This window comes from Rhizobium sp. RHZ02 (assembly GCF_014851575.1).
GTDB lineage: Bacteria > Pseudomonadota > Alphaproteobacteria > Rhizobiales > Rhizobiaceae > Rhizobium > Rhizobium altiplani.
In genome coordinates this window covers 1-45,356 of the sequence record NZ_JACUZX010000036.1, presented here as the reverse complement: position 1 = coordinate 45,356, position 45,356 = coordinate 1, and the positions used below count along the sequence as shown (strand labels likewise).

Genomic DNA, 45,356 nt, shown 5'->3' with positions numbered 1-45,356 from the left:
AACTTCTCCCTCCTGCTGCGATGGTTCAGGCAACTTTTGTGTCTGTTCGCCGCACTCCTCCTCACGTTCCAGAGCCGACCGATGCCGCAACAACCTGCCTGAAAGCGAGTTCTTCACGATCGACTATTGCCGTGATCGGGAAAGGCTTCTGGATGGCGTCGTCTTGGGTGATTGGAGGCTAGTGAGGCGAAGGCTGGTCTCTGCCCTTCGCCTTCCTCGGGCGCTTCTCGCCCCGCACTTGGATGTACTCTTCCTTGACCATCAGCATCTCAGCAACCAGCGCTGCGGCTACGAATGCCGCCCTTGCTTGCTCTGGATCTCGCACGCCTTCCATCGCTTCAAGGCACATGGTCTGAGCGACAACCCATTCCTTGCCCCGGTGATCTTCCGGCCACCGGTAAAGCAGGCTGTAGGCCAGATCGGCAAGGGTTGCATGTCGGCGCATGGTGATGCCCTTGCGCTTCTCGACGCAGACAATGCAGTCTCTAATGCTGATGTGTTCACCTATGTATTCAGCCATGCCCGTCACCTCTGGCCGAATCAGGTGAGCATTAACTCCGGCCAGTCAAGACACGTTTTTAAGATTCTTCTAATTCGTTCGGTAAGCGACAGAACGAGCAGCGCCATAGACTCGCAGATTTGCGGGTAGAAGGTTCCGCGGCGGAATGCTTCATCCCGAAAAAAGGAGATAGCCCATGATCGAAGAACCAACCACGCTCCTTGCCTTCCGCCTCACCGACGGTGAATGGCAGGCCATGTTCCTCCATCCAGATGGCTCTGGATCGGTGAAGCATGATGTGCCGGTGGCTGAGCTGATCGAGATGATCCTCGATGTGATGGCGAGGAGTGGGGAGAACCCTGCCCGACATTGACGTGGGCAGTAGGAGGCCCATTTTACTTTCGGCGCTCTCCCCAGGGCGCCAGTGCTCGATGCACCGGCGGCCCGCACCCCGAAACTTGCGGGCCGCTTGCATCGGTAGCATTTAGTCCACCACCTTGCCCGAAACCTATGCCTTGGCTGCCAGAGTATCAGAGCCTGCGCTTCCTTCAGTACCGGGTCAATGAGGAAGAGAACATGTCGGTGGGTTAGCCCTCCTGCTCCGCCATCTCGCGGGCGACACTCAGGGCGAAGATCAGTTGCGGGATCTTGGTTTCGGTCATTTCTCGCTCTCCACACCTTCAAAGACGTAATTGTGCTATCGCTAGGTCTTTAGGTAGGAGGACACTAGCATGATCGCTCGGAGAGACTTCACATACGAAGAATGGAGTTGCCTCTTGCATCTCTATCGGCATGAGACCGCTGATATCCCGAACGATCGGATCCGTAGATTCAAAGAGGCGGGCGTCACTGAGGAAGTGCTAGACGGAATCAGCCTCAGTCCGGCAGGTAAGCAATTGGTCGCGCATGAGCTGCTTCTAGAGCGTCGGAACCGGCTCCAGCGATGACTACTCAAAAGCCGCCTCCTCGGTTACGGAGAGGCCGCTGGGTTACGGCAAGCCACTAGCGCCGATCCGGCATCAAAGATTGGGTCGCCAAGTAGATGATGTAGGCGTAGGGCGTCGGCCGCCCCTGCTCCCAACCTTGATAGGTGGAAACCGGAACACGCAGCAGTCGCGCAGCCTGCGACTGTGAGATGCGATTCTTACTGCGCCAGTCATGTAGGTATTGTTTGATGACGCGGTCATCTAAACCATCGATAAGCAAGAACTCGTTGCCGCCATCCGGATTTCTCATATGCGCCTCCCGTTGCTTCACGTGATGGCACTATAAGCAAATTGCAGATATAAGCAAAATGCAGATAATCGAAGTATTCGGTCAGCCGCGTGTGGTGCGGCGCGTACCAATCGATCAGCAGGAAACGGAGTGAACCGCTTCGAACTCCCCGGTATGATCTTCGCCTTGATCGTGTCCATTGGAGTGGTTGTCTAATCGCATTCCAGTCGTCAAGGTGGTTTAGGCATTCGGCGACCTTGCCAGGTTGCGGGTCGGCAACGCGGAGTACAGCGATTGGTGGATCGGCGCTCAGCGGCCATGTCCTTTGGAGCTATCCGGTGCTGGGAGCAGGGTTGTCTTCGCGGTCGACAAATGTCGCCGCACAATGGGCTTCGCAGGCAGGACCTTCCTATGTGTAGCGCGCAGTCTCAACGAGCTGCAGCCACTCGTAGCGGAATGATCCAACCCACGTCCGCAGCAGGGACGCTCAGTGCCTCAAATCAGGTTTGACGCGCTGAGGGAAGAAGGCTGGCGTGTCGCTTATGCGGTGGCGCCAGCCGATGCGTTGAAGACTTCTCCTGTCCTGAGCATGCTGTGCATGATGACCGCAAGCTTCCGGGCAACTGCCACCGCAGCGCGCTTGAAGCCCAACCGCTCACGCAGCTTAAGCCCCCAGCTCTTGAGGCTGCTCTCGGTTCTGGCACTGGCGCTCGTGAGAAGCACTGTCGCCGCTTCATAAAGCAGCCCCCGCAGATGGTTGTCACCTCTTCGCGAAATATGGCCGTTATAGTCGACCTCACCCGACTGGTAGCGCCGCGTTGTCAGCCCGAGCCAGGCGCCAACCGAGCGCGACGTGCGGAAGTTTTCTGGATCTTCGATCGCTGCGACGTAGGACACCGCCGTGACGGCGCCGATGCCTGGGATCGTCATCAGAAGCTTCGTAGCCTGGCTCTGCCGTGCCACTGCGAGCAACTGGCGATCAAGATCGGCCGCGCGCTTGCGAATGTCGCGCCATGCCTCAAGCAGTGGCAATATGATCCTTGCAAGGTCATCATTCCCAGCCAAAAGCTCTCTGACATTGCCATCAAACACCCGACCCGTTCCTTTGGGGATAATAAGACCGAATGTCTTCATCAGGCCACGGATTTGGTTGCTAAGTTGGGTTGAGATGCTCAGGAGCTGATTGCGGGCCCCGACCAGCGTGCGCGTCAACATACTGTCAAATGACTTGATTCGGACCGCTTTGTAGAAGCCGGCTTCGGCCAGCTGGGCCAAGCCATCCGCATCGTTGGCATCTGTTTTGTTGAGCGTCTCGTTCAATACCTTTTGCGCGTGCCGCGCTTCGATGCAGATAGCGGGCACTCCCTCCGCCGTCAGCGCGTGATAGAACCACGTCGACAGCGGCCCAGTCTCGAATATGACGCGTTTGGCGTTCGGAGCGTGCTTGCGGATCACCTGCACTAGCACCTTTGGATCCGAAGCGCGCTTCCCCCGCCAGATCCGCTTCCCGTCCTCTCGGATCGAGATCGCAGTATCTTTCAATGAAACGTCGAGCCCTATATATTGGTCCATGGTTGCCTCCATTCGATGTTTGGGGCCCCCGGTTCCAATCGTGAGCCCGTATTTCCATCTTATCGGGGGCAACCAACCCAGCCAGCATCATCTTGCATAAAGTTGCCGGGGGCAGTCGCACCGCGATTACCCCATGTGTAGCTGACGGCTGATTGCCGTGCTTTCCGACGTCGGGTCGGAGGGGATATCAGCGTGCCACAGCGGGCAGACTGATTTGCGGATCATCGCTCATTTGGGCCATGGTCTCAAGGGTCATGTACCGGGCGCGTTGGACGGCCCATTCGTCATTCTGTTCGAGCAACAGTGCACCGACGAGGCGGACGATGGCTTCGTCGTTCGGAAAGATGCCGACGACCTCGGTGCGGCGTTTGATTTCGCCGTTAAGACGCTCAATTGGATTCGTTGAGTGGAGCTTTGCCCGGTGCTCTTTCGGGAAGGTCATATAAGCGAGCACGTCCTCTTCGGCGTCGTCCATGATGGTGGCAAGCTTCGGCACTTTCGGTCTGATCTGATCGGCAACACTGCGCCATTGAGCGCTGGCTGCTTCCGGCGTCTCTTGGGCAAAGGCCGTTGCGATGAACGCGGATACGACCCGCCTGCCGCTCTTGCCGGCATGCGCCAGTACGTTCCTCATGAAGTGAACCCGGCACCGTTGCCAGGTGGCGTTGAGAACCTTCGTGACGGCGGCCTTGAGACCTTCGTGCGCATCGGAGACGACAAGCTTCACGCCACGCAATCCTCGACGTGTCAGCCTGCGCAGGAATTCCGTCCAGATCGGCTCGGCTTCCGACGTGCCGACTTCCATCCCCAGAACCTCGCGTCGACCATCGCTGTTGACGCCGACGGCGATGATAACGGCAACGGAAACGATGCGGCCGCCGCGCCGGACTTTGAGGTAGGTCGCATCCACCCATACATACGGCCACTCACCTTCAATCGGCCTGTCGAGGAACGCCTTCACCTTGACGTCGATTTCTTCGCATAGACGGCTCACCTGGCTTTTGGAGATGCCAGACATGCCCATGGCCTTGACCAAGTCGTCGACAGAACGTGTTGATATCCCTTGGATATACGCCTCCTGGATAACCGCCGTCAGGGCCTTTTCCGCCATCCGACGCGGTTCGAGAAAGCTGGGGAAATAGCTGCCCTTGCGTAGCTTCGGAATGCGAAGCTCGACGGTTCCAGCCCGCGTCTCCCAATCGCGGTCACGGTAGCCATTGCGTTGAGCAAGCCGCATCGGGTTCTTCTCACCAAAGTCAGCACCCGTGGCCGAGCCGACCTCCAGCTCCATCAGCCGCTCGGCCGCAAAACCAATCATCTCACGCAATAAATCTGCATCCGCGCTCTTCTCAACGAGGGAGCGCACGTTCATCATGTCATTGGTCATCGGTGGTCTTTCCGTCAGGTTGGTCTTGAACAACCCGACCCTAGCGGAAAACACTGATGGCCGCCCGCAAAGCCGATCACCCGCTACAGCGCAACGAGAAGCGCGCGGGCACTCGGCTTTGCTATCTCCCGCCAGTTACACCATCTGCTGGGACACGATCTTCGCCTTGCTCGTTGTCGGCGCTATAGCCGTGATCGGGAAAGGCTTCTGGATGGTGTCGTCTTGGGTGATTGGATAGCGCTCAGACATTCATAGAATCTCCGGACCGCCTTTCCGGCCGCTGCTGAATGTACTCTTCCTTGATCATCAGCATCTCTGCTGCGATAGCTGCTGCGACAAACGCCGCCCTCGCCTGCTCGGGGTCTCGCAGACCTTCCATCGCTTCGAGGCACATGGTTTGCGCTACCACCCACTCTTTTCCGCGATGCTCTTCGGGCCACCGATAGGCTATGAATACAGTTATTCGTACAAACGAGAGGTTTTGATCCTTCGCAACATTCCGCAGTGGCGACTTGAGGGTCATTATCGACGATGACGAAATGAGTGGCCAGCTTTTCAAGCGCTGATTATTCGACAGCGGGCCTGTCGCGACATGCGCGGTCAATAGACCCGCATAGGTACCACCGCGTGCACTTCATGCAGGGAAGGCGGACAAGGCGCACTGGAAGAAATATTAGTCCATTAGGGCTGGCCGGAGATTCCACCCCGAGAAAAGCCGACTACCGCTGAGTAGTTGAGCCTGCTCCGTTGGCTCCGAAATCGATCGAAAGTAATTGAGATCAATCACTCTCGCTCATGGAATATAGAAAACTGCTCGGAGGTATCCCTCGTTTTGCAGGAACTCCAGCAGATCACATAGAGGAATCAACGCTACTAAGAAAAGGGAGTCACGGAACGCGGTAGACAAGGCCGAGGTGCGGAAGGTGACTTCTGCGTCCAGCTTCATCAATAGCGGGTTCGGCATAAAAAATGGAGTTCGTGCCGCATAGTCGTCATAGGTAGAGCCGAATTTTGATCTGAGATATTCGCTCTCGCGCCGCGCGGCGTAGGCGAACAGAAAAAAGAAAGTCGGCACGAAAGCGGCTATGATCAAAACGGACCCGATCATCAAACTCACGCCCAGTATCGCCAGCATCGACGAAACGTAAAGCGGGTTCCTGGTTATGGAATAAGGGCCGGTGGTTACTAGGTGTCTGTTCTTGCGTTGGCCGATGTAGAGCGTTGCCCAGAGACGGCCCAGAACACCTGCGATGACGAGAACGACGCCAATGTTCTCAGATAGTTGGTGCAAAGCTGCTCCTGCGTACAGGGGACGAGTTAGGAACACGACAACAAAAAAGGTCGTCGTTGCGAGCCAAAGCCCGCGGATGCGTTTCTTCTGCAAAAAAGGTTTGTTAGTGCTCGATGCCTCCATTCGAACGTCCCTCCCGATCCATTTTGCGTGGCACTTCCAGAGCGTTCTTCCACAGGCCCGAAGCTAGCAGGTTATGGGACGACGAGATACTGCGGCAGGCCTGTGCTGGTACCATGGCAGGAGGAGTAACCCAGAGAGAGGCCCGATCCGCATTCCTTGCAGCGGCTCTTGATGCAAAGGTAGTGTTCCGGCTCGCCTTGGCGACACGCCCCAATCAGCTTTGTGACTGCGACAAAGCGCTCAGTCAGCCACGCGACCGACCCAAATGATGTCGTTAGGCCGATCCACGAAAAGGCGATGCCTGTCCTGCTGAGGACGAAGGAAGAGACGGATCTCTAGATGGGCGCTCCGTGGGATGAAGCGCAGCATCTCGCGCGTCCGGCACCGAATGACGCGATCATGATCACTTCGCGAGAACCTTACGGATCCAGCAACATCTCGAAGGAAGGTGAACCTGGGCAGGCAAGCTTTCTTTACAGCGGGGATGCATTGGAGAGACATCACGACTGATAAACAGACCAACCTGCCATGAAGCCGACGGCCTGAGCCGCTGTCCCAGCAGCGTATCGCCGCTTGCGAAGCGCTCGGCCGTATCCTATTTTCTTGAAAGAGAAAATGACACGGATGCTGATGGAAATGAGGGCTTTAGCACGAGAACGAACGGAGAGCGCCATGCGGCAAGCCGTATCGGCGGACGCGCGCGCCCTCTACCACGAAGCATTCGCCCTGTATGGCCCACTGTGTTTTTGGTCAACGAGAGAAATGCAGGATCCGACCGTGTCCGACGTGCTCGACGCCGTCGCCCGTCTCAAGCGCAACGGCAATATGACGACGCGACAGTTCGCTGTCCGCCTCGAAGAGGCCTGCCGTGCCGCTTCGTAGAATTCAGCAAGATGCGATGGCGACTATCGCTGCTAACAGGCATCCCGGCAGTCATATTGCTGGCGGCACTGTCATCAACAGGGATAGTGCCCGGTATTCCGACGATATCGACATTTTCCACGACCTCTTCAGCGAAGACGACCGTGTCAACATGCTGAGAAACACAGTCGAGATCGATGCAAAGTCGTTGATAGCCGCCGGGTTCGAGATCAGATGGGCGACCCGGCACCCCGAGAAATATCAGGCCATCGTAACGAAGGATGGCGAAAGCACTTTGCTCGACTGGGTAATCGACAGCGACTACCGATTTTTCGAGTCCATCCCGGACGACTTGTTCGGCTTCAAGCTGCACATGTTCGACTTGGCGACAAACAAGCTTCTCGCGGCCGCCTCCCGCAAGGAGCCGAGAGACGTCCTCGATCTACTTCACCTCCACAAAAACCACTTCCCACTGGGCGCCGCCATCTGGGCAGCTCCGGCCAAGGATCCGGGCTACACTCCGGAAAGCCTCATCGAGCAACTGGGCCGGAATGCTGTCTACCGACAAGACGACTTTGATCGAGTCATGAGTGACGCGACGATTGATGCCCGCGAGGTTGCCATCGCATTCAGGATGATCCTAGCTCAGGCGGCGGAGTTCGTCGGGTCGATGCCTGCTGGCTACGACGAACTCGCCTTCCTTAAGGACGGTCAAATCATACAGCCCGACCCCGCGAGGCTGAGTGAGTATGAATCCCTCCAGGCACGCCGACAGGCTCACTGGCCATCTTCTCCCGAAATCGGTAGCGAGATGATCGCCGCCGATTTGAAGCGCTAGGGTCTATACGGATCACGAGATCAGTGTCACTACCCCAGCCATTGGTACTCGGTGATCGAAGCCTTTCCGGACTTCTTGTCATACAGACAAATCACGTTCACAATCTTCTTGGACTTCGGGTTCTTCTCGCGGAGAAGAACGGCAATCTTTCCAGTGGCGTTATCGAAAACAACTCGCGCAGTCGCCTCGGGAGAGACCAATCGGATACGCTCTCGCCGCCGGTGGAAACGAGGGAGCGTCAGGGAGGCTGCGACAGTCCGCCATTTCTTCCCTACGCGACCGGACACGCGTCGAAACAACGCGTCGGATCATACGGCACGCCAGGATCGTAATCCCCATGCTCGCATGAGTTCCAATGGCGCAGACAGTTCCGACGGCAGGACGTAAGCATCAGCTACCCTCTCCTTCTGATTTGAGAACCTTCGCGGCAACCCATGCCCCAGCCCCTGAACGGAATAGAATGACAGCTGCAGACGGTCTCCCCGTTTCCATTCCCCGAGAGTGCCCCATGACATTTGTTTCGTTTGCCCGGCCGCTTTGTCCATGTCCGCCACATCGAGCCATTGCGAGACCAAGGCGCGTCCATTGAGCGGATTCACGACACTATCAGCCGTTCCATGCCATACCGAGATCGGTGGCCATTCTTTCGTGTTCGGCGAAACGCTGCGCACCAGGTCGCCCCACTGCTGAGGATCTCGCTTGGCACCGGACCTCATGCCGCGCATAGCCGATATTGCATCCCTTGCCGCGCCGAACGGCATCCCGGCGAAAATGGCAGCACCAGCGAAAAGATCGGGATAGGTGGCGACGAGCGCCGAAGTCATGGCTCCGCCAGCAGATAGGCCCGTAACGTAGACCCTGGACCGATCTACTTGATGGTGGCGGCATGTGTACTCGATCATCTGGCGGACCGACATCAACTCGCCACGGTCCCGCGCCACAGCGCTCGGCCGAAACCAATTAAAGCATCGCTGGGGATTATTCGTCTCGTTCTGCTGAGGATAAAGGAGAACAAAACCCCGCAGTGTAGCGAATTTGGAGAAGCCGGCTCCCGTATCCAGGCTTTCGGGCGTCTGCCTGCACCCATGCAGGACCACGACCAATGGCGGCTTTGCCGGTAATTTGCCGGGTACGAAGAGCTTCATCGTCAACCGTCCTGGATTGCTACCGAACCCGGTCACCTCGCTGAGTTTCGGCTTCGATGCGACCGGGCTGCGCGATTTTCTGGATACGGTTCTGGCCGGTGTGCGAAGCGCCTTTGCAAGCAGTTTTCGATACATTTTCTGCGATTTCAGCAGCCTGGAAAATGACCTCGGCAGTTTGAATGTCATCTGAAAACGCCCTCCGTCGGCGTCATCGGCGCTCCCCCGCAGCGTGAATTGGCACCGCCGCCGAGAGACAAGTGAAGCCAGCCTATTGGATCAAAAGCTCTTTCAGAAGGCCGAAACGGACAACTCACCTATGCGTTCGATCCGGTCGTGGCTTTCGACGGTCTGCAATGTCGAGGCCGATGTTTGCGTCCATTTCGTGATCGAGTCTCGGGATTGAAGATCTAGAACGTGGCACTACTTGTTCCCTGTTCGAAGGAGGCGGCAATGCAGGACACCGATTTTCTAATTCTCTCGAGAGCCGTCAGGCAGTGGTATCGGTACTACGACGTAGATCCGGACAAAGAGGCATCCAGGCTTCTTAACCACGCAGCAGTGAAGCTTTTCGACCAGGGCCATCGGTCGGTCGAAGGCATCGCCTCGGTGTTGATCGAGACCTACGTTGGCCCGTGGCCGTCGTCAGTGAATGCGTATAGGTCACCTGATCCAATAGGTGGACCTCAGTCCCATTGAAGCTCGCTCTTCGCCTGTCGGAGAACCACAGCGCGTAACGCGCTGTTGTGAGCGCGAAACTGGATGGCGTAAATCCTGCGGTAGCCGGCGCCTCCGGCAGCGACATAGCGCCGGGAGCGACAGCGATGGATACGCGGGACACCACAACGCCCGACGTCATTTGGAATTTCACGTCAACCCGGCTTGCGAGCGTCGCCACGGCTCCGCCCTCCGGCAAGATTCCGCTGGGCACCAGGGGATTGATTGATAAGACGGCACGAGACGAATAAGGTCCGACGGAATGATCTATCAGGCAGAGCGGCAGTGAAGATTCTCATTATCAGTCGGAAAGCCGAGCAAAGAAGACGACAGTTTCAATCGCGGCAAATGCAAAGGCTGGGACTGGATTTCGAGTTTCTGGACGCGTTCGAAGCAAGCGACCTGTCCGTCGAAGACTGCCAAGCAGCAGCAAACACCTGGCCGAGCCCAACGCTGCGCGAGGATATCGCCTGCTTCACCTCGCACAGGCTCGCCTGGAAAATCATTGTCGAGCGTAACGAACGGACCCTGATCCTCGAAGACGACGCAGTACTGGCCTCAGGTTTTGCTGACGCGATCAGGAGCATCGAGGCCCGTCGTGACAACTGGGACTGCGTCTATGATCTCGAATTCGCGCCTCGCCCACATATCCTTGCAAAGTCAGCAGCTTGGACCGATGGTATGCACCGCGCGACCAGGGTGTTTCAGAACCGCGTCGGCAGCGCCGGCTATGTCATCGGCCCGCGTGCGGCTCTCAAAATGCTCGAGGATACAAAGAACTACTCCCTGCTCGACGCTTATTTCTGGCATCGCGGATGGCTGAAAGCCTACCAGATTGAGCCGACACCCGTCATTCAAATGCAATTTCTCGACGGAATCCCCGACAACTCGGCTTTTGTGCGCAAATCCATAGACCGGGAATATTTGCCCCGAAGCGAGCTACGCAGGAAACTGATGCGGCTTCGCCTTGAAGGCATCAAGGCGAGAAATCTGGTCAGGGGTTGGCTTGGCGGCGAAACGCGCCCGCTCCAAATCGACCGGGCAAGCTTTGCGGCCGATCTCGATATCAAGCCGCCAGCAGTGACGCCCCCCCACTACTAACCAGCACCTCTGCCCCAAGCTCTCTAGCCGCGATCGAAGAGCGCGTTATTCGCGGCGCGCAGACGACTTCTCAAGCAGATGTCGTTTTGATGGTGTGCGGCAGCAGACCGGCATCCGAAGCCAAATCATCTCTAATCGGGCTAATATGCTTGTCTTTACACCCGGTTTGTTCAACGATCGTACCAGTCGCGGAATCAGGATGTTTCGAATTTAAGGAATTCTGAGCATGTTGGATGTTGATGGACTGACGCGCACCAGGCGCTATTTTACGCGCTGGGTGCGGTATCGGCTCGCAGCACCACGAGTCCCCAACCTAGAGCACCTCCTTCTTGGAAAGACGGTTGTCGTTGCCGGCTCAGCGCCCTTCTCCACCAAGCCTCTGGGGTGGGACGATTCATTTCGGGTATTGACCATCAATGCCTCCCAAATTGCAGCTCAGGGCTGGCTGCCTCACCCGCCTGATGTGACATTGATGCAGTTCAATCAGATTGAAGGGCTCAATCCCGCTGCCGTCGAGGTTCGCCGGGTGCTACAGCATCAGAAAACCGGACTTCTTTGCCTTCTCAATTGGCGACATGAGCGGGAGCGGCTTCTTAGAGGACTTGAGGCGTTCGACTATCGTTACAACGAACTGACACTGATCAGCCGCCATGAACGCATTGCCCTGATGCATCGGATGACAGGAAGATTGAATCTGGAACTGGAAGGCGAAGGAAAGTGGTCAAACGGCATTGTCGGCGCGGCTCTTGCGCTGGCGAGCGGGGCAGCAAACGTGGTTCTCACCGGGATCGACCCGCTTTCCAAGGGCCACAAATACAACTCGTTGAATCTGTCTCGCATGCATCAAGAAACAGATTTGGAAGCACTGCAAATATTTCGCGACCAGAGGTTACCCGTCTTCACGGCTGATCCGAACGTTGCCCAGTCGGTGGGGTTGCCCTTATGGGATCCGCGAACAACCTAAGTTTTTTCGAAGGCATGGAGGCTTGCCAGTCGCGCCGCCTCGCCAATTTCGTTGCCACGTTGGATCATCCTCCTTGAGACGCTGTTAGGTCCAATCTCGCAGCCACGACAACTATTCTTCCGCCAGGACTTCCCGAGGCTTCAACGCGCCTCACCAATCACGACCAGAGTGTTCCCGCCCACCCCCTGACAACGGCCACCGCAGGCACGATCTGATCGGATGAATCGATAAGGCAGCGGCCGCGTTAGCGTGACCACTTTCCCTTCGTTGTGCTCCAGACACAAAGCACTGCACCAACGATCGTGCCGACGGTCATTCGTTGGCCTTCCGCAAGAGTTCTTGTGATCTGTCTCCTACGACGTGATTCAGCGGACAATCTGCAGCCGATGGGCTTAGAAAGCAGAGTGCGTCGCTCGCGAAATAGACTTGGCCGCTGAAAACCGCTAACACCGTACCATGAACAAGACAGCAGTAAATGTCATCGAGGATAGCGTTCTGGCCTCTGCGAGGCGGACGGTTGGCACCGAGAGGCAGGCTCTTGAGGCCCTGGAGCGTGCTTTTGATGATGGTCTCGCCGCTCCGTTTATGCGTGCCGTCGAAGCGATCAACGGGATCACCGGTCGTGTGATCGTCACGGGCGTCGGCAAGAGTGGTCACATCGGGGTGAAGATCGCGGCCACTCTGGCTTCGACGGGGACACAAGCGTTCTTCGTCCACGCGGCTGAGGCAAACCACGGCGATCTCGGGATGATCAGCACGACCGACCTGGTTCTTGCCTTTTCCAAGGGCGGGGAAAGTGCCGAAAATCGCAGCATCGTTGCCTATACGCGCCGCTTCTCGATTCCCCTGATCGCTGTCACCTGCTCGGAGAAGTCGTCGCTTGCGTCAGCGGCCGACATCACCCTGCTGATGCCGAACGAGGCAGAGGCCTGCCCGCATGGACTTGCGCCGACGACCTCGACATTGATGCAGCTCGCCATGGGTGACGCGCTGGCAATCGCGCTTCTGGAAGCGCGCGGTTTCTCCGCCCGCGATTTTCATGTTTTCCACCCGGGTGGCAAACTCGGTGCAAGTCTCAGCCATGTCGCCGATATCATGCACACGGGCGATCGCGTGCCGTTGGTGCGCAGGGGGACGTCAGTCCCGGAAGCGATCTCCACGCTCTCGCGCAAGCACTTCGGTTGCGTTGGGATTATGGAGGATGACGGTCGTCTCTGCGGCATCGTCACGGAAGGCGACCTTGCTCGCAACCTGACGCGCAATCTCTCCGAATTGCTGGTTGACGATATCATGACCCGAACGCCGAAGACTGTGAAGCCGAACGTGCTGGCAACCGCGGCGCTGGCGAAACTCAACCAGCACAGCATCGGGGCACTGATCGTCATCGATGACGACAACCGACCGATCGGCCTCGTGCATTTCCACGACCTTCTCAGGATTGGCGTAGCCTGATCAAGTCGAAGGAAAGGCGGTTCGTCTGTGCATGAATTTTGACAGGGACGCAGGAGGCACTGCCGCTCACTTGGCGTGAGCCCTTCAGTGAGACAGACGAAGGACAAGGTCCACCAGGATGACGAGATTTCGGATCGTATCGTTGACCGCTGGCCGCCGGGTTTCAAACCAACCTGTCATCTCACAGTGCCAGGCGCCTGATGGCCAGGTGAGTACCTATTTGCCTTCCATCGCGTCCCATCGCCGCTGTTTGCGCGTCTTCGGCTTCAGTTTCTTGTAAGTCCTGTCGATGAAACGCAGAAACCTCGTCACATGCATCAGCCGGTCGACGATCGAGCTAAGGTTCACGAGGCGCTCCGACAGCACTTCGTTCGCCGTCATGGCAATTTCGCCTGGAGAGTATTCCGGGAAATGCGTCGCCAGATCGGCATAAGGATTGGTCCGTGCGCGGCCGATGATGTCAATCTTCCCGCGCCGATACATGAGCCGCAAGACCACCTGTTCATACGTCCAATCGTGAACGTCGAAAACCTGATAGCGTTCACTTCGTTTGGACGAGAAGCCAGCCAGCGTGATCGTTGCTGGCAGCTGAAGGTCGGCGAGCCAGAAGCACAGCGCAAATCCGCTCGTCGGAAGACTGGTCTTCGGATAAAACGGAGCAAATAGGGCCGTCAAATCGAGATGCCTGACGGCCACGCCTCCGAATTCGGATTCTGGGCTAAACTTTTCACGATCACCAATTGCCAAATTGATGATCCCGAGGAAGCTGTTTTTGTCGAAGTATTGGACGACCCTCGACACTTTACCGCTTTTGACGAGGTTTGCTCCCAACGTTCCGCTTCGCGACACCAGAATGGCACTGCGCATGAACGGTTCGCTCAGGACCTTGTAAACCTTGTTGAAGAAGATGAAGAGGGTCGTGTCCGGAAACCGCGAGGTAAGCTCGTTGATATCGACCTCGTCGCTATTGGCAACCAGAACAATGTTACTGTAGCCGTGGAAAAACGATCGCCACTCCTCCGAGTTGCTTTCCGGGGGAAGCGCATTCGTCTCCGTTAAATCACTGACGTCAGGTCCGCTCATTGTTCAACCGTATGTCTTCCTAGCCAAACGCTTGCACTCGAACGGGACGATCGACGGCCTCTGATCTCGCATGTTTGCCTGTCCTTGTTTTTACAAGGCGCGCAGGTGCTCCGACATACACACCATAGGGGACCGTTCTCCCCTTCACCACACTGTTTGCCCCGATCACCGTGCCACGGGCAATGTGAGAACCCGCGAGCACCTTGGCGCCCGCTCCAATCCAGACATCGTCACCAATCACAACAGCCTCTTTCCTGATAGACTGCAAGCGTATTGGCACCGTCGGATCCTCGTAGTTGTGCTCAAACGCAACTATGACGACGTGGGCAGCGATGCGCACATTGTCGCCGATCCTGATTCCGCCGTGTCCCAGCAAGATGGAATAGTCATTGATCGAGACATCATTTCCGATGTTGATGTGCCCACTTTGAGCATCGACGATCACGCCACAACGAGTCGTAAACCTGTCGCCAATTTCTATGCGGCCCCGGCCTCGGAATCGAGGCCAATAGCGCATATTGGGTGCGTTTCCGATGCTGAAGGAGCGGCGCGAGAGCATCCAGCGGAGCTTGACAAGAAAGCCGAGATTCAAGCGTCACACCGGAGCGAACTGAGGATCGATGGCGAACGCCTTGTCGAGCCACTTATCAGCGTATTCGACCTCCTGCCAGTTTTTAAACCACGGGCCCCCATTGGTGTAGTGGACGCCCTTGGGGTAGCCGACCGATGGCTTTGAACTCCAGCCTTCAAGCCAGTTCCACTCTTCCGGAATTTCCCCGATCTCGCTGTCATCGGCCCATTGAAGGCGATGCAGAAACGCGCCCGTCTCAGCGTTGACGAGTTCCGGCGTCAGCTTGCGAGTGGAAGGATGGTCACAATTGAAGAGCATGAACGACGACCAGTTCTTGCGCGGATACGTCGTCTGGATCTTGCCATCCATCTTCACGCCTTCCTTTGGCGTGTAGTCATGATGTACGCATGCAACGGCCTGATCCTCATTCCGGTACTGCAGCAGCTCAGCCACGTCTCCAAAGAACAGGAAATCGCAGTCGCAGAACAGGGCCCAGCCCTTGTAACCAGCAAGCCACGGCGTGAAGAAGCGCGAATAGGTGAACTCGGTCGAGGCCAGGGGATCAACTGGTCGCGTATAAACACCGCGATCGACGAGCTCCTGCAGCTTGATCGGGTGTACATCGACGTCGATCGACGCATGCTCCAGCAGCGATTCCTTCGCAACCTGGTAGGCAATATCTTCTCGGGAATCCCAACCAATATAGACCGACAGTTCCGCCATACGAGTTCTCCTTGCATTAGGTTCTGTGAAGATAGACGACGAAGGGTTGCAGACGTCATAGACGAGTACTTGGTCGCCGTGAAGGCTTGTCCAAGGACAATTCACGGAAATACTCCGTTCGATGATGTTCGAGCCCGGTGGCGCAGGCAGCTCGCGAGGTCGTGCACGTGACCACATCTAAACCCTTGCTTGCGCCCAGCCCGGCATCTTGGCTAGATCCGAAACCCGCTTACGCCCAACGTCGCGACAGCGTAAATTCCGATGTAGACTACCGCCATGATGAGAATAAGTAATTTCGGGCGCAGCACGTCGCTCTCCTGTAAGCCGCATCGACTTTAGTCGGGAAATGCAGATCCCGAAGTTGTGAGATGGTCGCTAAATTATCGATTATCAATGCCTCCAGTTAATACGGCCACCCCACACGCGCAAAATTTTGGCGATAGCCCTCTGGATTGGTCGACGCAGTCAACTGTCTGTGGAGCCCGGCGAGCTGTAACGTCAGCGTCGTGCCAGCGACCGTGCGATGTCGACGATGTCATCGCGGCCAGCGGTTGGATCCTCTTTGTTCCAGGCGATCCCAAGCCCGATCCGGAAGTCGATCCCCTCTACCTTCTTCAGCTCGAAGCCGCGATTGGGAAGATCAAGCGTCCATTCCGGTGCAAAGCCGATGCCAAGCCCGGCAGAGACCAGCGACACCAGCGCATAGGTGTCATCGCAGCTGAAGGCAATGTTGGCGGTGAGGTCGTATTCGGCAAACTTCTCATTGAAGTAGCGCTCGGTGAACGACAGGTTCTGCCGGTTGAAGGCGATGATCTTCTGGGTGCGCAGATCGTCGATCGTGATCTCCTCCCTGGCTGCCAGCGGATTGGCATGACCAACCGCCAGGTAGTAGCGCTCATGCGCAAGCGAGACGAAGCGCAACGAGCCGATGTTTTCCACCGGCCGGATGAAGCCTAAATTGAGCTGGCCGGTCTCCAGGCCGCGGATGATCTCGCCGGTATTGCCCGAGGCGATGTGGATGCGGACATCGGGATACTTGCGGGCGATCTTGGCAAGGAAGGTTGGCAGCATGCCCATGGTGGCCGGGTAGATGCTGCCGATCCTGATCTGGCGGATGCGACTGCCGCCGGCTGCCCGGGTCAGTTCGGTGGTCAGGTCGATGTCGCTCAGGATCCGCACACAGCGATCATAGAAGGTCTCCCCTGCCCTGGTCAGTTCCACCCTTCTCGTCGAGCGGATGAACAGCGGACAGCCAAGCTCCCTTTCCAGCGACATCACATGATTGCTTAAGGCCGGCTGGGCAATGTGCATCCTGGCTGCCGCCCGGCCGAAGTGCAGTTCCTCGGCCACCGCTTTGAAATAGGAGAGTTGGCGTAATTCCATAAAGACTTTCCCGTCGCACCGGTATCTGAGCGTGCGTGATAGCCTCGCGCCGCCGTGCAGGACTAGGTATATTGTCGCGCAGAATCACTAGCCGAGCACGCATGCTGCAGCGAACACTACATTTGGATCAATATCGCCAGACTACGCGAAATTCTTTTCAAGTCAATACAAAATGTATAGGGTGATACAAAATGACTATAAGTGGGGCGCAGTGCCGTGCCGCCCGAGGCCTAATCGGCTGGTCGCAGACTGATTTGTGTGAGGCTGCCCGCGTAGGTCGAGCCACACTTGCAAACTTTGAGGCTCAAAAATCGACGCCTTACGATCGGACGCTTCGGGACATCGAAGAGGCACTGCAGGCCGCAGGTGTAACCTTCCTTGATGGAGACTACACTGGGTCCGGCGGGGAGGGGGTGCGGCTTAGTCAGCCGCCGGATGCGTCGATCGATGTTTAGGGAAGAAGGGGCGATAGGGCGCATAAGATGCGGTAGCCTAGCTTTTACGGGTGCCGCGTTTAGGTGTGATCGATAGCCAATTGTTCCCAATGAAGTGGCTTTCTTCCACGGTGTATGCTTGAATTTGGCTCATTCTCATGGGAAACAGCCTCACGATCAATTGGCCACTGCCTCGTTGGGGGCGAGATTGCGAGAATTGTGCTCAATATGGAAGAAGTCCGTGAGCTCGTTGTAACAGCTGGTAATAGCGACGATACTTCAGAATTGCCGATTGTTGTCGATCTTGATGACACGTTAATCGTGACGGACACACTTTACGAGCAAATCGCGACGGGGTTATTCACGCGCCCTGTCGGAATCTTGCGCGCGTTCTTCAGTGTCTCGAGAGGGCGAGCGGCGTTGAAAGCGCACCTAGCGCGCGAAATCGATCTAACGCACACGACGCTTCCTATCCGTGAGGATTTGGTTGAGTGGCTTCATCATCAGGTTGATTGCGGACGCGAAATTCATCTCTGCTCAGCCGCCGCTCAGCCAGTCGTCGACACTATTGCCGCGCGGCTCGGCATTTTTGAGAGCGCAACCGGCTCGGCCGAAGCAAACTTAAAGGGCAAGGCAAAAGCTGCTTATTTGAAGCAGCGCTTCCCGGAAGGGTTTACTTACGCAGGCGACAGCGTGGCCGATCTCGCCGTGTGGAATGCGGCGAGCGGAATCGTGCTCGCTGGCGTTTCCCCATCAGTCGCCAAAGCGGCGCGAAATCTCGGCAAACCTATTGAAGCCGAATTCAAGAACAAGCAACTGTCTTCCAAGGATCTACTGAAGGCCCTGCGTGTTCATCACTGGTCTAAGAACGTACTGATCTTCCTCCCTTTAATTTTTGCTCACGCTTGGGACGACTTGTCCCTGATTGGCCATACCTTTCTCGCCTTCATTTGCCTTCTGATGGTTACGTCAGCCACTTATCTCCTAAATGACTTGGCCGATCTCAATGCGGACCGTCAGCATTGGTCGAAGCGCAACCGTGCGCTTGCTAGTGGTCGCATGCCAATTCCGATAGGCTTAGCGCTTGCCGGGACATTGCTTATCGTTGCATTTGCGTCGGCAATAGTCCTTTCTCCAGCATTCGCAGGCGCACTCGCGAGCTATCTCGTGCTTACTGGATCGTATTCGCTTGGCCTGAAACGTGTGCCTCTGCTAGACACTCTGATTATCGGGATACTTTTTACGATACGCATAATCATGGGAATTGTCCTCATCAGCCAGCCTAGCCCCGCGTGGCTCCTAACTTTTTCAGTTTTCTTTTTCTTCTCCTTGGCGGTCACCAAACGGCATACGGAAATTATTCGCGCCGGGGTAACAGGTGAAACCCATAGTCTCGAAAGTCGGGGCTATCGCATGGAAGATGCCCCATTGACTCTGACATTGGGCATTGCCGCCGCTGTCGCATCCCTTGTCGTTCTCGTGCTATTCATCATAGAGGAGATGTTGCCGGCGAGTGTCTATAGCCATCCGCAATTGCTGGCGGGAATGCCGCTCATCCTATCCATTTGGCTCGGGCGCATCTGGTTGCTCGCCCATCGCGGTCATATGAATGATGATCCGGTCAGCTTCGCCTTGCGGGACCGGATTAGCCTCGCGCTCGGTGGCATCGTTTTCGCCCTGTTTCTGGCTGCCCTATGATCCGATTTTCGACGTCCGACGAAATCAGATCATGGGGAGGTGTCATCAGGGCACCTCATAAAGTGGCTAGGCCCACATGGCAGGACGATCTTCCCGAAGCTCTAGTTGCCGCAAGAAAAGACGACCTTCCGATCCTCGCGACCGGTCTGCGTCGATCCTATGGCGACACTTGCCTCAATCCGGACGGTGCGCTGCTGGACATGACTTCCGTCGACAGAGCGATATTTTTTGACCCGCACAGTCTGCTCTTACGGGCCGAAGCCGGCATTTCGTTCGATGCGCTGCTGCAGGTGCTTGTAAAAAGGGGATTCTTTTTACCAGTTACGCCTGGCACGCGCTTTGTCACTCTGGGCGGGGCGATCGCCAACGACGTTCACGGTAAGAACCATCACGTCGCGGGGACACTCGGGCGCTGGGTAAGGCGTATTGGTTTGTTGCGCTCGGACGGCACTCAACTCGAGCTGACTCCACAGGATAATACCGGACTGTTTTCGGCAACGATCGGCGGCCTGGGACTGACCGGCATCATCACTTGGGCTGAAATCGAGGTGATGCGCATCGAGAGTGCGGTGATGGATATCGAAAATGTTCCTTTTGCCAATCTAGATGAGTTCTTTCAGATCTCGCGAGAGAGTGAGGATGCATTCGATTATACCGTCGCCTGGATCGACTGCCTCGCGAAAGGCAAGGATCTCGGGCGCGGTCTTTTCACGCGAGGCAACCATGCCAAAAAGGGTGCGCGGCTACCATCCAACGCCGATCCCAAATTGAAAATGCCGATGAACTTCCCCGGTTTCGTCCTTAACAAGCTCTCGATCGGCGCCTTCAATCGCCTATACCATTGGAATGGGAAACGTAAGGCCGGTCGCGGAACCGTTCCGATCCACCCATTCTTCTATCCCCTCGATGCGATCGGCCACTGGTACCGAATGTATGGTCGGCGAGGTATGTATCAGTATCAATCCGCTGTCCCTCCGGAGAACGAGAGAGATGCCACCAAGGCGATGCTCGAGACAATTTCGTTCGCCGGAGAAGGATCTTTTCTAGCCGTTCTCAAGACGTTTGGCAGCAAGCCGTCGCCAGGTATCTTGTCATTTCCGCGCCCTGGGACGACCTTGGCGCTCGATTTTCCAAACCGGGGAGCATCGACGCTGCAGTTGATGGACCGGCTGGACGCTATCGTGCGCGAGGCGGGCGGCCGGCTCTACCCTGCCAAGGACGGCAGAATGACGGTGGATATGTTTCGCTCGGGCTTTCCACAGTGGCAGGACTTCGCCAAATACGTGGACCCCAATGTCCAATCGCATTTTTGGAAACGGATCGCTCAATGAATAGGAGTGCAGCGCATTGCGAGTGATTGTACTAGGCGCGACTTCAGCGATTGCTGAAGCAACCGCTCGCCTATACGCGGCAGAAGGCGCAGATCTGTTGCTTGTCGGACGGCATGCCGGAAAGCTGTCGTCCATTGCTTCCGACCTGAAGATCCGCGGCGCGAGTAGAGCGGAAACCGCAGTTCATGACCTGGCCTCGGTGCAGGGCGTGGATGCGACGCTTGGCGATTTCATCCAGCGGTTGGGCGGCGTCGATCATATCCTCATAGCCTACGGTATTCTCGGCGACCAGGCCGACGCCGAACGCGATCAATCCGCCGCGGACGACATTCTACGAATTAATTTCAACTCGGCTGCAGCCTGGTGCCTTGCCGCAGCTAGTGAATTGGAGCGGCAGGGGCGCGGTTCGCTGGTCGTCATCGGCTCTGTGGCCGGAGATCGCGGCCGCCGCGCTAATTTCGTATATGGAGCGGCCAAAGCGGGCTTGGCCGCTCTCGTCGAGGGTATCGCTCACCGGTTCGCAAATAAGGGTCCTCGTGCGGTCATCGTCAAGCCAGGTCCAACGATAACGCCAATGACGGAGAGCTTTGATCGCAAAGGTCTGCTGTGGGCAACTGCGCCTCAGGTCGCAGCCGTAGTTCGAGCTGCGGCAGATCGCGGCGGCCCGGTCGTCTACGCCCCATGGTTCTGGCGCTACATCATGCTGATCATCCGAAACCTGCCGAGCGCCATCTTCAACCGGATGGACATCTGATGCGGAAGATCATCATCACCGGAGCCGCGGGTCTTGTCGGCCAGAACGTCATTGCCCGGCTGAAGAGCATGCCCGACCTCAAGATCGTCGGTATCGACAAGCATGCGAGCAATACGGCGCTATTGCGCAAGCTTCATCCCGAGATCGAAGTCATCGAGGCGGATCTCGCTACAGACGGCGCATGGATGGAGGCCTTTGCTGGCGCCGACTGCGTGCTGTTGAACCAGGCTCAGATCGGCGGCCTGGACGAAAAGGAATTCAGAGACAACAACGTCGTGGCGACCGAAAAGATCGTGGCGGCGATGCGCAGGCATGCCACTCCCTATTTCGTCCACATCTCCTCGTCCGTGGTCAATTCCAAGGCGGATGATTTTTATACCCGCTCCAAGACCACCCAGGAACGGTTCATCGATACCGTGACCGACATTCCGCATGTCGTTCTGCGCCCGACCTTGATGTTCGGCTGGTTCGACCGCAAGCATCTGGGCTGGCTGCGCCGCTTCATGGACCGCGTGCCGGTCTTCCCCATCCCCGGCAACGGCGAGTTCATTCGCCAGCCCCTCTATGTCGGCGACTTCGCCAATATCATCATCTCGTCCCTCACCAACCGGGCGACGGGCACCTACGACATTTCCGGCCTGGAGCAGGTCCACTATGGCGACCTGATCGGAATGATCCATCAGACCGTGAAGCCAAGGGCCCGGATCGTCCACATCCCCTATCATCTGTTCTGGGTACTGCTGTTCGTCTACGGCAAGTTCAGCAGCAAGCCGCCTTTCACCACCAGCCAGCTCGAAGCGCTGGTCATTCCGGAAACCTTTGCGGTGATCGACTGGCCGTCAACCTTCGGGGTGACTGCCACGCCGCTGCGCAACGCGATTGCTGAAACCTATCTCGATCCGCGTTACAGCAGCATCGTACTGGATTTTTAGGAGACGGAGATGAGCCGTATCGTGGTCATCGGCGCGGGCGCCATGGGCCTGGCAGCCGCGCATCGGGCCGTGCAGCTCGGGCATGAGGTCGATCTGGTCGAGGCGGATTCGGTTGCGGGCGGCATGGCTGCACATTTCGATTTCGGCGGCCTATCAATTGAGCGCTTCTATCACTTCGTCTGCAAGTCGGATGAGCCCACCTTCGCGCTGATGCGTGAACTCGGCATCGGCGACAAAATGCGCTGGCGAACGACATCGATGGGCTACTTCATGAAAGGGCACATCCACCCGTGGGGTGACCCGATTTCCCTCCTTCGCTTCCCGCACCTGAGCCTGATTGCCAAAATCCGGACCGGCCTCCAGATGTTCGTGACGACGAAGACCAGCAACTTCGCCTCGATCGAGCACAAGACCGCGCGGCAATGGCTGGAGGGCGGTTCCGGCAAGGAAGTCTACAACACGCTCTGGAAGCGCTTGATGGACCTGAAATTCTATGAGCTTGCCGACGACATCTCCGCCTCCTGGATCGCCACCCGCGTGCGGCGTATCGGCAATTCGCGCCGTTCGATCTTCCAGGAAGAACTGGGCTATATCGAAGGCGGCAGCCAGACGCTCGTCGATGCGCTGGTTTCAGCGTACACAGACAAGGGCGGCAGGCTGCACATGTCGACACCGGCCGAAAAAGTGGAAACCCAGAATGGAAAGGTCACAGGTGTTACTGCCGGACGTCGCTTCTTCCCCGCCGACGCCGTTATTTCTACCGTTCCAACGCCGCTGATCTCGACGCTCGTGCCCGGCCTGCCCGCTCATACGAAGGCCAAATACGATGCGATCCGCAACATCGGCGTCGTTTGCCTGCTGTTCAAGCTGAAGAAATCGGTGAGCCGGAACTTCTGGGTCAATATCGTCGATGAAAGCATCGAGATCCCGGGGTTAATCGAATTCTCCAACTTGCGCCCGATCAACGACACGATTGTCTACGTGCCCTACTATATGCCGGTAACGCAGCCGAAGTGGCAGTGGAGTGACCAGCAATTTATTGACGAGGCTTTCGGCTATATTCGAAAGGTCAATCCGAACATCACGCAAACCGATCTAGTCAACGCCAAGGTCGGGCGGCTGAAACATGCACAGCCGGTGTGCGAGCCTAATTTCAAGGACAAGCTGCCGCCAATCCAGACACCGATTGCAGGGCTGCAGATCGCCGATACTTGCTATTACTATCCGGAAGATCGGGGAATCGCCGAAAGCGTTCGCTACGGGCGTGACATGGCGGAGGCTGTGTGATGAGCCTTATACGGATCGAGCCTCGCCTGTCTCCTTTTCTCCGGTTTGTCGTGTCGGGAGGCATTGCCGCCCTGGTCAACATCCTTGCACGGCTCGGGCTTTCTCAGATTACATCCTATAGTGTAGCAATTGTTATTGCCTACCTCACCGGAATGACGGTTGCCTATCTTCTCATGAAGACTTTCGTTTTTGAGAATTCGGGCAAGTCGATTGCCAATGAATATCTCCGCTTCGGTCTTGTGAACTTGGTCGCCCTTGTGCAAGTCTGGCTGGTCAGCATGGTGCTTAAGCGCTGGCTATTTCCCGCCACCGACTTCAACTGGCATAGCGAGACTATCGCCCACATCATCGGCGTAGCCAGTCCGGTAATCACGAGCTATGCAGCACATAAATCCTTTACTTTTTCAAGCCGAGAGAAATGAAATGCAGAGCCGTATTTCCTTGAGGTCGGTTTGCCTCATCTTCATATCTCTCATCGGCATCGCACTATCCTTGAGGTCGATTTACACTATTCACGAGTACTACATTGTACCCTTGTATTGGGACCAATGGAGTTTCATTCTTGATGTAATGAATGACAGCTCAAAGACACTTTCACTTTCCTATCTATTCAGAGCACACAACGAGCATATAATCGCCAGTACTAAAGTCCTGTTCTTACTGGATTATTTATTTTTCCGCCTGACGAACGGGCCACTCGTCGCAGCCATTGCGCTGTGCGCGATGATTTTGTCGATTTCTCTGGCCGGTTTGACATATCTACACCGGAGGAAAGACCTGGAATTTATAGCTTTCACATGTGTACTAACCGCTTCGACGCTTTCCCTGATTCAATGGGAAAACCTGCTCTGGGGTTTTCAGCCGCAGTTTTACCTCGTGCTCATCGGCGCAGTAGTCAGCATGTCCGCCGCAGTAAAACTGTCGGAAACGACGGAATTTCGCGGGCAGGTTTTCTGGTTTATCACACTTTTGATTGCAGCAGCTTTTTGCATCTTCTCTATGGGAAACGGCATCGCCATCCCGATTTCCATCGTCATCTACTTCCTTCTGGTGCGGTATAATCTTCGCGCGTCCATTCTGTTCGCGATCATCGGCGCTGCATTGATGATCCCGGGCTTCCTAGCAGGCATGGGCGCCCCCAAGGTCGGCGACCTCAGCTTGAAGACGCCAATGAATATAATTGCTTACGTCTTCGCGATGATCGGCAATCCGATAGCCAGCGTTAGCGAGAACGCGGTTGTCCTCGGCGTACTCGTCTGCGCAGCACTAGGTATAGTCTTCGTTCGTGCGGCACTAATTCCCTGGTTACGCAGAAAGCAGATTGATAAGGTGTCTGCTGCCTTGTTCGCTCTTTGCAGCTTTCTTATTGCCACCGCGATGGCTGCCGCCTACGGGAGAACATCCCTAGGGCTCGGAAGCGCATCTTCTTCTCGATACAGCACGCCGATGCTGTTCCTTTTGATGACGATATTCGCTATCCTCCTGCGGCAGCGCATGATCGCGTTACCAGAGACCGACGCAAACCGATCCAGCAAAATTGTTGTCATTCTCTTCGCCATGCTTGCTACGGTCACCTTCACGACGTTCAGACCTGATGTTGAGCAGACATATACAGCATTGGGGATGCCTATCGAGAGGGCTGCATATTCTGTCGTTTCGGGCGTAGATGATGAAGCTCAACTCGCGCATCTTTTCCCTGACGTGCGGGTGCTTCGACCAGCTCTGGAATTCTTACGCCGTAATCAACTGAACATTTTTTCGCCGGAAAGTGGCCTGTCGAGACCGTCGGCAGAAGACGTCCAGGCGGCGTCGAATACGTCACAGATGGAAACCTGCAAACGGGCGTCAGTGGATTCCACGTCCCGGCTGGCCGAGAACCAATGGAAAGTTTCCGGTTGGGCAACGGACGACAAGGGCGCAACACCAAGATGGATCATCGCCACGGATCAAACCGGTCGGCTGCTGGGATTTACGAAACCGCTAGAACCCCGCCCGGATGTGGCGGCGGCGGTCGCGGCGGAGCCGCATTTTAGAGGTTTTGCGTTGTCGATGGCATCCAACGGACCGCCGGATGAGCCGATAAAGCTGAGCATTATATCGAGATCCGGGCTGCCATGCTTCGTGATCGCTCCTCGCCTGCCGTATGGGCCATATGTCACCAATCCCTTGACACTCAGAGTGCTGCCTGGCGAAATCGCCATGGAAGGGGAAGTCGCGAAACCGGGTGTCCCGAACGCGATCCAGGCCCCGCCTCCCTATGCCAACGCGACAGTGATGGGAACGTGGGCCTCATCTGACGACAATACTGGAAGCGTCCGCTATTCCCTTAGGGATATCTCTTGTAAGGATGTCTTTTTGCCCGTCTTGAACGGCCCAAACGCTCAGGGCGTGCGACTTCAAGTTGACTATGGCGAAGGCCTAAGCGACTCCATTGAGCTACTGCCATTTCCCCGGCATCAATGGAATTTCTTTAAGCTATCAGTTGACAAGGGATGCCACAACGGATCCGCGAGCTTGGACGTGGAAATTGTCGACAACGGCCACTCCTGGGGAGCTTGGGCTGCTATGGCGTTGCCAGGGCAAGCGCAATAGGGAAGTCTGTTACCTGCAAAAGAACGCGAGTTCAGTTTCTATGGCATTGTAACAGCAGTCAATCTACGAGGACAGACTGCTGATATTTGCCTAGCTAAGTTACGATCAGCGATTGATGATAATGCATGAGGATCTCATCGATCGGTCCCCGCATTCGCATCTTGCCGTGTTCCATCCATATCCCTTCCGTGCACCACGCGCGCAGAAGATCGTCAGAATGTGATGCCAAGACCAACACGCCCGCCTCGCCTATGAAACTTCGCATCCGTTCCTGCGCTTGGGCTAAAAAGGCCGCATCACCGGCTCCAATCCCCTCATCGATCAGGAGCACCTCCGGCCTCAGTGAAGTGGAAACCGCGAAAGCCAGCCTGGTGGACATGCCTGCACTGTAGGTTCGAAGCGGCATGTCGAGAAATTCGCCGAGCCCCGTCGCCTTTCCGATGTCCTCTGACCGCGCTTCGATGTTTCGGCGACTGAAACCGAGATACATGCCTCTGAGAACGATGTTTTCCCAGCCGGTTGCTTCCGGGTCCATTCCAAAGCCGATATCGAAAAGCGAAGCCACCTCGCCTTCTATCGAAACAGTACCGCCCGTCGGCTCGTAGATCCCTGCCATCACCCGTAAAATCGTGGACTTCCCGGCACCATTGTGGCCGATCAACCCGATGCGGGAGCCGTGCTCAACATCCAGGGTCAGACTCTCTATCGCACGAATGACGGTCCCTGTCGTACCGGCCCGGGGGCGGATCTGCCCCCCCGTCGCCGTGGAAAGGATATTGTTCTTAAGAGACCGACCGGCTGGTTCATAAATCGGAATATCGACGGTAACGTCGGTAAGAGAAATTCTCGCCAAGCACTTAACTCCAATACACGATGCGCGCCCGGTAGCGAGCGAAAAAGGCTGTCGCGAACGCTCCCAAGGCGACCGTCAAGCCAATGCAGACCATCCAGTTTTCGAGCGTGCCGGTCCGGCCGAGTAGCGGATCGCGAATAATTTCGATCAGGTGATAGAAAGGGTTCGCCGTCAGAAGGAATGACCGATGCGACATAGAGTCCGTGCTCCAGATGATCGGTGTCATAAAGAAGACTATCTGCATCACGCTGGCTACGATCATGGGTACGTCGCGAAAACGGGCGCAGAGCGGCCCCAGAATGAGAGAAACGAAGAAGCCGTTCAGAACGACAATCATCATGGCAGGAACGAACAGAAGGACAACCCAGCCTGGATTTATCGCAAAGACGAGAACCACAACTATATATATCAGGAAGTTATGTCCGAACGAGATCAGTTGTCCCCAGACGAACTGAAATACGAAGACACTGACAGGCAACCTTATTTGGCGAAGCGCGGTTCCCGCCGAGATGAATACCCGGCACGCGCCAATGACGGTACCGTTTATCAATCCCCACACGATTAATCCGATGGCGAGCTTAGGAAGGTAGACCGCAACATCGATGTTCAATATTTCCGAGTAAAGGACGCCCAGTCCAAGCACCATTACGCCCATCGACAAAGTCAACCAGAACGGTCCGATAATCGATCGGTTGTACTGGCTCTTCACGTCTCGCCAACCCAGATAAAGCCATAACTCGCGCCGTTTGATGCTCTGCGCCATATCGGCCAGAGCCATCGCCACGTTGTCTCTTGCGGATGCCATATACGATCCAGTTTCCAAACTTCTATCGAAGGCATTTCGTGGTCTAAAGACCGCGAAATGCTCTGCCGCCATGATTTACGACATTACGAGGCAATCACCGTGCGCACGTGCCGCAATGCTCCGGGGCTGCATTAATACCAAAGTACCTTAGGAAGCAAGCGTGGGATCCGATTGGTTCCGCGGTGGCCATGCAAGGGAGAAATCCGTGCGATCCAATGTTAGATTCGGATTGTAGGCAGGATCCGAGGCCAGTTTCTCTGCCCACACGTCAATCATATACATGACTTCGCGCCGAAAGCGCTCCGTCTTCTCGGGCGTATCCTCTTGGCCGCGACTTGCGGATTCATGGTGATAAAGTTCGGCGAATGGCGTCCAAACGTTGCGCCATCCCGACTCGCGCACTTTCAAACAGAAATCCACGTCGTTGAAGGCAACCTTCAGATTGTTTTCGTCCAGTCCGCCGACAGCTTCATAAGTGCTCTTGCGGATGACGAGGCATGCCGCTGTTACTGCGCTGAACGTCTGGACGAGTTCTGCCCTAGAAAAATATCCGTGCGCCCCTTTCGGAAGGAAGAGATGGGCGTGATTGGCCACGCCGCCGATCCCGAGGAGCACACCTCCGTGTTGCAGACGATCATCGGGATACCAAAGGCGCGCGCCGACGGCTCCGACGCCGGCTTGCACGGCATGACTCATCATTTCACTGAGCCAATTCCGTGAAATGACCTCGATGTCATTATTGATCAAACCGACAAAATCGCCCCGGGCCTTGCTAACTGCACCATTGTTGATGGCCGAATAATTGAACGGCTGTTCATCCCTCATCACGGAGACGCGGCTATCGGCCTCTATCTGCCTGAAATATTCAAGCGTCGCCGGATCATCCGAATTGTTGTCGATGATCAGGATCTCGTATTTCGGATAATCCGTCTTTTGAAGGATCGATTCGACGCACTTCCGAAGGAGTTGCAGCCCGTTTCGGGTAGGGATGATCAGGCTGACCAGCGGCGGGTCTTGGGGAAGGTCGTAAAACACGCGATACATGCCGGTCGGAAGAATCTCCACTCGTCCGCTGATACCCTTTCGCGCAAGATGGTCGTTCAAAGCCTTTTGTCCCGCAAGGGCTGCATAGCTCTTATTTCCGCCGCTTTGTGCGGTGCTGCTGGAATGGCTGCGCCAATGATAAAGGACGCGCGGTATATGGGCGACCTGCTCCTCGGACAACTGATCGGTGAAGCGCAGTACCAAATCGTGGTCCTGCGCCCCCTCATAGCCCTTGCGGAAGCCGCCAATCGACCGCACTCGGTCAAGCTTATAGACCCCAAGATGGGAGATCATGTTCTGGGATCGTAGCAGATCCGGATTCCAGTCAGACTTGAAATAGGGATCGAAGCGCTTGCCGTTCGAGATCTTGTCCTCATCGGAATAGATCAGCTCAACCTGCGGCTTTTCGTTGATGGTCCGCGCGACATAAAAGAGCGCGTCCTCGCTCAGTAGGTCATCCTGATCCAGCAGCGCCATCCAGTCGCCGGTCGCAAGTTCGATCGCCGAGTTGGAGGCCTCGGAAATGTGGCCGTTTACCGGCCGATGGAAAACCTTTATCCGGGAATCGATGGCAGCATATCGTTCCAGCACCGGGCGCACCGCGGCGGATGTTGAACGGTCATCCGCGATGCAAAGCTCCCAGTGCGGATAGAGTTGGTTGCGAACGGAATCAATTGCCTCCGAGAGCCAATTCGGCTCGGCATTGTAGACGGGCATCACGATCGAGATCAAAGGCTGGGTTGCAAATCCGGCGATGGCGCTTTTGACCTTGGCGCGCGCCGCATCGTCTAACGTCGCATATGTCCGCAGCCATTTTTCGTAGTCGTTCTCCGAGCTGCTATTTATCTGCGCGTTGGAATTACGCCACGCCGATCGCGCTCCGCTAAACCCTTCGTGTGCCATGATCGACCAAGCTTTCCGGGCAAGGTTTAGATAACCGCCCTGGCGCTTCGCCATTAGCGGCAAAGCGCGCACCACATGCTGAGCGCGCTTGCCCTGATGCCCTGCCCAACGACAAGGGGCAGTCATGCGCCAACTCTTTGAGGCAAGCAATTGGTCGATAGTGCTCTGCGCCTGATCAGCGGCGGCAAGAGCAACGAGATGTTTTTGCGTTAGATCGGAAACGGTGACAGCATGTGTTTTTCTCAGCTCGTGGACCTCGTTCTGTATCGCCGCCAGCTGACGATCTTGCGCCTGCCGTAGCTCATGAGCGTGCCGAAAGTACTCCATACGCATCAAAATAAGGCTTGCGTAGGCGCGCAGCTCCTCATCTGTCGGCGCCTGAGCCCGCCGCTCAAGGAGCATGGCCCATGGGCACAGAAAGCTCGCATCAAAATCGGATCGCGGACCAAATCCATGTTCCCGAAAAAGGCGTAGCCAATGGATGGGGGGCCGCACATTCAAATGTGTGGGTTCGTCGATGTCATCCGGACTTGAGGAGAACAGGATAAGTGGACCAGCAGCACAGAGATTTGAGATTGCTTGACGTCCGTCACCCTCAGGCAGGTGTTCCAAGACTTCGATGCATGTCACTAGATCAAAGGAACCCTCAATCGGATCGGCGATTGAGCCCAACTCGCAGAAGGGCCGCAGCGCATCTGGTATCTCGCTGATCGCGTACTCGGAATAATCTCGCCCGAACGCCTCAACATGGCGTTTTCTTAGCTCTTCTACCAAGAAACCCATGGCGCAACCTGCGTCAAAAACGGTTCTTGGGCGGATGTCTTGTGCCACCCGTTCAGCGACAATCCCAAAAAAGCGCGACCAGTGTGGCTCGCTCCGGTTATAAGGAAGTCCGCCACAATGGCATCGGTAATAATTTTCATCATAATCCGATTGCGACGGGTTTCTTTGCACTTGGAACATCCTTTGCACGAGCGGCACAAGCGCTGCTATCACCTTTCGCCCGGCCTTTTCAAGCAAGGTCTTTCGGAAACCCGAGGCATAGCAAGCGGTTCAACCGATAAGCAATCGTGGTGGCGCGTCAGAAAGGTCCACTCTTACATCGAAACATCGATTGTTAAAGAAATTCCAAGCTGTTGAATCAGCAAGCTCTTGAGGGCTTTGATCGTTATTTTCGTGGCAAAATGCCTGCTCAATATGACACGTCGCGTCGCACTGCGTTCGTCTTGCAGCCGTTTCAGGCAATAGCGAAGATATCGGAATGATCATATATCCGACTAAGGGCAGGTACTGCCTTGTAGTAAGTACGGAAGCGATCGGCTTCATGCTTAAAGCGCTGGGGCAACTTCTCGTGATTCTTCGGCGACGGCTGCTGGAACATTGACAGTTTTCCTCACCGCGAGCGCGACGTTACACCTTCCTCGTATCGCGAAATTCGATCATGCGCATATCTGACTCTGTTCTTTGTTGCACTCCCATGCAGAATCCGTCCTTTCCCGAATCCATTTGGTGAAAGGAGGTAAACTCTGGGGCCAATCGATGGCTGTCATCATGTGGTTCGGCTGGGGATACCTAACCCTGAGACGCAAAAATCGTGAAGATTCTTATCCTCGCTGAAGCACTTGCACACCACCCTAAGGAAGGCAATATCGCTTCCAAGGCTGGGAATTGGCGATATCCTGCAACAACAGCACGAATAAAGCAAAGCTAGCGAAGGGCATCGCTTTAAGGATTCTTAGTTTTTCCTGGATGGCATAGCCCACGATGGGTTAGTACGATCCAAGGTATTTGAAGAGCAGACTCGATGAACGACACCCACCAGGCAAACTTCACCATCCTCGCCCACGTCTATTATCCCGATATTTGGGAGGAGATGGTCCAGGACCTCGATGCGATCATCCGACAGACTTTTGACCTGGTGATCACCCGACCGGTCGGTTCCCGTCCGGTGGCGCGCCCCGAGAGTTCGCATCTTCGCTTCGCGACCGAACTGGAAGTCGACAATCGAGGCCGCGATATTTTGCCGTTCCTGATGGCGCTAAGACAACAGCCCCTGCCGTCTTTCGACATCGGCCTGAAACTGCATACCAAGCGCTCGCCGCATCGTGACGATGGGGATGGCTGGCGGCGTTTTCTGCTTGGCTCGTTGTTGAAGACGGAGGAAGGCGGAGAGTTGTCAGGGCACAAGCTACTTGCGACTGAATCTCGCATCGGGCTGATTGCGCCACGGGCCCACCTGCTGCCGCTTGGCGGGCGCACCTCGATCAATGAAACCATCATGCTGGGGACCCTGCAGAGAATGGAAGCGAGTCTTGATCTATCGGCACTCGAAGGTCACCGCTTTCCCGCCGGATCGATGTTCTGGTTTCGGCGCGCGGCCTTGAGGAAGGTGATCGAAATCGATTTTGCCGATCAATTCGCTCGTGAGAGTGGACAGCTTGACGGGACAGCTGCCCATGCCTTCGAACGCCTATTTGCGTTCATCGCAGAGCGAGAAGGTTTCATCGCGGCTGGCATGGAAAATGTGGAGCCAATTCTTCACCGTCGCGGCACGCCTTCATCGCGAGCGGAGCTAATCGAACTCATCAACGACAGTCTGGCACGTGACAATCCGTTCGCGCTGCCGCTCGCGGACTTCTGGCGCCGCCACCCTGCCCTTCTGAAATGCGCGCACGCGATATATGCGAGAATGCCGAAAGCCACCGTGCGGCTATTACATCGCAGCATCGGACGGTGACGATGAGCTTCTCCAAAGCGCGAGTTCGGATCGCGTTCATCATTACGGAAGACTGGTTCTTTGTTTCGCATTTTCTGCCGATGTTGCGCGCCGCCAAGGAGCTCGGCCTGGACGTGGTCGTCATTACTCGCGTCGGCAAACACGCGCATATCATCGAGGGGCTTGGCGCTCGCGTCATACCGCTTGACATTGAGAGAGGACACCTCGGTTTCCTGTCGATCGGTTCGTCGATCGGCCAGATCGCGCAGACGCTCCGGCGTGAGAGGATCGACCTGATCCATTGCATTGCGCTCCGCTGCGTAGTCACCGGCGGCCTTGCCGCCACTTTGGCTGGCGTGAAGGGCCGGATCCTAGCTGTCACCGGAGGGGGGCTTCTCGCCGCGGATCGAAGTGCCAAGGCAGCTTTTGCGCGCTTTGCTCTGCGCAATCTGTTCCGTGCCATCCGCGGTCGCGGCAAGAATCACTTTCTGTTCGAGAATACTACCGATCCAGATACGTTTGGGCTCGACGTCGGAGATGCCGGCGTAACCGTGCTCGGCGGAGCCGGCGTTGATCCCGACCACTACCAGCCCCTTCCCCAGCCATCCGGCGATGGCCTCAAGCTCGCGATGGTGGGTCGCATGGTATGGTCGAAGGGCGCCGATCTGGCTGTGAAGGCGGTATCGATGGCGCGTGAGCGGGGGCACGAGGTTAGCCTATCGCTTTTCGGTCTCCCCGACCCCTCCAACCCGCGATCGCTGTCTGTCGAGACGCTGCGCGCGTGGTCGGAGCTTTCGGGAGTCAAATGGCATGGATCGACGAACGACGTGCGCGAGGTATGGGCGCAGCACGATCTTTGCTGTATGCCCACGCGCGGTGGAGAAGGCTTGCCCCGCTCCATTCTGGAGGCCGCGGCTTGCGGCCGAGCCATTCTGACGACCAACGTGCCGGGCTGCCGCGACTTCGTGCGCGGCGGCAAGGAAGGATGGCTCGTTCCGGTGGACGACGCCGAAGCGCTGGCAGCGCAAATTTGCGCCCTTGCGATCGACAAGTCCAGCATTGTCTCGGCCGGTGCCAAAGCCCGAGAGCGCGTCGTTCAGGGCTTCACCGAAGCGCATGTCGTGAAGCAGGTGCAGGACGTCTACCGCAACATCTGCAACGCGATCGGCCGGCCGCTCTGATCACCGGCCGCCCATCTCCAATGGGCAGGCGGTTGTGTTTCAGAATTCCAAGTCGTGCTTGGTCTTTGCGAGCTTCGTCAGGTACTGACCGTAAGCGCTCTTGCCCAGTTTGGTGGCAAGCTTCTGCAACTGATCTTCGTCGATATGACCCAGACGGTAGGCGACCTCTTCCGGACAGGCGATTTTGAAGCCTTGGCGCTTTTCCAGCGTTCCCACAAAGTCGGCAGCCTCGAGCAGGCTGTCCGGTGTCCCGGTATCAAGCCAGGCATAACCGCGCCCCATCAATTCGACCGTTAGCTGTCCGAGCTCAAGGTAGACGCGGTTGACGTCGGTAATCTCCAATTCGCCGCGCGGCGACGGCTTCAGGTTGGCAGCGATGTCAACGACCTGGTGATCGTAGAAATAAAGGCCAGTGACCGCCCAATTGCTTTTCGGCTTGGCAGGCTTTTCCTCGATTGACAGCGCCTTCATGCTGTCGTCGAACTCGACGACGCCGTAACGCTCCGGATCGCTAACGTGATAAGCGAAGACGCGCGCGCCTTCGACGGTGGAAGCGCCGGAACGCAAAATCTGCGGCAAGCCGTGACCGTAATAGATGTTGTCCCCGAGAATCAGCGCCGACGGGCTCGATCCGACGAAATCTGCGCCGATGATGAAGGCCTGCGCTAGACCGTCCGGGCTCGGTTGCACCGCGTATTCGATCGAAATTCCCCACTTGCTTCCGTCGCCCAGCAGTTGTTTGAAGGCCTCGTTATCGTGGGGCGTGGTGATGATCAAGATTTCCTTGATCCCCGCCAGCATCAGCGTGGTCAGTGGATAATAGATCATCGGTTTGTCGTAGACCGGCATGAGCTGCTTTGACACGGCCTGGGTGATTGGGTAGAGCCGCGTGCCGGAACCACCAGCGAGAATAATACCCCTCATTCTTTTTCCTTCCGTGTGTCGGGAGCTCGTAAGCGCCAATTCCTAAAGCAGGCGGTCCAGTACGACCTTTGTGGATTCCTTCCAGTCTGGCAGAACGATTCCATAGGTCTGTTTCAACTTGTCGTTCGAAAGCCGCGAGTTCGCAGGGCGCTTCGCCGGTGTCGGATAATCGGCCGTCGTGATACGACCGACGGAGACAACCTTACCGTTCTTGGTCTTGAGACCAGCGAAGATCGCCTCGGCAAAGTCCGCCCAGGTGGCCTCGCCGCTGCCCGTCAGGTGGAATATCCCGCGCAGATTCTCGTCGTTGTCGGCAGAAAGGCGCTTTGCGATGGCAATCACCGCGTCGGCGATGTCAAGCGCGCTGGTCGGCGAGCCGCGCTGGTCAGCCACCACGTTGAGCGCATCACGAGTCTCTGCCAAGCGCAGCATTGTTTTCACGAAGTTGGCGCCAAAAGGCGAATAGACCCAAGCGGTTCGCAAGATAACATGGTTGGGATTGGCAGCGGCAATGCCTTGCTCGCCGGCCAGTTTTGAGCGGCCATAGGCCGACACCGGCCCAGTCGCATCCGTCTCGACATAGAGACCCTGTTTATCGCCGGAAAATACATAATCGGTCGACAGGTGCATGATCGGAATCCCGAGCCCCTTAGCCACTTCCGCTATCGCCGTTGGTCCTTCCGCATTGACGACAAAGGCCAGCTCCTCTTCGCTTTCGGCCTTGTCGACGGCCGTATAGGCGGCAGCGGAGACGATCACATCCGGCTTGATCTGCGAAAAGACTGCGCGGATCGACGCCCGGTCGACGAGATCGAGTTCCGGACGGCCTACGGCGACGATCTCGACACCGGCAACCGAACCGCGCTCCAGAAGGGCCGAGACGACCTGGCCCTGTTTTCCCGTCACGGCAATGCGCATGGCTCAGCCCCTGTTCAAAACACCAAGACGCTCACCGGAATAGACGCCCTGCCGCAGCGGCTGCCACCACCACTCGTTCTCGAGGTACCAGCGAACAGTCCGCTCGATGCCGCTGTCGAAATCTTCCTGTGCCTTCCAGCCCAGTTCCGTTTCCAGCTTCGTGGCATCAATGGCGTAACGCGCATCATGGCCCGGCCGGTCGGTGACAAAGGTGATCAGATCGGCATGCGGCCTTGCCTGTGGGCGCAATTCATCCATCAGCGCGCAGATTCGGCGCACAACGTCGATATTGCGGCGCTCGTTACGGCCGCCGACATTGTACTTTTCACCGGGACGGCCGCGCGACGCAATCAGGTCGAGCGCGCGGGCATGATCCTCGACGTAGAGCCAGTCGCGAATGTTGACACCCTGGCCGTAGACCGGCAGCGGCTTTCCGTCCATGGCGTTAAGGATAATCAGCGGGATCAGTTTTTCCGGAAAATGGTAAGGTCCGTAATTGTTGGAGCAATTCGACACAACCACAGGCATACCGTAAGTGCGATGCCATGCAATCGCCAGGTGGTCGCTCGCCGCCTTTGAAGCCGAATAAGGCGATGACGGATCGTATGCCGTGACCTCCTCGAACAGGCCCTGCTCGCCGAGCGATCCGTACACCTCGTCGGTCGATACATGCAGAAAGCGGAACGTCTCCCTGCGACCAGCGGGCAGCTCGTTCCAGTAATATCGCGCCGCCTCCAGCAGGCTGAATGTGCCCATAACATTGGTCTGGACGAAGTCGCCGGCACCACTGATCGAGCGATCAACATGGCTTTCAGCGGCGAGATGCATGATTCGGTCGGGCTGGAACCCGTTCATCGCCTCCGACATTTTCGGAAGATCGCAAATGTCGGCCTTCAGGAAGTGATAGTTCGAAGCGCCTTCGATTTCATTGAGTGAAGCAAGATTCCCGGCATAGGTAAGCTTATCCACGTTAAGCACTTCCGCGCCAACATTCTTCACGAGATACCTGACGAGGGCCGAACCAATAAAGCCCGCTCCGCCGGTTACGAGAATACGCATGGGTTATCTCCGCTCGTCGTCCGTTCTGGTAACGGTCAATATTTGAAAGACGGCGGTAGATCCGCCAGTCTTGGTTGTATCTTATCCTTGTCCGAAAGGACCGTATTATCGAGCGGCACGGGCCATTCGATACCGATCTCGGGATCGTTCCACAAGAGACCGCGGTCACTGACAGCGCTGTAAGGAGCCGTCACTTTGTAGGAAATAACGCAGTCCGGAACAAGCGTCGCAAAACCGTGCGCAAAGCCTACCGGGATCCACAGTTGTTCGCCGTTCTCTTTCGAAAGCTCGCAACCATACCATTGGCCATAGGTCGGCGATCCCAGACGGATGTCGACAGCGACGTCGAAAATACGGCCGGCGAGGCAGCGCACCAACTTTCCTTGAGCGAACGGATCAAGCTGGAAATGCAGGCCACGTATCGTGCCGACGGTCGCAGAAAGAGATTCGTTCTCCTGTACGAACGTCACGTCCGCGACATTCTCGCGGAACCAGCTATCCTTGAACACTTCCGAAAAATATCCGCGATGATCGCCCAGCCTTGTTGGAATGATCTTGGCCAAACCGGCCAGCGGCAAAATCTCGACTTTCATCACGCACCTGTCGCTTTCTTGGATCCTTTCTAGTTTGCCCGCCTCAGTTTGCAAGAGGCATCTTTTGAACGCCCAAAGATGTCCGAGAAAAAAAGACACTCGGTAAATCCAGCGCGTCGGGCTGGCAGCGCTTACCATAGAAATCTTGGCGTAAGTGGCAACGTCGGTCTCGGCCGGAATAATGTCGGCGTCGATTTCGCCAACCAAAGCCCTGTTCGGCATAGGCGTCTTCGCCGTGCCAGTTGATAGGGCCTTCGATAATGTGGGTAGTCCAGTACAAGCGAATTCGCATAGAGGCAAACGCCAGAACCATCCCACTTCGACCGGAAGACGTAAAGCGCGCCATTGAAGGGATCGAAACCGCCATCCCGCACCAGCCCCATCAACGACGCAGCTCCCTTGCGGAAGTCGACCGGCTGGCACGACACATAAACCACGACACCGGAGGCGATCATGCCTTGCGAGCCACCCGTAGAACCTTCACCAGATGATCAGCGTCGAACCGCCGCCGACGCGCACCACCATATCGGCAATGACAATATCGACCGAGCCGCTGCTTACCGTTTCAACGCGCGCGAACTTGATCGGCTTGCCCGTTCCTTCCGTCAGGGGCGCAACAACGCCCGATGCCAGTGCCTTGCGACGCCACCCATAAAGCTGCGACGGATCCAGGCTTTCAGCCCGGGCAACCGCCGAGACGTTCGCCCCAGGCTGCAGCGCCATGGCGACGATCCGCGCCTTTTCGTCATCCGACCAGTCACGCGGCTTGCGTCGTCTTCGCACCGGCTCCGCGGTCAAAACCTCAAAGGTTCGAGGCTGATTCACACTATCGCTCATAGAATTCTCCACATGACTCATGCAGAAAATCGCCGATCAACAGTCCGAAAGATACGTGGGGTCGCCTACGCGCTTACGCTTGGTGTTCTCGTCTTCAAGCGTCTTCAGCCGCTTGGCTTCGGATACCTCCATGCCGCCGAACTTGGCCTTCCATTTATAGATGCTGGCATCGCTGACGCCGTGCTTGCGGCAAAGTTCCGAGACCGGCGTGCCAGCCTCGTGCTCCTTCAGAATGCCGATAATCTGTTCGTCCGTGAAACGTGTGCGCTTCATTCTCTCTGGTCCTTTCGATTGACGTGCCCCCGTCAAATTAGGCCATTCAGACCTGGAATTTTCCACTTATGATCCCTGCGGGGAAGAAGAGGGAGAATTCCATGAAAGCATCGAAGTTCGGAAGCGCAAATCGCGTTCGTGCTGAAGCAGGCAGCGGACGGCACGCCGATCGGTGAGGTCTGCCGCAAGGCCGGGATTTCGGACGCGACCTTCTATAATTGGCGCAAGAGGTGCGCCGGCCTGATGCCGTCGGAGATGAAGCGGCTGCGCCAGCTCGAAGAGGAGAACGCCAAGCTCAAGCGGATTGTCGCGGACCTGTCGTTGGACAAGGCCATGCTCCAGGACGTGTTGGCAAAAAAGCTCTGAGGCCTGCCCGCAAACGTAAGCTTGTCGACACGATCAAGGCAGACTGGAAGGTCTCGATCCGGCGCGCATGTTCGGTGCTGAAGATCGATCGGTCGCTGTACGTCTACAAGTCCAGGCGCGGCGAGCAGGCCGAATTGAAGCTGAGGATCAAGGACATCTGCCAGACACGGGTACGCTATGGCTACCGTCGTGTGCACGTGCTGCTCAAGCGTGACGGCTGGCCGGTTAACCCGAAGCGAATCTATCGTCTTTACAAGGAGATGGACCTCCAGCTCCGCAATAAGGTACCCAAGCGTCGGGTCAAGGCGAAGCTGCGGGCCCATCGCACGGAAGCGACCCATTCCAACCATGTCTGGGCCATGGACTTCGTGCACGACCAGTTGGCGACGGGCCGCAAGATCAGGGTGCTGACAGTCGTCGATACCTTCTCGCGCTTCTCGCCAGCAGTTGATGCACGCTTCAGTTACCGCGGCGAGGATGTGGTCCAGACCCTGGAACGGGTGTGCCGGCAGCTCGGTTACCCGGCCGCCATTCGCGTCGACAATGGCAGCGAATTCATCTCTCGAGACCTCGACTTGTGGGCCTACCACAAGGGCGTCGTCCTCGACTTCTCCCGGCCTGGCAAGCCGACGGACAACAGCTACATCGAGAGCTTCATGTATAGACGGCCCCGCGGGCGCAAGAGGCTTTGTGCAAATTTTAGGTCATCGTACGGGTGCGTTCATGTATTCGGCCTTTGTCTGCGACCGAGACAATGGTCGCTGGCCCTGATGGAGTACGCGGATCGAGGCCTCATCAACGGGTCGCGCTTGAATGCAGCGCCTATAGCTCTCCGGGTTTACTCGATCCTCAGCTCCGCTGGATGACCATCTTTTGCTTCTGCACCTTACGCCGGTTCGATCGGTTCCTCTCTATGCTGCCTTGACGCGCGCCTCGCTGAACATCTCTCCGCTTGTCATCATCGCCCAAATGACCCTGGCAAGCTTGTTGGCCACGGCGACCGCCACGATCATAGGGCGTCGTCGTTGTAACAAAGCGTCGATCCAAGCTCCCCCGACCTTCGCTCGAGCTTTCGGATACCGAACTATATTCCTGGCGCCGATTACTAGGAGATGACGCAGGTAGGCATCTCCTTGTTTTGTAATGCCTCCCAATCGAGTGGTGCCGCCACTGGAGTTTTGACGCGGGGTCAGGCCCAGCCAGGCTGCAAACTCTCGGCCGGAGCGGAACATCCTCGCGTCCGGAATGGTCGCGGCGATGGCTGTAGACGTGATCGGGCCGACCCCTGGAATCGACGACAGCAGATTTGACACCGGATCTGAACGACCGATTTCCGCCAGCTTCGTCTCAATTCCGTCAATCTGCTTGTTCAACTCGTCAGCAGAGCCGATCAAACTGGTCAAAGCATACCGAGCATGTTCTGGCAACGAGGCCGCAACTTCCTCTATCATCGGCATTATGGTCTCGATGCGCTGTCGACCTTGGCCGAAGATGATTCCGAATTCGGCGAGATGAGCGCGGATTGCACAGACTGTCATGGTCCGTTGCCGGACCAGCAGACCTCTAGCTCGATGTAGCATCAGAAAGCTCTGGTTGGCTTCGGACTTGATCGGAACGAAGCGCATGTCCGGTCGCCGGACAGCCTCACAGATTGCTGCAGCATCCGCAGCGTCATTCTTCGCACCACGCCGCAGGGGCGAGAGCAGAACGGACACACGGCCAACCCAGTCCGCCATGACAGACCGGGAGATGTCTATCCCCAGCCGGTCGTACATCTCGGACAAACGGTAGAGTGGGATATGATCGTCAAATTTGGCGACCATGATGTGTGCGAGCAGTCCTGGTCCAGGTTTGCCTCGCTCGATCGGCAAGCTCGGCATCTCACCCGATACCATTGTATCGCAGTCCTTACAGACCATGCGCTTCTCGATATGCCGGACGATCTTCACAGAAGCCGGCACATGCTCCATCACCTGGACCACCTTGTCGGGCGCCTTCAGGAAGGACATGCCACCACAAGTCGGGCAACTGCAGGGCGCTGTGTAGACCCGCTCTTCAGTTGGAAGGCCATCCGGCAGAGGTCTGCGTTTCGCCTTGTCGGGGGTATCATCCAGTTCTGGCAGCGGTCCTTTCCCGGAACGAGCATCAGTCTCGGCGCGAGAGGCTTCGATCTCCTCGAGCATCAGTTCGAATTGCTCAATCTTTCGATCGATCTTTTCCGAGGATGCGCCGTGCTGCCGATGTCGGAGCAGTTCCAGCTGCGCACGCAGAAGACCGATGATCGAGTCGCGTTTGATGACTTCGGCTTCTTGGCTCTCAAGTTTCGCCGCCTGTTCAGCGACGAGCGCGCGCAATGCCAATAGCTCGTCCTGACTGTCCAGCGGCGGTGCTTTCATGCCCAAAAACATAGCCGATTTGCAGCGAAAGCACTAGCGTTTTGCCCCGGATGTCCCTGTAAAATATAGCTTTTAACCCGTGCGGCCAGGGGCGGAAGTCCACGCTGGTCGGCGCCAGTCAATCCCTTCAACAAGCATCGACAACTGAGCCTGCGTCAGATGCGCAACGCCATCTTTCGCCGTCGGCCAAGGAAAGTATCCGCGCTCGAGAATCTTGTAGGATAGGCAAAACCCTTGGCCATCCCACCATAGAAGCTTGATCCGGTCGGCGCGCTTTCCACGGAACCCAAAGATCGCTCCGGAACCCGGCGCTTCCTTGATCACCGCCTCGACCATAGCAGACAGACCGTCGATACCGCGCCGCATATCGGTCACTCCGCAAGCCAAGTAGACCCGCACATTTCCTGTCGGTCCGATCATGCAGCCTCAACACACGCGATCAACGATGACAGCGTCTTGCGTTCAATGTCCGCCGGAACTTTCAAACTGCGACCATTTCGTAGCTGGATCTTGATAAGCGCGGGCGCCCCGCCGGCCGCCGGCATCTGCCCGAGGCTTACTTCGTTGACCAGGTGGACCGGAAGGAACGTTGCTGACACATCGAAGTGGCTAAGCGTTTTCCGCCATAAACGGATCTGCGCAGGATAAATGTCATGGCGACGAGCGACATCGCCAATGCGAACGCCCGGTTGATCGGCTTCAGCCAATATCGCCAGCTTCGCTTCCTTCGACCACCGCCGCCTACGCTCAACGCCGGAAATGATCTCCATGCGAGCCATGCCAACCTCTCAGATCTGATATTAGTGTCAGCACTAATGCTGGTTCTAATGCCAGAACATCGCCTAACTGGCTCGTTCAGCAAAATCCGCTCACCGGACGCTCACATCATATCAGTGGCTCCTGGTTGATTTGGCGCGTTACTATACGGCCAATCGGTTCGGAGCGGGGCCGTCTTCCCCATCAACGGCAAGTTCCGCGCCGAGTGCCTGAACGCTCATTGGTTGTGAGCGCGATGAACAGCCCACTGCTTTCGACGTTGACGGGATCGCAATAGCGCTTTCTTTCAGAACTTCTGCTTTGCCCGCTTCGGCATAAAGTAGGTTCGGATATTGACGAGTGCTTCGGCCACGGCAGCAGCATCCTGGCGGGTCGCCTTCCGTTTTGTCTCGCCGAGCTTGCGGATGGGCGCGATGATATCGCCCGTGACTGCATGGCCTCGAAGCACGGGCTGCCAAAGCTTCGGCGCGTACCCTGTTCCCAGCAGAAAGCAGAGGTCCCAATCGAATGGATCAAAGGTCTGATCATCAATCCGGGTGAACCTGGGCCGGTGATCTTTCGGTGTTTCGGAAAGGCTCGCAGAGATGCGGTTATACTCTGCAACGATCGTCTGTACGGCCTGATGTTCTGTTGTCTCCATCGGCAGGTTGAGGGCATCCGGACCGGTCAGTTCCGGTATCCATTTGCGTGGGTCGATGAACTTCGGGCCGATGATGAGAGCCGTAAGATAACCATCGAGACCGCTCATTGACCAGATTGGCGATGCTGGACGACGTGCCCTGATAAACGCCTCGAACGCCTGATCATCAAGCTTCGGTCGTGCGGTCGTCTCTTGGCTGTTCTGCGTCATGCCGCCCGTCGCTCCTGCTCTGTCGTTGCCTCGCGCTCAGCCTTCCAGTTCCAAGGGAGGAGACTTTCCATCTCGCTGGCTTTTACTTGGCCCGCGATGATGCGTTCCAGCACATCGGCAAGCCAGACCTCGGGGTCCACACTGTTCAATTTACAGGTGTTGACGAGCGATGCGAGGACCGCGAAGGTCTTGCCACCGCGCTCGTTGCCCACGAATAACGAATTCTTCCTCGTCAGGGCCACCGATTTCATCGAGCGCTCGACGACATTGGAGTCCACTTCGATCCGGCCATCCTCCAGGAAGGCTGCCAGTCCGCTCCAGTGGTTGAGCGTGTAGGTGACGGCCTTGCCCAGCGCCGATTTCGCCGACACCTCGTCTCTCAGTTCGGTGAGATGGATCTTCAGTTCTGTCATGATGGGCGCTGTCTCGCGACGCCTCGCTACGAGCCTGATATCGGCACTTTCGCCGCGCAGTCTCGCTTCGATCCGATAGATCTCGGCAATCCTGGCTAGGATCGACAGAGCCTCCGAAGAGCAGGTGAGCTTGACGACATCGACGAACTTGCGCCGGGCATGGGCAAGGCAGAACGCCAGCCGCAAGGGGGCGACATTGCTCTTTCCCCGGCGCTTGGCCATGGTCTTATAGGCTTGGTATCCGTCGACCTGCAGCACGCCGGCAAACGACGCCAATTGCCCCGCGATCTCGCGCGCACTGCGGCTTTCGGCAAAGATGTAGGCAACCGCCGGCGGCGCAGGACCATTCCACGGCCGATCGTCGATCGCTTGCGCCCATAACTGGCAGACCTTGGTGCGTTTTCGCCCTGGATCAAGCCGCGGGAGCGGCGTCTCGTCACAAAACACCCTCGGCTGCAGGCGGATGAAGGCGAGTAGCGCCTCATAGAGAAGTTCTAGCCACCAGGCGACCCGCGTCACCCAGGCCCCGAGCGTGCCTCGATCGATGATCACGCCGCAGGAGGCCAGCATCTGCGCCTGGCGATGCAGCGGCAAATGCCAGGCGAACTTCGCGACGGCAACATGCGCGGCAAACGCCGTGGTCACCATGCCACCGTCCATCACGCGCGCTGGTGCCGGCGCCTGCACAACAACGCTTTCGCAAGCCCGGCATGCATAGCGCGGCCGGATCGTCCGCTTCACCCGGACAACCGCAGGCACGATGTCGAGCGCCTCGCTGACATCCGTGCCGATGCAATGAAGTTCGAATGAGCAGCAGGGGCAGAGCCTGTTCTCCGGTTCGATGATCTCGTCATAACGCGGAAGGTGTTTGGGCAAACGGCCGATATTGCGGGCTGGCGATCGTCGTGCCTGTGGTTTGTCCTCGGCAACAGGCGCGACATCGTCATTGGCAGCAACGGGAATTTCATTGAGATCGCCAAAATCGAGCGCCACTTGCGTCGGGTGGAGCACCGTCATCTTCTCCGATTTCGGCCCAAAAAGTTGGCCCTCGAGGAAGGCAACGCGCGCTTTGAGATCGGCATTCTCTTCGTCGAGCGAGAGAATGATCCGGGTCAATTGCGCAGCATCCTGGGGCAAGGGATCGGGTCGAAGCGGCATGACAGACCCTACCATATGAGCCTGAATCTTCAAGCAAAACCAATGAGATCAGCCTGCTTTTGAGGGCTTCCTCACCGCGTTTCGTTTGACGCGCGTCCAGTCAATACCATCAAGCAAAAGCGAGAACTCCTGGGCACTCATCTGCATCGCGCCATCGCGGATCGGCGGCCAAACGAACTTGCCCGCCTCCAGCCATTTCGTTGCCAGGATCATGCCTGATCCATCCCAGTAAATGCAGCGAAGTCGATCCAGTCGCTTGGCGCGGAACACGAACACGTCGCCGCAATAGGAATCGGCCGCAAGAGCTGACGCCACCAAAGCCACCAAGCCATTCATGCCGCGCCGGAAGTCGACAGGTTGCGTCGCAACCATGATCTTCACGCCATTTGGCGAAACTCCGATCACCGGCGCCCTCGCAACGCTGCCACCATCGCTTGTGCCAGCTCAGGCGCTACCGAGCCGATAACCGTCATGCGCGCGCCAGCAAGCTCGATCTCAATCCGACCTGCGGCGAAGTGGGCAAAATCCGACGGCGAGCTCTCGGGAGGCGTTCGATCGCCAACCACCGTCACCGGCACGAACATCGCCTGCTGCGCAAAGGTCTTGGCAGCGCGACGAGAGGTCAGGCCAGCTTCCCGACGCCAGACGTTTAGCAAGCCGCGATTGACGCCCCATCGCCGGGCAACGGCCGAGATGTTCACGTCAGGCTCTGCGCTTTCCGCAAGAATCCGCGCCTTCTCCTCGTCAGTCCAATTCCGCCGCTGCCGCCGACCGGTGATCACCTCGATCCTCGATCCGACGATACTTTCCCTCATGCCTGGCTTCATGCATGCCTTCATCCATGACTTCAAGCATGGCATCAGCGCGATCTCCGACCATTCCATTCCGCTCCTATCGATGAAGAAGCTTATCTCGCGGCCTCAATCACAAAAGGAAAGGTGGGGTGTTCGTCGCGCTCACCATTGGTTCATGAGCCTTGACGACGCGCGGGCGAAGATGGAGGATTGGCGTAGAGACTACAACGAGTTCCGGCCACACAGCGCGATCGGCAACAAGGTGCCGATTTCGCTGATGAACGGCTCATCGGCACCCCCGCCGAACTGAGCCTTAACCCCGGAAAATTCCAGCTCCCGCTGGCCCAAAATCGGGGTGCACTTCACGATGGGCCAGAGCTTACTTCAAAATGGATTATTTCAACGGGGCAAGGTCAACCAGTCGATCGTGAAGAACTCGCTTTCAGGCAGGTTGTTGCGGCATCGGTCGGCTCTGGAACGTGAGGAGGAGTGCGGCGAACAGACACAAAAGTTGCCTGAACCATCGCAGCAGGAGGGAGAAGTTGT

General features: G+C 56.9%; 41 protein-coding genes and 7 pseudogenes. 19 read left to right on the top strand and 29 right to left on the bottom strand.

Annotated features, from left to right (window positions below; all coding sequences use genetic code 11):
- Positions 1 to 178 precede the first annotated feature (178 nt).
- On the bottom strand, positions 179 to 520 hold the full coding sequence (locus tag IB244_RS29560) for a DUF982 domain-containing protein (RefSeq protein WP_192306611.1): 342 nt from the start codon (positions 518 to 520) through the stop codon (positions 179 to 181).
- Between the two features lie 175 nt (positions 521 to 695).
- Here IB244_RS29560 and IB244_RS29555 point away from each other — a divergent pair, with 175 nt between their 5' ends.
- Entirely contained in the window at positions 696 to 872 is a 177-nt protein-coding gene (locus tag IB244_RS29555) for a hypothetical protein (protein WP_192306609.1), read from the top strand.
- 629 nt (positions 873 to 1,501) lie between these two features.
- Here the strand turns inward: IB244_RS29555 and IB244_RS29550 are convergent.
- From IB244_RS29550 to IB244_RS29530, 5 genes are all read right to left on the bottom strand, one after another.
- The gene (locus IB244_RS29550; RefSeq protein ID WP_025662873.1) at positions 1,502 to 1,735 is read right to left on the bottom strand and encodes a helix-turn-helix domain-containing protein; all 234 of its coding nucleotides are present in this window, start codon (positions 1,733 to 1,735) and stop codon (positions 1,502 to 1,504) included.
- Between the two features lie 519 nt (positions 1,736 to 2,254).
- Positions 2,255 to 3,286: an IS110 family transposase gene (locus IB244_RS29545; RefSeq protein ID WP_192306608.1), complete on the bottom strand. Its 1,032-nt coding sequence runs from the start codon at positions 3,284 to 3,286 to the stop codon at positions 2,255 to 2,257.
- A gap of 187 nt (positions 3,287 to 3,473) precedes the next feature.
- On the bottom strand, positions 3,474 to 4,673 hold the full coding sequence (locus IB244_RS29540; RefSeq protein WP_016558830.1) for an IS256 family transposase: 1,200 nt from the start codon (positions 4,671 to 4,673) through the stop codon (positions 3,474 to 3,476).
- A gap of 241 nt (positions 4,674 to 4,914) precedes the next feature.
- Positions 4,915 to 5,196 carry a DUF982 domain-containing protein gene (locus IB244_RS33270; protein WP_409564094.1) on the bottom strand — a complete coding sequence of 94 codons (282 nt, stop codon included), beginning with the start codon at positions 5,194 to 5,196 and terminating at the stop codon, positions 4,915 to 4,917.
- A 270-nt stretch (positions 5,197 to 5,466) separates the two neighbouring features.
- Positions 5,467 to 6,087 carry a methyltransferase family protein gene (locus tag IB244_RS29530; protein ID WP_192306604.1) on the bottom strand — a complete coding sequence of 207 codons (621 nt, stop codon included), beginning with the start codon at positions 6,085 to 6,087 and terminating at the stop codon, positions 5,467 to 5,469.
- Positions 6,088 to 6,342: 255 nt separating this feature from the next.
- On the opposite strand from IB244_RS29530, the pseudogene IB244_RS32640 reads away from it, so the two are divergent.
- The 3 genes and pseudogenes from IB244_RS32640 to IB244_RS29520 all read left to right on the top strand — a co-directional run.
- A pseudogene (locus IB244_RS32640) lies at positions 6,343 to 6,597 on the top strand (SOS response-associated peptidase); the annotation flags it as partial.
- A 162-nt stretch (positions 6,598 to 6,759) separates the two neighbouring features.
- On the top strand, positions 6,760 to 6,969 hold the full coding sequence (locus IB244_RS29525) for a hypothetical protein (protein ID WP_169684326.1): 210 nt from the start codon (positions 6,760 to 6,762) through the stop codon (positions 6,967 to 6,969).
- A gap of 16 nt (positions 6,970 to 6,985) precedes the next feature.
- On the top strand, positions 6,986 to 7,786 hold the full coding sequence (locus IB244_RS29520; RefSeq protein WP_169684328.1) for a hypothetical protein: 801 nt from the start codon (positions 6,986 to 6,988) through the stop codon (positions 7,784 to 7,786).
- Between the two features lie 308 nt (positions 7,787 to 8,094).
- On the opposite strand, the gene IB244_RS29515 is transcribed toward IB244_RS29520, so the two are convergent.
- Complete coding sequence (locus IB244_RS29515; RefSeq protein WP_192306603.1) at positions 8,095 to 9,117, bottom strand: alpha/beta hydrolase family esterase; 1,023 nt, start codon at positions 9,115 to 9,117, stop codon at positions 8,095 to 8,097.
- A gap of 828 nt (positions 9,118 to 9,945) precedes the next feature.
- Here IB244_RS29515 and IB244_RS29510 point away from each other — a divergent pair.
- From IB244_RS29510 to IB244_RS29500, 3 genes are all read left to right on the top strand, one after another.
- Positions 9,946 to 10,746, top strand: coding sequence for a glycosyltransferase family 25 protein (locus tag IB244_RS29510; protein WP_312867289.1), 801 nt, complete (start codon positions 9,946 to 9,948; stop codon positions 10,744 to 10,746).
- A 226-nt stretch (positions 10,747 to 10,972) separates the two neighbouring features.
- The gene (locus IB244_RS29505) at positions 10,973 to 11,710 is read left to right on the top strand and encodes a membrane-anchored protein (protein WP_192306601.1); all 738 of its coding nucleotides are present in this window, start codon (positions 10,973 to 10,975) and stop codon (positions 11,708 to 11,710) included.
- 456 nt (positions 11,711 to 12,166) lie between these two features.
- Positions 12,167 to 13,162: an SIS domain-containing protein gene (locus tag IB244_RS29500; RefSeq protein WP_192306600.1), complete on the top strand. Its 996-nt coding sequence runs from the start codon at positions 12,167 to 12,169 to the stop codon at positions 13,160 to 13,162.
- 216 nt (positions 13,163 to 13,378) lie between these two features.
- Here IB244_RS29500 and IB244_RS29495 read toward each other — a convergent pair whose 3' ends face one another.
- The 4 genes from IB244_RS29495 to IB244_RS29480 all read right to left on the bottom strand — a co-directional run bounded on the left by IB244_RS29495 (position 13,379) and on the right by IB244_RS29480 (position 16,922).
- Entirely contained in the window at positions 13,379 to 14,245 is an 867-nt protein-coding gene (locus IB244_RS29495; RefSeq protein WP_192306599.1) for a 3-deoxy-manno-octulosonate cytidylyltransferase, read from the bottom strand.
- Between the two features lie 19 nt (positions 14,246 to 14,264).
- The gene (locus tag IB244_RS29490; RefSeq protein ID WP_025662174.1) at positions 14,265 to 14,837 is read right to left on the bottom strand and encodes an acyltransferase; all 573 of its coding nucleotides are present in this window, start codon (positions 14,835 to 14,837) and stop codon (positions 14,265 to 14,267) included.
- Positions 14,838 to 14,840: 3 nt separating this feature from the next.
- Positions 14,841 to 15,539, bottom strand: coding sequence for a glycosyltransferase (locus tag IB244_RS29485; RefSeq protein WP_192306598.1), 699 nt, complete (start codon positions 15,537 to 15,539; stop codon positions 14,841 to 14,843).
- A 498-nt stretch (positions 15,540 to 16,037) separates the two neighbouring features.
- Entirely contained in the window at positions 16,038 to 16,922 is an 885-nt protein-coding gene (locus tag IB244_RS29480; protein ID WP_192306597.1) for a LysR family transcriptional regulator, read from the bottom strand.
- A 191-nt stretch (positions 16,923 to 17,113) separates the two neighbouring features.
- On the opposite strand from IB244_RS29480, the gene IB244_RS29475 reads away from it, so the two are divergent.
- The 8 genes from IB244_RS29475 to IB244_RS29440 all read left to right on the top strand — a co-directional run bounded on the left by IB244_RS29475 (position 17,114) and on the right by IB244_RS29440 (position 25,950).
- Positions 17,114 to 17,377 (top strand): helix-turn-helix domain-containing protein, encoded by a 264-nt coding sequence (locus IB244_RS29475; RefSeq protein ID WP_192306596.1) that lies wholly within the window; start codon positions 17,114 to 17,116, stop codon positions 17,375 to 17,377.
- 207 nt (positions 17,378 to 17,584) lie between these two features.
- On the top strand, positions 17,585 to 19,054 hold the full coding sequence (locus IB244_RS29470; RefSeq protein ID WP_192306594.1) for a UbiA family prenyltransferase: 1,470 nt from the start codon (positions 17,585 to 17,587) through the stop codon (positions 19,052 to 19,054).
- Positions 19,051 to 20,385: an FAD-dependent oxidoreductase gene (locus IB244_RS29465; protein ID WP_192306592.1), complete on the top strand. Its 1,335-nt coding sequence runs from the start codon at positions 19,051 to 19,053 to the stop codon at positions 20,383 to 20,385. The genes IB244_RS29470 and IB244_RS29465 overlap by 4 nt, the downstream gene beginning before the upstream one ends.
- Positions 20,386 to 20,407: 22 nt before the next feature.
- Positions 20,408 to 21,139, top strand: a complete 732-nt coding sequence (locus IB244_RS29460; RefSeq protein WP_312867288.1) for an SDR family NAD(P)-dependent oxidoreductase — start codon at positions 20,408 to 20,410, stop codon at positions 21,137 to 21,139.
- On the top strand, positions 21,139 to 22,071 hold the full coding sequence (locus IB244_RS29455; protein ID WP_192306588.1) for an NAD-dependent epimerase/dehydratase family protein: 933 nt from the start codon (positions 21,139 to 21,141) through the stop codon (positions 22,069 to 22,071). The genes IB244_RS29460 and IB244_RS29455 overlap by 1 nt, the downstream gene beginning before the upstream one ends.
- A gap of 9 nt (positions 22,072 to 22,080) precedes the next feature.
- Positions 22,081 to 23,358, top strand: coding sequence for an NAD(P)/FAD-dependent oxidoreductase (locus tag IB244_RS29450; protein ID WP_192306586.1), 1,278 nt, complete (start codon positions 22,081 to 22,083; stop codon positions 23,356 to 23,358).
- The gene (locus IB244_RS29445) at positions 23,358 to 23,780 is read left to right on the top strand and encodes a GtrA family protein (protein ID WP_192306585.1); all 423 of its coding nucleotides are present in this window, start codon (positions 23,358 to 23,360) and stop codon (positions 23,778 to 23,780) included. Before IB244_RS29450 ends, IB244_RS29445 begins: the two co-directional genes overlap by 1 nt.
- Position 23,781: 1 nt before the next feature.
- Positions 23,782 to 25,950 carry a hypothetical protein gene (locus IB244_RS29440; RefSeq protein ID WP_192306584.1) on the top strand — a complete coding sequence of 723 codons (2,169 nt, stop codon included), beginning with the start codon at positions 23,782 to 23,784 and terminating at the stop codon, positions 25,948 to 25,950.
- A 94-nt stretch (positions 25,951 to 26,044) separates the two neighbouring features.
- Here IB244_RS29440 and IB244_RS29435 read toward each other — a convergent pair whose 3' ends face one another.
- The 3 genes from IB244_RS29435 to IB244_RS29425 form a co-directional block, all read right to left on the bottom strand.
- On the bottom strand, positions 26,045 to 26,803 hold the full coding sequence (locus IB244_RS29435; RefSeq protein ID WP_192306583.1) for an ABC transporter ATP-binding protein: 759 nt from the start codon (positions 26,801 to 26,803) through the stop codon (positions 26,045 to 26,047).
- Between the two features lie 4 nt (positions 26,804 to 26,807).
- Positions 26,808 to 27,608, bottom strand: a complete 801-nt coding sequence (locus IB244_RS29430; RefSeq protein WP_192306582.1) for an ABC transporter permease — start codon at positions 27,606 to 27,608, stop codon at positions 26,808 to 26,810.
- A gap of 147 nt (positions 27,609 to 27,755) precedes the next feature.
- Positions 27,756 to 30,575, bottom strand: a complete 2,820-nt coding sequence (locus IB244_RS29425) for a glycosyltransferase (RefSeq protein WP_192306581.1) — start codon at positions 30,573 to 30,575, stop codon at positions 27,756 to 27,758.
- A 784-nt stretch (positions 30,576 to 31,359) separates the two neighbouring features.
- Here IB244_RS29425 and IB244_RS29420 point away from each other — a divergent pair.
- The gene (locus tag IB244_RS29420; RefSeq protein ID WP_192306580.1) at positions 31,360 to 32,292 is read left to right on the top strand and encodes a rhamnan synthesis F family protein; all 933 of its coding nucleotides are present in this window, start codon (positions 31,360 to 31,362) and stop codon (positions 32,290 to 32,292) included.
- A gap of 2 nt (positions 32,293 to 32,294) precedes the next feature.
- A complete protein-coding gene (locus IB244_RS29415; RefSeq protein ID WP_192306579.1) occupies positions 32,295 to 33,452 on the top strand; it encodes a glycosyltransferase family 4 protein in 1,158 nt (385 codons plus the stop codon).
- A gap of 39 nt (positions 33,453 to 33,491) precedes the next feature.
- Here the strand turns inward: IB244_RS29415 and rfbA are convergent, their stop codons facing one another.
- The 7 genes and pseudogenes from rfbA to IB244_RS29380 form a co-directional block, all read right to left on the bottom strand.
- Entirely contained in the window at positions 33,492 to 34,376 is an 885-nt protein-coding gene (gene rfbA / locus IB244_RS29410; RefSeq protein ID WP_169683938.1) for a glucose-1-phosphate thymidylyltransferase RfbA, read from the bottom strand.
- Between the two features lie 42 nt (positions 34,377 to 34,418).
- On the bottom strand, positions 34,419 to 35,294 hold the full coding sequence (gene rfbD, locus IB244_RS29405) for a dTDP-4-dehydrorhamnose reductase (RefSeq protein WP_192306578.1): 876 nt from the start codon (positions 35,292 to 35,294) through the stop codon (positions 34,419 to 34,421).
- A gap of 3 nt (positions 35,295 to 35,297) precedes the next feature.
- On the bottom strand, positions 35,298 to 36,353 hold the full coding sequence (gene rfbB / locus IB244_RS29400; RefSeq protein ID WP_192306576.1) for a dTDP-glucose 4,6-dehydratase: 1,056 nt from the start codon (positions 36,351 to 36,353) through the stop codon (positions 35,298 to 35,300).
- Between the two features lie 35 nt (positions 36,354 to 36,388).
- Entirely contained in the window at positions 36,389 to 36,946 is a 558-nt protein-coding gene (gene rfbC, locus IB244_RS29395) for a dTDP-4-dehydrorhamnose 3,5-epimerase (protein WP_192306615.1), read from the bottom strand.
- Positions 36,947 to 37,077: 131 nt separating this feature from the next.
- Positions 37,078 to 37,329 carry a hypothetical protein gene (locus IB244_RS33265; protein ID WP_409564093.1) on the bottom strand — a complete coding sequence of 84 codons (252 nt, stop codon included), beginning with the start codon at positions 37,327 to 37,329 and terminating at the stop codon, positions 37,078 to 37,080.
- A 97-nt stretch (positions 37,330 to 37,426) separates the two neighbouring features.
- Entirely contained in the window at positions 37,427 to 37,783 is a 357-nt protein-coding gene (locus IB244_RS29385) for a transposase (protein ID WP_246734771.1), read from the bottom strand.
- Between the two features lie 66 nt (positions 37,784 to 37,849).
- A pseudogene (locus tag IB244_RS29380) lies at positions 37,850 to 38,056 on the bottom strand (transposase); the annotation flags it as partial.
- 101 nt (positions 38,057 to 38,157) lie between these two features.
- Here IB244_RS29380 and IB244_RS29375 point away from each other — a divergent pair.
- A pseudogene (locus IB244_RS29375) lies at positions 38,158 to 39,078 on the top strand (IS3 family transposase); the annotation flags it as partial.
- A 255-nt stretch (positions 39,079 to 39,333) separates the two neighbouring features.
- Here the strand turns inward: IB244_RS29375 and IB244_RS32630 are convergent.
- From IB244_RS32630 to tnpA (IB244_RS29340), 8 genes and pseudogenes are all read right to left on the bottom strand, one after another.
- Positions 39,334 to 40,101: pseudogene (locus IB244_RS32630) on the bottom strand (IS110 family transposase); the annotation flags it as partial.
- 12 nt (positions 40,102 to 40,113) lie between these two features.
- A pseudogene (locus tag IB244_RS32625) lies at positions 40,114 to 40,818 on the bottom strand (transposase); the annotation flags it as partial.
- Positions 40,819 to 40,890: 72 nt separating this feature from the next.
- Positions 40,891 to 41,238: an IS66 family insertion sequence element accessory protein TnpB gene (gene tnpB, locus IB244_RS29365; RefSeq protein ID WP_192306572.1), complete on the bottom strand. Its 348-nt coding sequence runs from the start codon at positions 41,236 to 41,238 to the stop codon at positions 40,891 to 40,893.
- Entirely contained in the window at positions 41,235 to 41,588 is a 354-nt protein-coding gene (gene tnpA / locus IB244_RS29360; protein ID WP_162745810.1) for an IS66-like element accessory protein TnpA, read from the bottom strand. The genes tnpB (IB244_RS29365) and tnpA (IB244_RS29360) overlap by 4 nt, the downstream gene beginning before the upstream one ends.
- Before the next feature lie 293 nt (positions 41,589 to 41,881).
- Positions 41,882 to 42,445, bottom strand: coding sequence for a UPF0149 family protein (locus tag IB244_RS29355; RefSeq protein WP_192306570.1), 564 nt, complete (start codon positions 42,443 to 42,445; stop codon positions 41,882 to 41,884).
- Entirely contained in the window at positions 42,442 to 44,016 is a 1,575-nt protein-coding gene (gene tnpC / locus IB244_RS29350) for an IS66 family transposase (RefSeq protein ID WP_192306568.1), read from the bottom strand. Before tnpC ends, IB244_RS29355 begins: the two co-directional genes overlap by 4 nt.
- 48 nt (positions 44,017 to 44,064) lie before the next feature.
- Positions 44,065 to 44,421, bottom strand: a complete 357-nt coding sequence (gene tnpB / locus IB244_RS29345; protein ID WP_192306566.1) for an IS66 family insertion sequence element accessory protein TnpB — start codon at positions 44,419 to 44,421, stop codon at positions 44,065 to 44,067.
- A pseudogene (gene tnpA, locus IB244_RS29340) lies at positions 44,418 to 44,895 on the bottom strand (IS66-like element accessory protein TnpA). Before tnpA (IB244_RS29340) ends, tnpB (IB244_RS29345) begins: the two are co-directional and overlap by 4 nt.
- Before the next feature lie 81 nt (positions 44,896 to 44,976).
- On the opposite strand from tnpA (IB244_RS29340), the pseudogene IB244_RS29335 reads away from it, so the two are divergent.
- A pseudogene (locus tag IB244_RS29335) lies at positions 44,977 to 45,120 on the top strand (integrase core domain-containing protein); the annotation flags it as partial.
- Between the last annotated feature and the right edge of the window lie 236 nt (positions 45,121 to 45,356).

What these genes read in the sequence shown, in the direction of transcription:
- IB244_RS29560 (WP_192306611.1), bottom strand. Translation starts at nt 520, where the DNA reads ATGGCTGAATACATAGGTGAACACATCAGCATTAGAGACTGCATTGTC.
- IB244_RS29555 (WP_192306609.1), top strand. Translation starts at nt 696, where the DNA reads ATGATCGAAGAACCAACCACGCTCCTTGCCTTCCGCCTCACCGACGGT.
- IB244_RS29550 (WP_025662873.1), bottom strand. Translation starts at nt 1,735, where the DNA reads ATGAGAAATCCGGATGGCGGCAACGAGTTCTTGCTTATCGATGGTTTA.
- IB244_RS29545 (WP_192306608.1), bottom strand. Translation starts at nt 3,286, where the DNA reads ATGGACCAATATATAGGGCTCGACGTTTCATTGAAAGATACTGCGATC.
- IB244_RS29540 (WP_016558830.1), bottom strand. Translation starts at nt 4,673, where the DNA reads ATGACCAATGACATGATGAACGTGCGCTCCCTCGTTGAGAAGAGCGCG.
- IB244_RS33270 (WP_409564094.1), bottom strand. Translation starts at nt 5,196, where the DNA reads ATGACCCTCAAGTCGCCACTGCGGAATGTTGCGAAGGATCAAAACCTC.
- IB244_RS29530 (WP_192306604.1), bottom strand. Translation starts at nt 6,087, where the DNA reads ATGGAGGCATCGAGCACTAACAAACCTTTTTTGCAGAAGAAACGCATC.
- IB244_RS29525 (WP_169684326.1), top strand. Translation starts at nt 6,760, where the DNA reads ATGCGGCAAGCCGTATCGGCGGACGCGCGCGCCCTCTACCACGAAGCA.
- IB244_RS29520 (WP_169684328.1), top strand. Translation starts at nt 6,986, where the DNA reads ATGGCGACTATCGCTGCTAACAGGCATCCCGGCAGTCATATTGCTGGC.
- IB244_RS29515 (WP_192306603.1), bottom strand. Translation starts at nt 9,117, where the DNA reads ATGACATTCAAACTGCCGAGGTCATTTTCCAGGCTGCTGAAATCGCAG.
- IB244_RS29505 (WP_192306601.1), top strand. Translation starts at nt 10,973, where the DNA reads ATGTTGGATGTTGATGGACTGACGCGCACCAGGCGCTATTTTACGCGC.
- IB244_RS29500 (WP_192306600.1), top strand. Translation starts at nt 12,167, where the DNA reads ATGAACAAGACAGCAGTAAATGTCATCGAGGATAGCGTTCTGGCCTCT.
- IB244_RS29495 (WP_192306599.1), bottom strand. Translation starts at nt 14,245, where the DNA reads ATGAGCGGACCTGACGTCAGTGATTTAACGGAGACGAATGCGCTTCCC.
- IB244_RS29485 (WP_192306598.1), bottom strand. Translation starts at nt 15,539, where the DNA reads ATGGCGGAACTGTCGGTCTATATTGGTTGGGATTCCCGAGAAGATATT.
- IB244_RS29480 (WP_192306597.1), bottom strand. Translation starts at nt 16,922, where the DNA reads ATGGAATTACGCCAACTCTCCTATTTCAAAGCGGTGGCCGAGGAACTG.
- IB244_RS29475 (WP_192306596.1), top strand. Translation starts at nt 17,114, where the DNA reads ATGACTATAAGTGGGGCGCAGTGCCGTGCCGCCCGAGGCCTAATCGGC.
- IB244_RS29470 (WP_192306594.1), top strand. Translation starts at nt 17,585, where the DNA reads ATGGAAGAAGTCCGTGAGCTCGTTGTAACAGCTGGTAATAGCGACGAT.
- IB244_RS29465 (WP_192306592.1), top strand. Translation starts at nt 19,051, where the DNA reads ATGATCCGATTTTCGACGTCCGACGAAATCAGATCATGGGGAGGTGTC.
- IB244_RS29455 (WP_192306588.1), top strand. Translation starts at nt 21,139, where the DNA reads ATGCGGAAGATCATCATCACCGGAGCCGCGGGTCTTGTCGGCCAGAAC.
- IB244_RS29450 (WP_192306586.1), top strand. Translation starts at nt 22,081, where the DNA reads ATGAGCCGTATCGTGGTCATCGGCGCGGGCGCCATGGGCCTGGCAGCC.
- IB244_RS29445 (WP_192306585.1), top strand. Translation starts at nt 23,358, where the DNA reads ATGAGCCTTATACGGATCGAGCCTCGCCTGTCTCCTTTTCTCCGGTTT.
- IB244_RS29440 (WP_192306584.1), top strand. Translation starts at nt 23,782, where the DNA reads ATGCAGAGCCGTATTTCCTTGAGGTCGGTTTGCCTCATCTTCATATCT.
- IB244_RS29430 (WP_192306582.1), bottom strand. Translation starts at nt 27,608, where the DNA reads ATGGCATCCGCAAGAGACAACGTGGCGATGGCTCTGGCCGATATGGCG.
- IB244_RS29420 (WP_192306580.1), top strand. Translation starts at nt 31,360, where the DNA reads ATGAACGACACCCACCAGGCAAACTTCACCATCCTCGCCCACGTCTAT.
- IB244_RS29415 (WP_192306579.1), top strand. Translation starts at nt 32,295, where the DNA reads ATGAGCTTCTCCAAAGCGCGAGTTCGGATCGCGTTCATCATTACGGAA.
- rfbA (WP_169683938.1), bottom strand. Translation starts at nt 34,376, where the DNA reads ATGAGGGGTATTATTCTCGCTGGTGGTTCCGGCACGCGGCTCTACCCA.
- rfbD (WP_192306578.1), bottom strand. Translation starts at nt 35,294, where the DNA reads ATGCGCATTGCCGTGACGGGAAAACAGGGCCAGGTCGTCTCGGCCCTT.
- rfbB (WP_192306576.1), bottom strand. Translation starts at nt 36,353, where the DNA reads ATGCGTATTCTCGTAACCGGCGGAGCGGGCTTTATTGGTTCGGCCCTC.
- rfbC (WP_192306615.1), bottom strand. Translation starts at nt 36,946, where the DNA reads ATGAAAGTCGAGATTTTGCCGCTGGCCGGTTTGGCCAAGATCATTCCA.
- IB244_RS33265 (WP_409564093.1), bottom strand. Translation starts at nt 37,329, where the DNA reads ATGGGGCTGGTGCGGGATGGCGGTTTCGATCCCTTCAATGGCGCGCTT.
- IB244_RS29385 (WP_246734771.1), bottom strand. Translation starts at nt 37,783, where the DNA reads ATGAGCGATAGTGTGAATCAGCCTCGAACCTTTGAGGTTTTGACCGCG.
- tnpB (WP_192306572.1), bottom strand. Translation starts at nt 41,238, where the DNA reads ATGATCGGACCGACAGGAAATGTGCGGGTCTACTTGGCTTGCGGAGTG.
- tnpA (WP_162745810.1), bottom strand. Translation starts at nt 41,588, where the DNA reads ATGGAGATCATTTCCGGCGTTGAGCGTAGGCGGCGGTGGTCGAAGGAA.
- IB244_RS29355 (WP_192306570.1), bottom strand. Translation starts at nt 42,445, where the DNA reads ATGACGCAGAACAGCCAAGAGACGACCGCACGACCGAAGCTTGATGAT.
- tnpC (WP_192306568.1), bottom strand. Translation starts at nt 44,016, where the DNA reads ATGCCGCTTCGACCCGATCCCTTGCCCCAGGATGCTGCGCAATTGACC.